Here is a 54,480-nt window from a genome sequence, read left to right as displayed (position 1 = left end):
CCGTCAAAGGAGTCGTACCTGGTGTTCCTCAGCTTCAGCTGGGACGCCTTGGCGTTCATCTTGGAGATGAAGGAGCTGGTGCGCGCCGACTCCGTCTTCCCCGAGCCGAAGGTGTCCGCGAGCGCGTAGGCGGCATCGCAGCCCGACGGCAGCATCATCCCGTACAGCAGCTGGCGGACCGTGAGCTTGTCGCCCTTGCGCAGGTCGGCGGTGCTGGCGCCGTTGCGGGCGACGTAGTTGCGGTAGCTCTGCTTGACGGTGATCTGCTTGTTGAGATTGAGACCCTTGGTCTCCAGCACGACCAGCGCCGTCATCACCTTCGTCGTGCTGGCCATCTGCCGCCTGGTGTCCGGGGCCTTGCCCCACAGCGCCTTGTTGGGGCCGCTGTCGAGCAGGATGGCGCTCTTGGCCGTGATCCCCGCCGGCCCGGTCGCCGCTTGTGCGGCGCCTGCGGGCGCGAGGACCGTGAAGGCCACCGCCGGCGCCATGAGCGCCACCCCCCACCGGCGAATCCGTCTTCCCCCACCTATCACCTGGTGTTCTCCATTCCCTCGGTCGTTTGTACTGGTGCGTCGGAATCGTCGCACCGGCAGAGGGGTGAGGGAACGGCGGGGGTGGTGCGGAAATCAGCGGACGCGGTGAAGCCATTCGACAGCCGCCTGCGCGGTGAACTCGCTCTGGCCGCCCGGGAAGAGGAGCGCGGCGGCGGCGAACGCCGGATCGCCGGATGATTCGGCCACGTACGGAACGGCGATGCAGCGCATCCCGGCCGCGTGCGCGGCGGCCGCGCCCGGCGCCGCGTCCTCGAGGACGACGCAGTCGGCCGGGTCGGCCCCGAGCCGGCGGGCCGCCTCCAGGAACACGTCGGGCTCGGGCTTGCCGTGCGCGACCTCCTCCGCCGAGACCACCGTGGTGATCAGCCCGTCCAGTCCCGTACCGCCCAGGATCGCCTCGATGGCCGCGAGCGAGGATCCGGAGGCCACCGCCATCGGGACGCCGTCCGCGTGCAGCCGCTCGACGAACTTCCGCATCTCGGGGAAGACTTCGGTCGAGGTGCGGGCCAACTCCAGATAGAGCGCGTTCTTGGCGGCCAGGAGTTCGTCGAGCGGCGCCTGGATTCCGTACTCGGAGCGCAGTGTCTCCAGCGTCTCGCGCGTACCGATGCCGATGAACCGGGCGTGGACCTCCCAGGTGAAGTCCGTCACCCCGTACCGGGCGAGGAGCCTGCGCCCCGCTTCGAAGTAGTTCGGCTCGCTGTCCACGAGTGTGCCGTCGAGATCGAAGATGACCGGAGTGCTCATGGCATCAAGGATGCCCCGGCCCCCTGCCCACGGACTCGACCAGGGGCAGCAGCCGGTGCGCCACCCGCTCACGGAGCGCCATCTCCGTACGGGTCCTGACCACACCGGGCAGTTGGATCAGCTGCTGGATGACGTCCTCGAGATGGCCGTTGTCGCGGGCGGCGACGCGCGTCAGGAGATCCCCGCCGCCCGTGATCGAGAAGGCCTCGATGATCTCCGGCACGGTGGCGAGTGCATCGCCGACCTCGTCGAGATGCCCCTGGGTGACCTCGATGTGGACGAAGGCCAGCACCGGGTGGCCGAGTGCGGCGGGGGAGAGCATGGGGCCGGTTCCGGTGATGACGCCGTCCCGCTCCAGCCGGTCCAGGCGCGACTGGACGGTGCCGCGGGCGACGCCGAGGATCCGGGCGTACTCGCGCACGCTGGTCCGCGGCTGCTCGATCAGCAGCTTCAGGATGCGGGTGTCGAGCTTGTCCACCGCCATGGTCCGTTGGTCTCCTTCTGGTACTGCCGACGAGATCATGACTGTACCAATGGCCCAGCGATCCGGGAGCCGGTTGAGCCGCCCGCCCTCCGGATGCTTTCCTACCCTTATCGATGGCGCTGCGGACCGACCCGCGGCGCCTTCGCCATGTCCGAGGCAGGTCGAAGGGGGGCGGGGACACCGCCATGAAGAGGATGTTCGCCGCTCCGGATCCGGGGCTGCTGCGGCTGCGGGTCTCGCTGCGCGCCGTGCTGGGCATCGGCCTGGCGGTGACCGCCGCCGAGCTGGCCGGTCTCCCGCTTCCCGCGGCCATCACCGGCGGACTCGCCGCGCTGCTCGCGCTCTTCACCGTCGGCGATGCGACCGTACGACGCCAGGCGCTCACCACCGCCCTGCTGCCCGCGGTCGGCTTCCCCGTCCTCGCGCTCGCCTCGTCCCTGCACGGGATGCCGCTGCTGCGCGACGCGTCCTGGCTCGCCGTGATCTTCGTGGGCGTGTACGCCCGCCGGTGGGGCCCGCGCGGCCACGCGCTCGGCACCTTCGGCTTCATGACCTTCTTCATCACCCAGTTCCTGCACGCGGTCCCCGCCCAGCTTCCCGAGCTGTACGCGGCCGTCGCGCTCGCCGTGGCCTCCGCCGCCGCGGTCCGGTTCGGACTCTGGTGTATCGAGCGCCGTACCCCGCCGCCCGCGGCCCCCGCGCCGCTCACCGGCCGGCGCCTGGCCCGCCCCACCACCCGCCAGGCCTTCCAGGCGACGCTGGCCTGCAGCTTCGCGCTCGCGGTGGGCCAGTTGCTCTCCCACGACCGCTTCTACTGGGCCGTCGGCACCGCCTGGTGGATCTTCGTCAACACCGCGTCGCGCGGCGAGACGCTCGTACGCGGCTTCCGCCGGGTGCTGGGCACCGTCACCGGCATCGTCGCCGGACTGCTGATCGCCCTGCCGCTCGACGGCGCGGTCGCGCCCACCGCCGCCCTGGTCGCCGTCTGCGTCTTCGGGATCTTCTACACGGCGGCACCCTCGTACAGCTGGATGATGTTCTTCGTGACCGTCATGGCCGGTCTGCTCTACGGCCTGCTGGGCGTCCTGAATCCCGCGCTTCTCCTGCTGCGCCTGACGGAGACCGGCACGGGGGCATTGGGCGCCGCCCTCGCGGTACTCGTGGTCCTGCCCATCACCACGCATGCGACCACGCACGCCTGGATCCAGCGCGCCCTGCACTGCGTCCACGCCTGTACGGAGCAGGCCACGGCGCGTCTCGCCGGCACGCCGGGCGCCGACCCCGCGCCGCACATCGGCGAACTCGAACTCCTCCTGGGGCGTGTACGGCTCTCCCTCGCGCCCCTGGTCCACCCCCTCAACCCGCTCCGGGCCCGCAAGGCCCGCGCCCGCCGGGTCCTGGCGCTCCTCGACGACTGTGCCCGCGAGGTCCGCGGCCTGGCCTCCGTCGCCGCCGACCCCGACGCCTCGCACGACGCACGCCTCGCGGCCGCCTGCTGGCGCGTGGAGCACGCCGTCGAGATCCTCACGGCGCCCCGGCCCCACCGCGCTGCCGCCGCCCCTGCCCCCGCGCCCAGGCCGGCCGCGGCGGAGCCCGCGCTCACCCACATCCACGACCTGGAACGCGCACTCAGCGCACTGGTCACGCCGCTCCACCACGCGCCCTACGCGTCACCGGTCGACGCCTAGCCGACTCCTAGGAGACGATGCGTGCCCCGCCGCGTTCCCGCCGGGCGGCCGCACCGCGGACCTGCCGCAGGAACTGGGCGCACTCGCCGGTGAGGTTGATCCCGACGGCCAGGGTCAGGGTGACACCCGCGACATGGACGAGCCCGCCCACACCCGCAGGGGTCCTGCCCGACGCGAGGTCGGTGAGCGCCAGGTAGAGCGTGCCGCCGGGGAGCAGGGGCGCCATGCCGGGGACGACCAGCGCGATGCCGGACCCGCGACGGCGCCGGGCGAGGACCTGGCCCGCGGCGCCGACGGTGCTCGCGGCCACGGCCGTCGCGGCGAGCGAGGAGAAACCGAGAGCGCCGAGCCCCACCAGCACGGAGTAGCCGCCGAGCGCGATGCCCGCGGCGGGCAGCCGGTCCTGCGTCCGGGCGCGGCTCCGTGCGGCCACCGCGACGGCGAAGACGATGACCCCCACGGTCGCTGAGCCGGTGAAGCCGCCATGGGTGATCGACGGCGACATCGGCAGGTCGAGTCCCACCATGGCGCCCAGGCCGATGACCACCACCACGCCGGTGATCACCGCGGTGAAGACGAGCGTCGCGTCGAAGAGGCGCCCGAGCGCTGTCAGGTAGTGCCCCGTGAGACTGTCCTGCACGGCACTGACGAAGGTCACCGTGGGCAGCAGGCCGAGGACGCCCGCGACGACGATCGCCTGGCTGCTGGTGTCCGGTACGAGTTCGTGCACGGCCAGTGCGGTGAGGCCGGCGGGCATCGCGGCGAGCGCGTACCGGTAGAACGCAGGGACCCCGTGCCTCCCGAGCACTCCGCACAGCAGCGCACCGGCGACGGCGGCCAGGAGCGCGGACAGAGACTCCACCGTCTTGCCGCCGAACACGAGTCCCGCCCCTGCGGCGACCAGGCCCGTCAGGACCGGGAAGCGCAGCCGCGCCCACCGCCCGGCAGGCGCCCGCTCGTCCAGAATGACCGCCGCGCCTTTCCTGGCCTCGGCGAGCGACACCTGCCGGGTGCTGATCGCGGAGACGAGGTCCTGGATCCGGGCGAGGGTACGGAAATCGGTGGCGTGCTTGCGGATGACGCGGCTGGCATGGACCGGAGTCAGGACGCCGGGGGCGCAGCCGGACACGTACACGGAGTGCAGGGTCACGCTCGGTTCGACGTGACTGAGCCCGAAGGACTCGGCGGTGATCAGCATGCCCGCGACGGACTCCTCGGCGGGGGCGCCGTACGCGAGCAGTGCTTCGCCGATGCGTATCACCAGGTCGGCGACGCGGGCCCCGTGTGCGTCCATGTCGGAGCGGCCGTCGTCGTGGAGCAGTTCGCCCGCGTAGCCGTAGGTGGCGGTCGGCTCGAGTCCGCGGATGCGGGGGAGGGCCTGGGCGAGCCAGGGGGACAGGTCAGGCGACTTCTGCATACGAATTCTCTGGCGTCCTTCCTCGTGGTCCTGGGATCCAGAACGTGCGAATGGTCCGTAAATCGAACATAACGGACATCGGGTTCGCGAGGCACAGAGGGGTGCGGAAGGCGACGGCGGAACCGGCGGCCGGCTCACGCGGGGACGCGGACCGTGTCCTCCTGTACGTCGCCGAACGCGCGGAGGGCGGCGGCCTCCACGGCGATCGATCCCGTCAGCACGATCCGGCCGGGGTCGCAGTCCTCGTCGATCAGTTGCGTGACGTTCTCGGGGGTCGCGGCGCACAGGACGTCGGCGAGACCGTCGACGAGGACGCGGTGCTGTTCGGCCGGCTCGCTGTCGTGGTCACGCGCTCCCGCCTCCATGTGGGCGAGGGGGATGCCGATGCTGTTCGCCGCCAGCGCGCCCGCGATGGCGGAGGCGCTGCCGCCGAGGACGACGACCGCGGCGGGCCGGTGCTCGGTGAAGGTCGCGCCCAGCCAGGCCAGGATGCGCCCCAGCCGCTCGTCCCCGCTCGGGTCGCCCGCCATGTCGAGCGCCGCGTCCGGTGCGTCGAGGCCCCACTCGGCGAGCAGGGCGGTGGCGAACAGCGGATCGTGCTGCTGTCCGGTATGGACGAGCGCGGCCGTGTCGCCGAGCTGGTGCACGACGGGCGCGAGCCGGGCGATCTCGGCCCGGGTGCCCAGGACGAAGGCGATACGGCCGGTGAGGCGGGCGGCGGACGACGGGCGGGTCTGGCGGGGCGTGCTGGACATGCTTTCTCCTCCACGGGCGAGCTGGATCGAGCGCGTCGAGCAGCGCTCCGAGAAAGAGAATGCATGCCTGAGATGCCCCGTTACAGACACTTATGGCCGGGGTGACCCAACGAAAGTCTTGATCAGGCCGTCTGCTGCCCGGCGGCCTCGGGCTTCAGCCCGATCTGGTGCGCCAGCAGAGCCGCCTGCGTACGGTTGTCCACCTTCAGCTCGGCCAGGACCCGCGAGACGTAGCCCTTCACGGTGCCCTCGGCCATGAACAGCGCCTCGGCGATGCGCGCGTTGTTCGCGCCACCGCCCAGGAGCGCCAGTACCTGCTGCTCCCGCCCGCCCAGCCGGCCCACGCGCCGACGGGCCTCCGCCACTTCGGGGGACTCCTGCCCGACGGACCGCTCGATCATCAGCCGCATGATCTCCGGCGGCACCACCGGATCGCCCTGGGCGACGGTGAGCACCGAGCGGATCAGCTCTCCGATACGGGCGCTCTTGAGCGAAAAACCGTCCGCCCCGGCCTGGAACGCCTCTGCGACCTTCTCGTGATCGCAGAGGGCCGTCAGCATCAGGATGCGGGGCCGGGGTGTCAGGTCCTGCAGCCGGCGCGCCGCCGTGATCCCCGAGACCTTCGGCATGTTGACGTCCATGACGACCACATCGGGCCGCAGTCGTACCGCCAGCTCGACCGCCTCCGCCCCGTCACCCGCCTCGCCGACCACCTGGATCTCGTCGGTGGTGTCGAGCAGAGCCTTGACTCCCGCCCTGACCAGCGGCTCGTCGTCCACCAGAACCACGTTGACCGGCATTGGGGCACTCCCTGTCACGTCGGCGTCGCTTTCCATGATCTCCGCCTGCGGGACGGGGCGCATGTCGTACGTCAGCGAGGTGTCGCCCGGGGCAGCGTCGCCGTGACCTCGAACCCGCCGTCCGGTGTCGCGCGGCCCACCAGCTCGCCACCGAGCCGCTCCGCCAGTTCGCCGAGGTTCTGGAGACCGCTGCCTCCGCCCTTCGCATGTGCGCCGGGCGCAGCCGTGGGCGGGGAATTGCGGACGGCGACCCTGGCAGTCGTGTCATCGGTGGCCACCGTGACCAGGATGTCGGCGCCGGGGGCGTGCTTGACCGCGTTGGTCAGCCCCTCCTGGGCCACCCGGAAGCAGAACTCCGCCACGGCCGGGGGCAGCAGCCGGTCCTCGAAGTCGCGTCGGTCCAAGGTGGCGTTCGCGCCGCTTCGGCGTGCGTCGTCGACGAGCCGCTCGATCCGTCGTACGTCGGGCGGGGAGGAGGGTTTCTCGTCGGGTTCCTTGAGCGTCTTCACGATGCTGTGCAGTTGGTCAATGGCCCGTTGGCCTCGGCCGACCAGATCCTCCGCCGCGCTGCGGGTCGCCTCGTCCGGCGCCGTGGCGGACAGCAGATTGGCCTGCAGAACCAGCAGCGTGACTTCGTGTCCGACATGATCGTGGGCGTCCCGCGCGATACGGCGGCGCGCCTGCTCGGCCCGGTCCTCGGCAGCTTCCTCCGCCGTGCGCAGGGCGTCCTCGCGGTCCAGCCGGGCCCGGAACGCGGAGAGCAGTTCGCCCACGCGGAACGCGCGGACGGTGGCACCGGCCGAGGCCGGGCCCAGCACGCTCATCAGGGAGTAGCGCAGGGTGAGCACCATGAGCTCCCAGATCGCGGCGGTCGAGAAACGGTCGACGATGAAGACGACGATGCAGAGACGTACGAAGACGATGCACGTGGCGAGCCAGGCCGCGTACCGCAGCGGCCGGTAGCGCCCCACGGCATAGACACCGAAGCGCAGCAGCGCGTCGTCCGAGGTCAGTGCCAGTACGACCAGACCCGCGACCGCGGGCACCTCGGGCCACCGCCGCCGGAAGAGCAGCGAGAGCGTCCCGGCCAGCGCTACGGCGATCGGCCAGTTGAACCCCGGATCCCAGGGGTCGTCGGGCCGGATCAGGACCCTGGGCAGGCTCAGCAGGAAGACGACACCGATGGCGATCCAGTCACCGGTACGGCTTCCCAGCACGCGTCCGACCCGGGACCAGCGGGCGTACTGCCGGGCGTCGGCGGGCAGCAGGTCGCGCCGTTCAGTCATGGCCCCACCATGCCCCGGACCAGCGGCGACGCAGCCGAGGCGCACATATGACCGGTCGTCATGCACCCGATCGGCATGCTCCGGCCGCGCTCGTACCGTGGCGGCGGTCGTCCGGGTTATACCTGCCCGGTGACCACGACACGACTCTCACCGAGACGCCCCCGCCCACTGATCGGTCTCGCGGCGGCCGCCGCCGTCCTGTGCGCCGCCGGCCTCGCCGCGCCCGCTGCGGCGAGCAGCGTGCCGAAGCCCGCGCTCAACGCCCGGGTCACCGCCGTGCCCCTGGCCAAGCTGGGCCGCAGCTGGCATTCCGGATGCCCGGTGTCCCCGCGCGGGCTCCGGCTGATCCGGATGAACCACTGGGGGTTCGACGGCCGGGTCCGCACCGGCGAACTCATCGTCAGGAAGCAGTCCGTCCAGCCGCTGCTGTACGTGTTCGGCCGGGCCTTCGCCGCCCACTTCCCCATCCGGCAGATGCGGGTGATGGCGGAGTTCGGCGGCAGCGACGTCGCCGCGATGGCCGCCGACAACACCTCCGCCTTCAACTGCCGTGCTGTCACCGGGAATCCCTCCCGCCTCTCCCAGCACTCCTACGGTGACGCCGTGGACATCAACACCCTGGAGAACCCGTACGTGGACACCCGCGGCCGGGTGTACCCAGCGGCCGGTGCCCGCTACCTCGACCGCCGGCACGCGGCGAAGGGCATGATCCGCCCCGGCGACGCCATCACCCGGGCCATGCACGCCGTGGGCTGGAAGTGGGGCGGCCGCTGGTGGGCGCCCGACTATCAGCATTTCTCCGCCAACGGCCGCTGAGAGGCACGAGCCAGGGGCGCCCGCCGACCGTGGTGCGCCCCCTCGCACTCCGCCGTACGCCCCCCTCGCACCCTCCTGACCTGCGGCGTGGACACGAGGCTTCCGGGTGAGGCGCATTCAGGGTGCACGGACAGGGTGGATCTCCCCGCACAGGGGGTAACCCGGCGGCATCATTGGGTCCCCTCCGACGCTCTTGAGGGTGTGCGCCATGCGGAAGTTACGTCAGTTCCGTCGCGGGTCGAGTGCTGAGGCACCGGCGGTGGAGCAGCACCGGCGGGCGGACGTGCCGGTGGTGCCCGTCCGCTGCCCGGCGGGTCACCCGGGCGCGGGAGACTCCGCCCCGCCCGCCGCACCGGCCGAACTGCTGCGGGACGCGGAGGAGTTCATCCGCCTCCATCACCATGAGGAGCTGCCGGAGATTGATCCCGCCCGGCGGATCGCTGCCGTACGCGCTGAGATCGACGCCACCGGTACGTACCGGCACACCAGCGGGGAACTCGTCTTCGGCGCGCGCGTCGCCTGGCGCAACAGCAACCGTTGCATCGGCCGCCTCTACTGGCGCTCGTTGCGCGTCCGCGACCGCAGGGAGGCCGACGACGCCGAGTCCGTGGCCCGCGAGTGCGCCCTGCATCTGCGCGAGGCCACCAACGGAGGCCGGATCCGTCCGCTGATCACCGTCTTCGCCCCGGATGCCCCGGGACGCAAGGGACCCCGCATCTGGAACGAGCAACTGGTGCGGTACGCGGGCTACTTCACCGGGGACGGCCGCGTGATCGGCGATCCGCGCAACGCCGGACTCACCGCGCTCGCGCTGCGGCTCGGCTGGCGGGGCGGCCCCGGCACCGCCTTCGACGTACTGCCGCTGATCGTGCAGGACGGTGCGGGCAAGCCGCGCTGCTTCGAACTGCCGCGCGACGCCGTCCTGGAGGTGGAGCTCGACCACCCCGAGGACCGCTGGCCCGCGGAGTGGGGGCTGCGCTGGCACGCCGTACCCGCGATCGCCGGGATGTGCCTGGAAATCGGCGGGATCTGCTACCCGGCCGCCCCCTTCAACGGCTGGTACATGGGGACCGAGATAGGCGCCCGCAACCTCGCCGACACCGACCGCTACGACCTGCTGCCGCGTATCGCCGACCGGCTGGGATTCGACAGGTCCAGCGACCGCTCGCTCTGGAAGGACCGTGCGCTGATCGAACTCAACCGGGCCGTCCTGCACTCCTTCGACCGCGCCGGGGTCACCGTCGCCGACCACCACACCGAATCGCACCGCTTCCTCACCCACCTGGAACGGGAGGAGAGCCGGGGACGGGTGGTCGGGGCCGACTGGTCGTGGATCGTGCCGCCCATCTCGGGCTCGGCGACACCGGTCTTCCACCGTACGTACGACTCACGCGAATGGCGTCCCGCCTACGTCCACCACGAGGCCGCCAAGTCCCGGGCCCGGGGCGAGGAGATGGTCTAGACCCCCCTGCTACCGTCGGCCGGGCAATCGAGATCATCGGCGGAGAGGGGTAGCACGGTGGACAGCACAGGCACCGGGCGGGCATTCATCGGGTCGTTCACGACGGCGGGCGGGCGGGGGATCATCACCGCCTCCGTCGACCCGAAGACGGGGGCGCTGACGGAACTCGGCGCCACCGACGCCGTGGCCAACCCGTCGTTTCTCGCCCTGTCCCAGGACGGATCGGTGCTCTGCACCGTCTCCGAGACCGAGGACGGTGCGCTGGCCGCCTTCGACGTGAACGGCACACTGCCCCGCCCGGCCGGTGCGCCCGTCCCGGTGGGCGGCGAGAGCCCGACGCATCTCGCGCTCGCCGGCGGTCATGTGCTCAGCGCCAACTACGGATCGGGGAGCGTCTCGGTCCTCCCGCTGCGCGGCGGAGAGCTCGGGGAGCGGGTGTCCGTCCTCCGGCACCAGGGCAGCGGCCCCCGTACGGAGCGCCAGGAAGGTCCGCACGCGCACCAGGTGCTCCCCGACCCCAGCGGCCGCTGGGTGGTGAGCGTGGACCTCGGGACCGATTCCGTCCGTATCTGCACGCTCGACGCCGACACCGGGGCGCTGGCCCTGCACGGCGAGTGCGCGCTGAAGCCGGGCAGCGGCCCGCGCCATCTGGTCTTCCATCCCGACGGCACGCACGCGTACGTACTGAACGAGCTGGAGCCGACCCTCACCGTCTGCCGCTGGGACGCCGGGGCGGGCACGCTGGAGCCGGTGGGCGAGACGGCCGTGGTGCCGGACGGTGAGTACACCGAGACGTACGCCTCCGAGGTCGTCGTCTCCCACGACGGGCGCTTCCTGTGGGCCGCGAACCGCGGCCACGACTCGATCTCGGTCCTCGCGCTCGACGAGAGCCGCGAGAAGCCCGCGCTGGTCACCACCGTCGGCTGCGGCGGCCACTGGCCGCGCGACCTCGCCCTCGACCCCTCGGGGCGCCGCCTGTACGCGGCCAACGAGCGCTCGGGGGACGTGACCTGGTTCGACATCGACCCCGGCACGGGCATCCCGAGCCGCGCGGGTTCCATCGAGGCGCCCGCGGCCTCCTGCGTGATCTTCGGCTGACCGCCGCACGATGTGTGAGGGCCCGCACCGGACATCCGGTGCGGGCCCTCACACGTCAAAGGTCAGCTGACCGGAGCACCCTGTGAAGGCTGCTGCGGCGTGATGCCCAGCGCGGTCGTGTACTTCGACAGGACGAGCTTGCCGACGGCCGGGTACGCGCCGAGCGACTGCGCCGCGGCGCAGCCCGCCTCCTTGGCCGCGTCGTCGAGGAGGCTCCCCGCCACCTCGGGACCGATCAGATACGGGGCGAGCGCCAGCTGCGCCGAACCCGACCCGCGCAACTGCTCGGCGATCGCGCTGATGGAGCCGTCCACGTCGAGCGCGGCGGCCATCACCGGTACGGCCAGGCGCGCGGCCAGCAGCATGCCGGTGATCCCGGCGGCCTGCACCGCCTCGTCACCGCCCACCGTCGCCAGGATGATGCCGTCGGCCGCCGTGGCCACCGTGAACAGCCTCGCGCGGTCGGCGCGGGCCAGACCGGCCTCCGAGAGGCGTACGTGCAGCCCCTCGGCGAGCAACGGGTGCGGACCCAGTACGTCGGCCAGTTCGGCGGACGCGCTGCTGTCCATGACCGCCTGCCGTATCCGCCGCACGATCGCGGCGTCCGGGCCGGCGAGCAGCGGCACCACGACGGCGACCGGGCCCTCGGGCGCGGCCACCTCGCGGCCCGCGGCCCTGGCCTGCTCATAGCGCGCGGTGCGCTCGGCGGCCGTGTGCGCGAGCACCGCGTCCAGCGTCGGGAACTCGGCGCTGTCGGCCGCACCGTCCAGATATCCGATGCGGGCGTCGAGGCCGGGCAGCTCGGAGCGTGCGATGGAGACGACCTCTTCCGCCAGGCTGCGCGAGGCGGAGGAAGGAGTGCCGGGAACGGCGAGAACCAGCGCGGGCGCGCCTTCGGGCGCCACCGCGATCTCCGGGCGGCGGTGCCGTCCGGACTGGCGAGGTCGCGGCATTCGTACAGGCAGGCCGGATGCAGGCCCAGTGGGGGAGCTCATGCGGCCGCATGCTACTGGCTTCTGGGGTGCGGCTGTTCGGGGAGGGGGCATTCCCGAGTTATCTGTCCGCATTTATCCGATGAGGGCGTTACGGATCATCTATCCTGCTCTGTCGCCACGTACAACAGCTTCGGATCGAGCGGCAGCCGGAGGTCTTCGCGGGTCAGCGCGGAGGCGACGAGCAGCGCTCCGGACAGCGGATCGCCGGCCGCCGGTACGGGCCTGGCGTGCGGAAGTTGTACGGCCAGCTCCGTGGCCAAGGGTACGAGCAGAGGATCGCCCATCTTGAACAGGCCCCCGGTGAAGGCGACTTCGCACTCCCCGGCCTCCGGCGGCGGGCACACCGCCGCGGCTGCGGCGGCGATGTGCCGGGCCGCCTCGCGCAGGATCGCCCCGGCGACCGGATCGCCGTCCGCCGCGCAGGCGGCCACCTCGGGTGCGAAGGAGGCGAGCACCGCGGGCCGGTCGGTGCGGGGGTAGATCTGCCCGGGCATCTCCCCGGCAGGCCCGAACATCGTGGTCAGGCGGGCGAGCAGCGGCCGGGAGCCGCCGCTGCGGCCGTCATGGGCGCGCATGGCCGCCTCGAGCCCGGCCTGCCCGATCCACGCCCCGCTGCCGCAGTCGCCGAGCAGGTGGCCCCAGCCGTCCGCACGGCGCCACCGGCCCAGATCGGTGCCCAGCGCGATCATCCCGGTGCCGCCCGCGACCACCGCTCCGGGCCGCTGGCCGAGGGCTCCGGCGTACGCGGTCACCGCGTCACCGGCCAGCGCCAGGCGGCGTACGCCCAGCGCGCTCTCCAGTGCGGCGGGCAGCTCGGCGCGCAGTTCATTGCCGAGCGTCGCCATTCCGGCGGCGCCCACGCAGACCGCCGCCGGCTGCTCCACCCCCGCATCTGCGGCCAACCGGCGTGCTGTGGGCACGAGTTGGGCGAGGAGGTGCGCAGCATCGATCCCCGAAGGGCCGGTGCGCACCGGCTCCCTGGAAACCAGCGGCGTACCGATCGGGGTGCCGTCGGCGGCCGCGAGAGCGAACCGTATGCCGGAGCCGCCCGAGTCGACGCCGAGCACGGGGGAGGAGGTGCCGGTCATCTGATTAGCCCAGGCCTCGCGAGTCCTGCTTGAGCGCGGTGTCGACGGTCAGTGCCGTGGCGACGACCAGGCTCAGCAGCGGGTCGGGCAGCTGGTGGTGGATCTGCAGGACGTAGTTGTCCGCGGTCGTGAACATCGTTTTGGCGAGGCCTTCCCAGGTCTTGGTGATCCGGGCGATCTCGGTGCCGTTCTGGTCGACGATGGCGAAGTTCCAGGCGCGCCAGTTCTCCGCCTTGATGGCGCCGACCTGCTGGCCGTTGACCATGAGCGCGAAGTTGATCTTCCCGATGGCGTTCTGCTGGACGATCTCGCCGACCGGCGCCCCGTCGGGGCGGGTGACGACCACCCGGGACTTGATGAACTTCGCGGGACGGGTGAGCTGCAGGACCGGCTGTCCGGCCGCATCCCGGATCTCCAGGCGGTGCGTCATGAACTGGTCGACGCTGGAGACGAAGCGCAGGGCCTTCTTGAGGGTGCTCTGGCCGATCTCGGTCACGGTGCCGAGCGTGCGCCCCTGCTGGTCGAAGACGCTGTACTCATTGGTCAGCTCGATGAGCTTGGCCTTCTGGTTCACCACGAGGACCGGCTCGGTGAACAGCGAGCCGCCGCCCTGGTGGGTCGGGGCGACCCCGGCCTTCTGCTGGACCTGCTGCTGAATGCGTGCCGGGTCGGCGGCGGCGGGCTGGGCCGGCTGACCGTACTGCTGCTGTGCGTACTGCTGAGGTATCTGCTGCTGGGCCTGGGGAGCCTGCTGCTGGGGGACCTGCCCGGCCTGCGTCTGGGCGGTCCACTGGCTGCCGTCCCACCAGCGGAGCTGCCCCTGAGGGCCGTTGGGATCCTGATACCAGCCCGCAGGAGTGTTCGCATGTGTCGTCATGGGCGGCAGAATATCCCGCCGTTCTAGGGAAGCCTCCAGTCCACCGGAGGGGATCCCTGCTGGGCGAGGAGTTCATTGGCGCGGCTGAAGGGGCGCGAGCCGAAGAACCCGCGGTCCGCCGACATCGGCGAGGGGTGCGCGGACTCCACCGCGGGCAGGCTGCCCAGGAGCGGGCGCAGATTGCGGGCGTCCCGGCCCCACAGCACGGACACCAGGGGCTTGCCGCGTGCGGCGAGCGCCCGGATGGCCTGCTCGGTGATCTCTTCCCACCCCTTGCCGCGGTGCGCCGCCGGCTTGCGCGGCGCGGTGGTGAGCGCCTTGTTGAGCAGCAGGACACCCTGCCGCGTCCACGGCGTCAGGTCGCCGTTGGAGGGACGCGGCAGCCCGAGGTCGGTGTGCATCTCCCGGAAGATGTTGTCCAGGCTGCCGGGCACCGGACGCACCTCGGGAGCCACCGAGAAGCTCAGGCCCACGGCGTGGCCCGGTGTCGGATACGGGTCCTGGCCGACGATCAGGACCCGCACCTCGTCGAAGGGCTGCTGGAAGGCACGCAGCACATGGGCTCCGGCGGGCAGATAGGTGCGGCCCGCGGCGATCTCCGCGCGCAGGAAATCGCCCATCGCGGCGATCCGCTCGGCCACCGGCTCCAGGGCCTGGGCCCATCCCGGTTCGATGATGTCTTTCAACGGTCGTGCTGGCACGGGGGTCACCCTACTGGCGGATGCCGTGGTCCTCTCAACCCAGGGCCGCCGCCCGTACGCACAGGACGTCTGGCAGGTGCGAGGCGAGGAGCTCCCAGCTGTCGCCGTCGTCCGCGCTGGCGTACACCTCGCCATTGCGATTGCCGAAATACACGCCCGCCGGATCCGCGTCGTCCGTACAGAGCGCATCACGCAACACCGTGCCGTAGTGCGCCCCTTGCGGAAGGCCTGCCGAAAGCGGCTCCCAGCTGGAGCCCGCGTCGTTCGTGCGGTAGACCCGGCACTTGTTGTCGGCCGGCACCCGGTCGGAGTCCGCGGTGATCGGGAAGACGTACGCGGTGTCGGCGCGGTGCGGATGGGCGGCGACGGCGAATCCGAAGGTCGAGGGGAGTCCCGCGCCGATGTCGGTCCAGTTGGCGCCCGCGTCGTCGCTTCGGTAGACACCCCAGTGGTTCTGCAGATAGAGCCGGTCCAAGTCCCCCGCATCCTGGGCGACTTTGTGGACGCACTGGCCGAACTCCGGGTCGGGGTCGGGGAGGAAGACCGCTGACACTCCGTGGTTGGACGGAGCCCAGCTCGCGCCGCGGTCGCGCGAGCGGAACACTCCGGCCGTGGACACCGCGACGGTCAGGGCGTCGGGGTCGCGGCGGTCGGTGACCACGGTGTGCACCGCCTCCCCGCCTCCGCCCGGCACCCACTTGGAGCGGGTGGGGTGCTCCCACAGCGGTCGTACGAGCTCGAAGCTCTCCCCGCCGTCCTCGGAGCGGAACAGCGCGGCGGGTTCGGTGCCCGCGTACACGACATCGGGCTCGGCGGGCCCGGCCGGGTGCAGCTGCCAGACCCGCTCCAGGGAGGCCTCCGTGTCCTTGGGGAACTTCACCGCGGGCTGTGCGGGCTCGGTCCAGGACGCACCGAGGTCGTCGGAGTGGAACACCGAGGGACCCCAGTGCGCGCTGTCCCCGCCGACGAGCAGGCGTGGCACCGCACGACGCGCGTCGATGCCGACCGAGTACACGGCCTGGGCGTTGAAATGCGGGCCGTCGAACTCCCATGTGCCGCCTCGCCTGCGGCCGATGAAGAGCCCTTTGCGCGTGCCCACGGTGAGAAGAATTTCGGTCATCACGACACCTCCAGGACGTCGTTGTCCGGTTTACGCGTCAGTCTGCACCCCGGCACTGACAACGGCCCGTTCTGCGGCCGCCGTGCCGGGGCCCGGAGGTTCTTACGTACTGGTGACGGTGCGGTGCCGCGGCCTTGCCGGACCGTCCACCGCGGCTACCGTCCAGACCATGCGCGTACTCGTCACCGGAGGCGCGGGCTTCATCGGCTCGCACCTCGTCCGCACCCTCGCCGGCCGCGGCCACACCCCGGTCGTCCTCGACGCCCTGCTCCCCTCCGCCCACCCCCGTCTGCCGCCGCTGCCCGAAGCCGAGTGGATCCACGCCGACGTACGGGACAGACAGGCGGTCGCCCGCGCCCTGCGCGGTGTGGACGCGGTCTGCCACCAGGCGGCGATGGTCGGCCTGGGCAAGGACTTCGCCGACGCGCCCGACTACGTGAGCTGCAACGACCTGGGCACGGCCGTCCTGCTCGCCGCCATGGCGGAGGCGGGGGTGCGCCGACTCGTACTGGCCGGATCCATGGTCGTCTACGGTGAAGGCCGCTACGACTGCCCCGCGCACGGCCCCGTCCGCCCGGGCCCGCGCGCCGTGTCCGCACTCGACGCGGGCCGCTTCGAGCCCCTGTGCCCGTCCTGCGGTGCCGAGCTGGAGCCGGGCCTGGTCGGCGAGGACGCGCCGACGGACCCCCGCAATGTGTACGCCGCGACCAAACTCGCCCAGGAACACCTGGCGGCGTCCTGGGCCAGAGCGAGCGGAGGCAGGGCCGTGGCGCTGCGCTACCACAATGTGTACGGCCCCGGCATGCCCAAGGACACGCCGTACGCGGGGGTCGCCTCCTTCTTCCGCTCGTCCCTCGCCCGAGGTGAGGCGCCGCAGGTCTTCGAGGACGGCCGCCAGCGAAGGGACTTCGTCCACGTACGGGACGTGGCAGCGGCCAACGCCGTCGCCCTGGAGTCCCTCGGCGACCGGCCGCCCGCCACGCTCACCCCGTACAACACCGGCAGCGGCACCCCGCACACCGTCGGCGACATGGCCCGCGCTCTGGCCCGCGCCTACGGCGGCCCCGCCCCCGTCGTCACCGGTGAATACCGGCTCGGCGACGTACGCCACATCACGGCGTCCTCGGAGCGGCTGACGGCCGAGCTCGGCTGGAAGCCGGAGGTCCTGTTCGACGAGGGAATGACCGAGTTCGCTAGCTCCCGGCTGCGGGGAGAGTGACCTCGAACCGGCACCCGCCCAGGACGTTACGGACCGCGGCCCGCCCCTCGTGGGCCTCCACGATCCCGCGCACGATCGCCAGACCGAGGCCCGCACCCGCCGGGGGAGTGCGGGCCTCACTGCCGCGCCAGCCGGTGTCGAAGACCCGCTCCAGATCGCCCTCGGGGATACCGCCGCAGCCGTCGGTCACCGACAGCACCACCGATCCGGCCAGCAGCTCGGCGTCGACCGCGACCGTGCCGTCGGCGGGTGTCCGGTGGATGGCGTTGACCAGCAGATTGGCGAGGACCCGCGTCATCTCCTTGCCGTCCACCTCCACAGGGACGGACTCCACGCGCCCGCCGACCAGCCGCACCCCGTGCTCACGGGCGAGCGGATCGGCACCGGCCATCGCGTCGCCCACCAGGTCGTACACGGAGATCCGGGTCGGTGTGAGCGTCAGCGCGCCCGCGTGGATCCGGGAGAGCTCGAAGAGATCACCGACCATGGTGTTGAGGCGGTCCACCTCGGTGCGGATCTGACGGAAGTAGCGCTCGGGATCGGCCGCCATGCCGTCCTCCAGCGCCTCGGACATCGCGCGCAGGCCCGCCAGGGGTGTGCGCAGATCGTGCGAGATCCAGGCGACGAGCTCGCGGCGCGAGGTCTCCAGGGCCCGCTCGCGCTCGCGTGAAGCGGCCAGCTTGGCGCTGGTGGACGCCAATTCCCTGCCCAGTTCGGACAGTTCGGCTGTCGCGGCGCCGTCGGGTGCGGCGAACGAGCCGCCCTCGCCGAAGGAGCGCGCGGCCAGCGTGAGCGCGTTGCTCCCGGCGACGACCCAGCGGCCCAGCAGCAGCGCGGTGGCGAGCGACACCACGGCCGCCATCGCGGCCACCAGGGTCACCACCTTCAGGTCGTGGGTCGACAGGAACATCGCCCATGCCACGACCAGCGTTCCGGCCAGCATCGCGGTCACCGCCACCGCGGCGACGACGGTCAGCACGACGGCCATGGAGCGCCGGCGCAGCAGCCGCAGCACCACGGCGCCGAGCAGTCCGGCCGCGCAGGCCCCGGCGAATGCGTACAGGGCGATCAGCAGGATGTCCTTCATGCCTCGCTCACCTCGAAGCGGTAGCCGACGCCCCACACCGTCTGGATGAGGACGGGGGCGCCCGGATCGCTCTCGATCTTTCCGCGCAGCCGCCGCACATGGACGGTGACGGTCGACAGGTCGCCGAACTCCCAGCCCCACACCTCGTGCATCAGCCGCTCACGGCTGCACGCCTGTCCGGGATGGCGCAGCAGATACTCCAGCAGGTCGAACTCCCGCAGCGTCAGGGCGAGTTCGGAGCCGTCCTTGGTCGCCCGCCGAGCCGCGGGGTCCATGGCGATTCCCGCCGCGGCGAGCAGCGATCCCGGCCGTTCCCCCGCTCCCGCCCGGCTGCGGCGCAGCACCGACTCGACCCGCAGCACCAGCTCGCGCGGGCTGAAGGGCTTGGTCACGTAGTCGTCCGCACCTATCTCCAGGCCGAGGATCCGGTCGTCCTCGTCCCCGCGCGCGGTCAGCATGATCACGGGTACGGGACCGCGGTCGCGCAGCTCCCGGCAGACCTCGAGGCCGTCCATGCCCGGCAGCATCAGATCGAGCACCACCAGATCCGGCCAGCGCTCGGCGGCGCACCGCAGCGCCTCGGGTCCGTCGGCGGCCCGGTCGACCAGGTGTCCGGCCCGTTCCAGATAGCCGGTGACGACCTCGGCGACGGTCGGGTCGTCGTCGACGACCAGGATGCGCGCGGGGTGCGCTGCGGGTGGCGGTGCCGGGTGCGGGTTCTGCATGCGTCCAGCCTCGCACCGACCGGGGCGCGGCGGGCGTGGCGGACCCCTCAGGCGATACGACGTCCGAGTTTCGTAAGGACTCGAAATCCCTTATGTCCGTTTCTGGTTCGTACGGTGAGGGCGTGACCGACTCGCATCCGACGTCCGTGGACGTCATCCTCCCCTGCCTCGACGAGGCCGCCGCCCTGCCGTGGGTACTGGAACGTATTCCCGCCGGGTGGCGGGCCGTCGTCGTCGACAACGGTTCCACCGACGGATCACCGGACATCGCCGCGCGCCTCGGCGCGACCGTCGTCCACGAGCCGCGGCGCGGCTTCGGCGCGGCCTGCCATGCGGGACTGCTCGCCGCAAAGGCCGACCTCGTCTGCTTCTGCGACTGCGACGCCTCGCTCGATCCGGGTCTGCTCCCCGCACTCGTGGCACAGGTGACCGGAGGAGAAGCCGATCTGGCCCTCGGCCGGCGGCGCCCCCAGGGCCGCGGTGCCTGGCCGCTGCACGCCAGGGCCGGCAATCTCGCCCTCTCCCGGATGCTGCGCACCCGGACCGGCGTGCAGCTGCGCGACCTCGGACCGATGCGGGCCGCCCGCCGCGAGGCGTTGCTCGCGCTCGGCCTCACCGACCGGCGCAGCGGCTATCCGCTGGAGATGGTCGTCCGCGCGTCCGAGGCGGGCTGGCGGATCGCCGAGAGCGACGTCCCGTATCGTCCGCGCACCGGGAAATCCAAGGTCACCGGCACCTGGCGGGGCACCTGGCAGGCCGTCGCCGACATGCGTGCCGTGCTGGACGGGGCGGTCGCCCGGTGACCACCTTGCTCGTCATCGCCAAGGCGCCGGTGCCCGGACGCGTCAAGACACGGCTCACCCCGCCCTGGACCCCCGAGGAGGCGGCCGCTCTCGCCGAAGCCGCACTGACCGACACCCTGCACGCGGTCCTGGACACTCCCGCACGCCGCCGGATCCTCGTGCTCGACGGAGCCGTGGGGGACTGGCTGCCTCCGGGCTTCGAGGTCTGCCCGCAGGGCGGCGGCGGCCTCGACGAACGCCTCGCCGCGGCCTTCGAACTCTGCAGCGGCCCCGCGCTGCTCGTCGGCATGGACACCCCGCAGATCACCCCCGCGCTGCTCGCCCCCGCACTGGACGGGTGGGACGGCTGCGACGCCTGGTTCGGCCCGGCGTACGACGGCGGATTCTGGGCGCTGGGCCTGGCCGAGCCCCGAGGGGACCTGATCCGCGGAGTGCCCATGTCGACACCCGCCACCGGTTCCCTGCAGCGCAAGCGGCTCACCGACGCCGGACTCACCGTGCGCGACCTGCCGCAGCTCAGGGACGTCGACACCGACGCCGACGCCCGGCTGGTGGCAGCCGCCGCTCCGCACACCCGGTTCGCCGTGACCCTCGGCGCCGCCGTATGACCGCCGTGGTCCCCGCCCCCGTACAGCAGCGCGCCTGGCAGGCCGACCCCTACGCGGACGCTCTGCGCACCGGCCGCGGCCCGCTGTTCCTGCGCCGGGCCGACGGCTGGCTGCTGCCCCTGGAGGTGGAGCGCTGGTGCGCGGGCGCCGACCGCGCCGACATGTCCGTGCTGGAGCGCTGCGAGGGATCGGTCCTGGACATCGGCTGCGGGCCCGGCCGGCTGGTCGCCGGTCTGGCGGCGCTGGGCCACCGTGTCCTCGGCATCGATGTGAGCACGGCGGCCGTCGACCGTACGAACAGGGAAGGCGGAGCCGCCCTCTGCCGTTCGGTGTTCGACGCACTGCCGGGCGAGGGGCGCTGGGGTACGGCGCTGCTCATCGACGGCAACATCGGCATCGGCGGCGAGCCGCGCATCCTGCTCGCGCGCGCGGCCCAACTGGTCTCCAGGGGCGGCCTGTTGCTGGTGGAGGCCGCCCCGGTCGAGGTGGACGAGCGGGTCCTGGTCAGGGTCGACGACGGCCGCGGAGCCAGTGGAGCCGACTTTCCCTGGGCGCGCGTGGGTCCTCAGGCGGTTCTTGATCATGCCCGCGCCACAGGATGGACCGCAGCCGGCGCATGGCAGGAGCAGGGCCGCCGGTTCGTCGCACTGCGGCGTACACCACGGCTGCCCCGGCCGTGATCCCCAGCAGGATCAGCCAGTTGGAGAGATAGTCCAGCGGCAGCACCGAGGAGTTCGACGGGGTGCCGGGCCGCAGCAGCACCGGCAGGGCGATGACCGTCAGGCATCCGCCGACCACCAGAGCGGCCCGTACCACCCGGGGTACGGGCCCTCGCGCGACGAGAAGCCCGACGGCCAGCACGAGCGGTGCGATCAGTCCGTCGTGCAGGACCACCGAACCGGCCAGCCATACAGCCGCATCCATCGGATCACCCGTACCGGACAACAGCCAGACGCCGAGCCCGATGACCAACACCCCGGCTCCGCCCATGATCTGACGTACCATCACAGAACCTCCAGCCGGGTGACCCACTTGGTCTGCAGCACGCCGGGCCGGTTCGGCGCGATGATGCGCGCCGGATAGCCGTGGTCGGGCGTGAGGACGGCGCCGTTCAGCCGCAGCGCCAGCAGCGTCAGCGGATCGCGGGCGTACTCGCGGCCCATCTCCATCACCCGGTACGCGCCCCGGTGCTCCAGCGACACCACCCGCAGCCGGGCTCCCGGAGGCGCACCTGCCCGGTCCAGCAGGTCCCGGATCCGTACGCCGCTCCAGTGCGCCGACTTCGACCAGCCCTCCACGCACGCGATCGCCAGCTCGCCGGCGCTCTGCGGGAGCGCGCGCAGCTCTTCCAGCGTCAGCTCGTACGACCGCGGCCCCACCACGGTCAGCCGCCATCCGGCGGTGTCCACCTGGAGGGCCCCGGCAGCAGCGGCCGTCCGGTTGACCGGCAGCCCCTGCGGCCCGTGGCCGGGATGGCGCGGGGCCAGCAGGTCGAGCGGGCCGAGCGGCGTGAACGACTGCCCCACTGTCACCACGGTGACCGCGCCCACCGCCGCCGTCACCCCGCGCAGCAGCGACCGCCGGTCGGGTCCGTCCTCGGCGGGCAGGGCGCGGGTTCCGGGCGAGTCCTTACGCCAATGAGCGGCGATCAGCGGGTACTTGACCGCCACATGCAGCAGCACCGAACCGGCCAGCACCCAGGCGACCGCGAAGTGCACCGGCACGAACGAGAACGGCCACGGATACCACTGCACCGTGTTGAGCAGCCCGGAGAACACCTCGAAGACCGCCGCCGCGACCAGCAGCGCCACCGAGAGCCGCTCGAGACCGTGCCGTACCGAGCTGACCGGAGGCCAGGCGAACAGCCGCGGATAGACCGTCCACAACTTCGCCAGCAGCAGCGGGATCGCGGCGATGCCGCTCGCCACATGAAGCCCCTGGCTCAGCCGGTAGCCCCAGACCGGCCGGCTCGGCAGCACATCGACGAGGGCCCCCGGCGGATGCTGCAGGTAATGGCTGACCACGCCCGTGACCAGGCACACGGCGAACGCCGCCGCCAGCCAGCGGCCGATCGCCGTCGCCGTCCTGGCATCGTGCAGCCGGCCCTTGAAGCGCGGCAGGAGACCCTGGAGGGCCGGCCGCGACGGTGAATGTTCCATGCCACCCATCACACCCCCGCCGGGGTGCCGACCACCGCGATCCGCACCTTACGAAACGCGGACGTCCCCGGCGCGGCCCGCCATCCGGCCCCCTTCCGGTGGCACGCTCGACCACGTGATCAACCGACGTACCGCGCTCGCCGCGGCGCTGCTCACCGCACTCGCCGCCACCCTGTTCAGCACGCTCGCCCGGGACGTCCCCGAGTCCCGGCAGTCCACGCTGATCTGGTGGTACGCGGCGTGCTGGGTGCTCTTCGCTGCCGCGGCCCTCGCCCTGCGCAAAGTCCCCGCCCGGCACGTCACGACGCTGGTGCTCGTCGGCGGTATCGCCGTGGCCCTCACAGGCCTCGCCGGTCCGCCGCGCACGAGCTCGGACTCCTACCGCTACGCCTGGGACGGCAGGGTGCAGGCCGCGGGCATCTCCCCGTACGACTACGCCCCGAACGCCCCCGAACTCGCGCAGCTGCGCGACCCCTGGCTCTTCCCGGCAGGTCAACCCACCCTCATCAACCGGCCTTCGGTGCACACCATCTACCCCCCGGTGGCCGAGGCGTACTTCTTCGCCGTCCACGAGATCTCACCGCCGGGCAGCCGCCACAAACCGCTCCAGATCGGCGGAGTGCTGCTCTCGACCGCCACCACCGCGGCCCTGCTCCTCGTGCTGCGCCGGCGAGGCGACCCGCGCCACGCCGCCTTCTGGGCCTGGTGTCCCGCCGTACCCCTCGAGGCGGTCAACAACGCCCACGCGGACGTGCTCGGCGTCCTGCTCGCCGTCGTCGCACTCGGTGTCGTCGTACGCCGCAGAGTCCTAGGAGGCGCGCTGCTCGGAGCCGCGATCGCGGTCAAGTTCCTCCCCGCCGTCCTCCTCCCGGGCATTCTGCGCCGCCGCCCGCGCGAGGCGGCCGCCGTCCTGGTCCCCGCCGCGGCCTGCATCGCGCTCGCCTATCTCCCGTACGTCCTCGCATCCCGCTCCTCCGTCTTCGGCTATCTCGGGGGCTATGCGCAGGAGGAGGGGTACGACGACGCGGGCGCCCGCGACCGCTACGCCCTGTTGCGCCTCGTCCTGCCCGACGGCTGGGCGCTGCCCGCGGTGATCATGGTGATGGTGGCGGTCTCCGGCTGGGTGCTTCTGCGGGGCGATCCCGAACGCCCTTGGCGCGGCTGCCTGTTGGTGACGGGTACGGCGTTCCTGGCGATGACGCCCGGCTACTCCTGGTACGCCCTGCTGCTCATCGCCCTGGTCGCCCTCGACGGCCGCTGGGAGTGGCTCGCGGTCGCGGTCGCCGGTGCGGCCCGCTATGTCGCCGCAGGTGCGGTGGGCGATCGCGCGGTGCTGGGGGCGACGGCCTACGGGCTGGCGGCTCTGGTCGTGGTGGGTGCGGCCGTCGTACGGTGGCGCCTGCGCGATTCATCCGATGACCCGAGACGGAGTGCCCACGATGGCCCTGTTCGACCTCCCGTTGGACCAACTCCCCAGCTATCGGAGCCGGTCCACCGAGCCGGCTGACTTCGACCAGTTCTGGGAGAAGACGCTGGGCGAGGCCCGCTCCCACGACCTCGACGCCCGCTTCGAGCCGGTCGACACCGGTCTCACCGGAGTCGACGTCTTCGACGTGACCTTCGCCGGATTCGGCGGTCAGCCGGTCAAGGGCTGGTTCGTCCTCCCGGCCGGCACCACCGAACCGCTGCCCGTGGTCGTGCAGTTCATCGGGTACGGCGGCGGGCGCAGCCTCCCGCACACCCATCTCCTCTGGGCCAACACGGGCTTCGCCCACTTCGTCATGGACACCCGCGGTCAGGGCTCCACCTGGGGCGGCGGCGACACCCCCGACCCCGTCGGAAGCGGTCCCGCGGTCCCCGGCTACATGACGCGCGGCATCCAGGACCCGCACGACTACTACTACCGGAGGGTCTTCACCGACGCGGTACGCGCCGTGGAGGCCGCGCGCTCGCACCCCCTGGTGGACGCGACCCGCACCGCCGCGCTCGGCGCGAGCCAGGGCGGCGGCATCACCCTCGCGGTCGCGGGACTCGTCCCCGACCTGACGGCGATCGTCTCCGACGTGCCGTTCCTCTGCGACTTCCCGCGGGCGACGACGCTGACCGACCGGGACCCGTACCGCGAGATCGGCCGCTACCTCAAGACCCACCGGGGTGCGGACGCAGACGTCCAGCGCACGCTCTCGTACTTCGACGGAGTCCACTTCGCGGCCAGGGGGCGCGCACCCGCGCTCTTCTCGACGGCGCTGGAGGACCAGACCTGCCCGCCATCGACGGTCTACGGAGCCTTCAACGCCTACCCGGTGGAGGACAAGGCCATCGAGGTCTACACCTTCAACGACCACGAGGGCGGCGGCCCGTACCAGGAGGCCGCCATCCTCCGCTGGCTGCCGAAGCGGCTGACCGCGGGCTGACACCCGGCAGCTCCCTGGACTGCCGCCGCACCCTTGACCGACGCCGGGCGGGACCATACGTTTCCGCTGGAGAAAGCGCTTGCTATACGGTGGCAGGCGCTTCTCCCCGCCATTGATGGGGTGTTTGTCACGTCCACGCGAGCTCAGCAGGAACGGTCGGTCCGGGTAGCGGTCGTCGGCACCGGAGGCATCGCGCGCGGGGCCCATGTCCCCGCGCTGACCGCACTCGCCGCCGAGCAGCCGATCGAGATCGTCGCCGCGGTCGACATCGACCAGGCGTCGGTCGATGCCTTCTGCGGCGAGTACGGCATCGGGCACCCGTACACCGATCTCCAGCTCATGCTCGACGAGCAGCAGCCGGACCTCGTCACCATCTGCACTCCGCCCACCCTGCACCGCGACCAGACCCTGGCCGCGCTGCGGGCCGGTGCCTGGGTCTGGTGCGAGAAGCCGCCCTGCCCCTCGCTCGCCGACTTCGACGCCATCGAAGCGGCCGAGGGCCGGGGTGGTCCGTACGCCGCGATCGTCTTCCAGCACCGCTTCGGTTCCGGCGCCGAGCACGTACGCACACTGCTCACCGGCCAGGAACTCGGCCGCCCGCTCGTCGCGCACTGCCAGACGACCTGGTACCGCGACACCGACTACTACGCCGTACCGTGGCGCGGCCGCTGGTCGACCGAGGGCGGCGGGCCCGCCATGGGCCACGGCATCCACCAGATGGACCTCCTCCTCGACCTGCTCGGGCCGTGGTCCGAAGTCCGCGCGATGGCGGGCCGGCTGGTCCACGACATCGAGACCGAGGACGTCTCGACCGCCCTCGTACGCTTCGAGAACGGCGCCATGGCGACCGTGGTGAACAGCGTGCTCAGCCCCGATGAGGTGAGCCGCATCCGGATCGACTGCGAGCAGGCCACCGTGGAACTCACCCACCTCTACGGCCACAGCAACGCCGACTGGAGCATCACCCCCGCACCCGATGTCCCGGCCGAACAGGCCGCCGCATGGCGGGAGTTCGGCCCCGACATCCCCAGCTCGCACCTCGCCCAGCTGCGCGCGCTCCTCGCCGACCTGCGCGCCGGCCGCCGCCCGCGCAGCAGCGGCGCCGACGGCCGCACCAGCCTGGAACTGATCGCCGCGCTCTACAAGTCGGCCTTCACCGACACCACGGTCCGCAGCGGCGACATCGGCCCCGGCGACCCCTACTACACGGCTCTCCACGGCGGAGCACCCGGCTGGGCACCCGCCACCGAGGAGGTACGGGCATGAACGCCGACCCGCGGATCACCCACACGCACGGCGACCACATCGCGGTCACCGCACCCTCGGGCACCGAACTCCTGCGCTACGTCTACCGGCCCGAGGCGGCCTGGGAGTCCCCGAAGCCCTACCTCCACCCCATCAGGACCCTCGCGGGCCGCACGGTCACCGACTACCGCCCCAACGACCACCGCTGGCACAAGGGCCTGCAGATGACGGCCTCCCACCTCTCCGGCCAGAACCTCTGGGGCGGCAACAGCTACGTGCACGGCGAGGGCTACCTCGAACTCCCCGAACGCGTCGGCTCGATGGCGCACCTCGGCTTCGACGAAGTGGCCTCCGCCGAGGGACGGGCGACCATCGCGGAGCGGCTCAGCTGGCACCCGTACGACGGCGAGCACTGGGCCGACGAGGCGCGCCGTATCGACATCCACGACCTCGACGCGGACGCGGGTTCCTGGGCCCTCACCTGGTCCAGTGCGATCACCAACCGCCGCGAGGTGCCCCTGGTCTTCGGCAGCCCCACCACCCAGGGCCGTGAACTCGCGGGCTACACCGGGCTGTTCTGGCGCGGACCGCGCGCCTTCCGAGAGGGCCGCATCCTCGCACCGCACGACGAAGGGCCGGGCCTGATGGGACAACAGGCGCCCTGGCTGGCCTACACGGGCGAACACGACGGTGCCGACGGCCATGCCACCCTGCTGTTCGTCCACGCACCGGAGAACGACCGCGCGGGACAGCACCCCTCCCACTGGTTCGTACGCAATGACCCGTTCGCCGCCGTCGCCCCTTCCTTCGCGTTCTTCGACGACCTGGTCCTGGCCCCGGGGGAGACGCTCACCCGCGGCTACCGGATCGTCGTCGCCGACCGGGCCTGGGAGCGCGACGAGATCACCGACTACCTGAAGGAGCACCCATGGTGACGCACGCGGGCCCGCCCGGCTCCGTCGCCGTATCGCATCTGCGCGTCTACGACTGGCCGGCCGCCGACGGCTTGCGCGGCGGCACCCCGCACCTGCACCTCACCTGCACCGAGGGATACGTCGTCACCGGAGGCAGCGGCGCCGTCCAGACCCTCACGGCCTCCGGCTTCCTGCAGACGCCGCTGAGCGCGGGCGCCCTGGTCTGGTTCACCCCCGGCACCATCCACCGTCTGATCAACGACGACGGCCTGCGCCTGGTCGTCCTGATGCAGAACAGCGGCCTGCCCGAGGCGGGCGACGCCGTCCTCACCCTGCCGCCGCGCCACCTCACCGACCCCGACACCTATAGGGCGGCGACCGCACTGCCCCTCGACTCGCCGGAGAGGACACAGGAGTTGGCGGCCCGCACACGGCGCGACCTCGCCGTCGAGGGCTTCCTCGCGCTGCGCGCGGCGACGGAAGCGGGCGACCCGGCCCCCCTCGCCGCCTTCCACCGTGCGGCGGCCGCGCTCGTACGGCCAAAACTGCCCGCGTGGCGCGAGCGGTGGCAGCGCGGCGCGGCGGCGGCGTCGGCGGCCACCGGCGAACAGCTGGACCACCTCGCCGAAGGCGACGCCACGTACCTCGCGCAAGCAGCCGTACGCGCCGAACAGCCCGCCGCGTACGGCAGGTTCGGCATGTGCGGCAGACTGGACGTCTATCCAGCCGTGTGACGAAGAGGGGCATCGATGACGGACCCGGCCGCCGGAGAACTCGACATCGCGCGGGCCACCTGTGAGGAGTGGCCGGCGATCGTCGACTGGGCGGCGGCCGAGGGCTGGAATCCAGGCCTCGCCGACCTCGACAGCTTCTTCGCCCAGGACCCCGAGGGCTTCTTCGTCGGCCGTATCGACGGCAAGCCGGTCTCCGCCGTCTCGGTGGTCAACTACGGTCCGGACTACGCCTTCCTGGGCTTCTATCTCGTCCGCCCCGACCACCGGGGCCGCGGACACGGCCTGGCCACCTGGAAGACGGCCCTCGCCCACGCGGGCTCCCGCACGGTCGGCCTCGACGGCGTACCCGACCAGCAGGACAACTACCGCAGTTCGGGCTTCGAACGGGCTCACGGCACGGTCCGCCACGTCGGCACCATCGCCCCCGCGAGCGCACCGCCGGCGCACATCGGACCCATCGGGGCGGCGGACCGCCAGGCCCTCCTCGCCTACGACAGCACCTGCTGCCCGGCGGACCGCCCGCACTTCCTGGACCGCTGGCTGACCCAGCCGGGACATCGTGCGCTCGCCCGGGTCGTGAACGGCAGGCTCACCGGTTACGGAGTGATTCGCCCGGCCCGCGACACGTACCGCATCGGTCCGCTGTTCGCCGACACCGTGACCGATGCATGGGCACTCCTCGCCGCCCTGGCGGCGGAGACCGGGGGAGCCCCCGTCGCTTTGGACGTCCCCGACTCCAACCCGGAGGCCGTCGCGATGGCCGAGTCGCTGGGTCTGGAGCCGACGTTCGCGACGGCCCGGATGTACACAGGGCCGATCCGCCCGGTCGCGGCGCACCGCGTCTACGGCGTGACCACGCTCGAACTCGGCTAGCAGCCTGCGGTCAGGCGGAGTGACGCGCTACACGGAGCGGTGGTACTGGTCGGGAACGTGCACGTCCGCGCCCAGCTCCCGCGCGGCATGCCGGGCCCATGAGGGGTTGCGGAGCAGCTCACGGCCGAGCAGCACCGCGTCCGCCTCGCCGTTGGCCAGGATCTTCTCCGCCTGCTCCGGGTCGGTGATCATGCCGACGGCGGCGACGGGCAGTGCGGTCTCGGCCTTGACGCGCGCGGCGAACGGGACCTGGTAGCCGGGCCCGGTCGGAATCCGGACGCCCGAGGCGTTGCCGCCGGTCGACGTGTCGAGCAGGTCGACCCCATGGGCCTTGAGCAGCCCGGCGAAGCGCACGGTGTCGTCCGCCGTCCAGCCGCCCTCGTCCAGCCAGTCGGTGGCGGAGATACGGAAGAACAGCGGGAGCTCCTCGGGCCACACCTCCCGTACGGCGTCGACGACTTCGAGGGCGAAGCGGGTCCGGTTCTCGAAGGAGCCGCCGTACGCGTCGGTGCGCACGTTGGAGTGCGGCGAGAGGAACTCGCTGATCAGATAGCCGTGGGCGCCGTGGATCTCGGCGACCTGGAATCCGGCGTCCAGCGCGCGCCGCGCACCGTCGGCGAACTGCGCGACGATCTCGCGGATCGCCTCGACGGTGAGCTCGGTGGGGACGGGGTGCCTGGCGTCGAACGCGAGCGCGCTCGGCCCCAGCGGCTGCCAGCCGTGCGCCTCGGGCCCTACCGGCGCCCCGCCCTTCCACGGCTGATCGGTCGAGGACTTGCGGCCGCCGTGACCGAGCTGGATGCCGGGGACGGTGCCCTGCCCCTTGAGGAATGTGGTGATCCGGCGGAAGGCCTCGACCTGGGTGTCGTTCCAGATCCCGAGGTCGTACGGGCTGATCCGGCCCTCGGGAGAGACCGCGGTGGCCTCGACGATGATGAGCCCGGTGCCGCCGACGGCGCGTGCCGCGTAGTGCGCGAAGTGCCAGTCGTGCGGGGCACCGGCCAGCGCGCCGTCAGGGGCGGCGCTGTACTGGCACATCGGGGGCATCCACACCCGGTTCGGAATGGTCAGCGACCGCAGGGTGTAGGGCTCGAACAGTGCGCTCACGGCGGACTCCGCTCAGGACTCGGGACGACGTCTGTACGGGTCGTACGATACCCATCGTAGTACGGTGAATGTCAAACTACGATGAGTCTCGTACAATGAATCCCGTGACCACTGCACCGAGCACCCGAGAACTCGCCCACCCCGCACGCGAGGAGATCAGACTGGAGGGCGTCCTGCACGCGCTCTCCGACCCGATCCGGCTGTCCGTGGTCAGCGACCTGGCGGCGGAGGAACAGGAGCTCTCCTGCTCGCACTTCGTGCTCCCCGTCACCAAGTCCACGACGACCCACCACTTCCGGGTGCTCCGCGAGAGCGGCGTGATCCAGCAGGTCTACCGCGGCACCGCCAAGATGAACGGTCTGCGCCGCGATGACCTGGACGCGCTATTCCCCGGCCTTCTGGACAGCGTCCTCGCGGCGGCTGCCGGGCAGGCCCACCGGCTCGGCGGCAGCTGAACTTCCCTGCCCCGGCAGGTGGTTGAAGAGCAGATTGAGTACGAGAGCGGTCAGGCAGCCCGCACTGATGCCGCTGTCCATCACCGTCTGGAACCAGTCGGGGAACTTCGCGTAGATCCCCGGAACACCCACCGGCAGCATGCCGACCGCGACCGAGACGGCGACGACGGTCAGATTGTGGTTGCCGGTGAAGTCCACCTTCGTCAGGGTCCGCAGCCCGCTCGCCGCGACCGTTCCGAACATCACCAGACCCGCTCCGCCCAGCACGGGCGCCGGGATGGCGGCGACCACCGCACCGAGCTTCGGCAGCAGCCCCAGCACCACGAGAATCCCGCCGGCGGTGGCGACGACCCAGCGGCTGCGGACCCGCGTCATGCCCACAAGACCCACGTTCTGCGCGAACGCGGTGTACGGAAAGGTGTTGAAGACGCCGCCCAGCACGGTCGAAAGGCCGTCGGCCCGCAGTCCGTCGGCGAGCATCCGCGGCTCGACCGGCCGGTCCGTGAGTTCGCCGACCGCGATGAAGTCACCTGTCGTCTCGGTCATCGTCACCAGCGCCACCACCAGCATCGAGATGACCGCCGCCGCGTGGAAGGTCGGCGCCCCGAAGTGGAACGGCGTACTGATGCCCACCCAGTCGGCGTCCCCGACGCCCCCGAAGTCGGTGAATCCGGCCGGAATCGCGACCAACACGCCGACCACGATGCCGATGAGCACGGCGATACGGCTCAGCGCGGGCGGTGCGAAACGCTGTACGCCCAGCACCACCACCAGCACGAAGGCGGCGAGGCCGATGTTCTTCGGCTCCCCGAAGTCCGGTGCACCCGCCCCGCCCCCGGCCCAGTTGCCCGCGACCGGCAGGAGCGAGAGCCCGATGATCAGGATCACCGTCCCGGTCACCAGCGGCGGGAAGAACCGCAGGAGTTTCCCGAACACCGGGGCGAGCAGCATCATCGCAAGGCCCGCCACGATCACGGCACCGTAGATCGCGGGCAGCCCGCCGCCGGTCGTACCGATGAGGACCATGGGCGAGACCGCCGCGAACGTGCAGCCCTGCACGATGGGCAGCCGTATCCCGAACCGCCAGAAGCCGATGCACTGGATGAGCGTCGCGATACCGCAGACGAGCAGATCCGCGGTGATCAGATACGCGAGATCGGCGGGCGAGAGCTTCATCGCTCCACCGACGATCAGCGGCACGGCCACGGCGCCCGCGTACATGGCGAGCACATGCTGGAGCCCGAAGGCGGCCAGCTGGGAAGGAGGCGGGACTTCATCGACCGGGTGCACCGCGGTCTGCGTCGGTGTTGTCATGCCCGAGACCGTAGAGCGGCTAAACAATCTGTTGATTTCAGGGATGTTGCAGCGAGGTGTCGCCGTAGGCGGCCCCCAACAGCCCGGCCCAGTCCGGGATTTTCACCGACCGCCGCCCCAGCGAGATCCCCAGGTCCGCTTCCGCCGCCTCGATCGCCAGCCACCCCGGCCACTCGACCGGACGCAGCCCCAGCTTCCGCATCGCGTCCAGAGGATCGTCGGCCGGCCGCCGTTGTACGAGAAATGACGCGTCCGCGAGCAGCGAGGCCACCGTCTCCTTGGCGCACGGGCGGTTGGTGCCGATCACCCCGGTCGGGCCGCGCTTGATCCACCCCGCCACATACTCACCAGGCGCCTGGGCGCCCTCCCGCAGCATCCGGCCCGCCTCGTGCGGAACGGTGCCGGATGCGGGATCGAAGGGCAGACCCGCCGGCGGAGCGCCCCGGTAGCCGACGGCGCGCAGCACCAGCTGGGCCTCGATGTCCTCGTACCCGCCGGTGGGCCGCACGCCGCCGTGCCCGTCGGGGACGGTCCGTTCGAACCGCACCCCGCTCACCCGGCCGCCGTCGCCCAGCACCTCCACCGGCCGCAGGAAGAAGCGCAGCCGGATGCTGCGTGAGTGCCCCTGGGGCGGGGGTGCCTGCGCCCACTCGCGCAGTACGGCCACATTGCGCCGGTTCACCGCGAGCAGCCCCGAAGGATCCGCGAAAGCCGGATCCAGCGCCAGTTCCGGGCCGTCCACCGTTGCGTCGGCATCCGGGAGGGAGCCGAGCTCGCGCAACTCCTTGGTGGTGAAGCGGGCTTGGGAGGGGCCGCGCCTGCCGACCATATGGACTTCGCGCACCTGGCTGCCGGCCAGCGCTCCGAGCGCCGCCTGCGGAACGTCGGTGGGCAGCAGCTCCTGCGCGCCGCGCGCGAGAATCCGTGCGACGTCGACGGCGACATTGCCCACCCCGACGACCACGGCCGAACGGGCCCCCAGCGCAAAGCCGTTGGAGGCCGCGTCGGGATGCGCGCTGTACCAGGAGACGAAGTCGGTGGCCGAGCAGCTCCCCGCCAGCTCCTCGCCGGGGATGCCCAGCCGGCGGTCCTTCGCGGCCCCCACGCAGTACACGACAGCATGGTAGAGGCCGAGCAGGCGGGCGGGTGTCAGCGCTCCCTTGCCCACCTCGACGCCGCCGACGAAGCTCACCCGCTCGTGCTCCAGCACGGCCCGCAGATTGTTCTGCAGCGACTTGATCTTCTCGTGGTCGGGAGCGACTCCGTAGCGCACCAGACCGTACGGGCAGGGCAGCCGGTCCAGTACGTGCACGTGCACACCGGGCACCGCGCTCTGTTCGACGAGGGACTGGGCCGTGTAGACCCCGCTGGGGCCCGAACCGACTACGGCGACACGAAGCACGACGGTGCCCCTTCCCGCTGGGTGCTCTCAGCATCGCACCGCAGTGCGGCATCGGGGTGCCTTGCGCCGGAGCATTCTGCGCGCCGCCGTCAACGGCGTCAATCAGATAGTTAAGTTGCAGTGGTGACGGAAAGTACCTTTTTTAACACTACAGGCCGTTATGCCCCTAATGGTGCGGTGTCGGTATGGCCTGTGTGGGAACTGCAGGGCCACGGCACCGTCACCTCCGACCCCGTCGGAACTCCTTGGGGTGGCACGGGAATGCGCCGCGAGATCCTGCCGCCCTGGTTCAACATCCGGCTGACCTTTGCCGACGGGGCGCGTATCGATGTGCTTGCCGTGGCCTCGGACGGGCGGATCGCCATCGAGGACATGCGCGCGGACCCGCCGCTGTCGCTGGACGGCTTCGCGGCGCTCGCCGACTGGATCGAGGGACCGCTGGAGGACGCCTGCCAGGTGGTGGTCGAGCAGCACCGGCTCGGCGCGACCGTCCCGCACCCGTACTACGAAGGCGGGTACGCGGAAGAACCTCCCGCCGTACGCAGGGCCCGCCCCTCCTGGCCGCGCGGCAGCGCCGGCCGGCGCATCGCCGCCGATGCGTACCGAGCGGCCCAGCAGGACGGCCGCGATCCGGTGCTCGCGGTGATGTGCGCGACCGGCCACAGCCGCCGCAAGTCGCTCAGGCTGATCGCCGGTGCGCGGGACGAGGGATATCTGGCACCCCGTCACAACCGCCGTTAGGACATCGCGCGCATCCTGCCGATCTCCGAAGTCTGCTGTGCCACGACGTCGTTGGCCATCTCCTCGACCAGCACGTTGTTCCCCTCCGAGAGCACCTCGGTGGCCATGGTGATCGCTCCCTGATGGTGAGTGGTCATCAGCTTCAGGAAGAGTTCGTCGAAGGCTTTGCCCTTCGCCGCGCGGAGCTGGGCGAGTTGGGCCGCGGTGGCCATCCCGGGCATGGACGCGTGGTCGTGCCCGCCCTGCTTGCGCGCACCGCCATGGGTGTCCAGCCAGCCCTGCATCGCGCCGATCTCGGGCCCCTGAGCCGCCGCGATGCGCTCGGCGAGCTTCTTCACGCTCTCGGCATCGGCGCGCTGCGCGACCAGCTTCGTCATCTCCAGCGCCTGGCCGTGATGGATGATCATCATCTGTGTGTACGTGAAATCGGCCGAGTTGGGGGCGTCGTCCCGGCCGGCTTTCGCGGCATCCGCGGCCGACAGCGTCCGGGCCGGTTCGCCGGGTTTACCTGGAGCCACCACCTTTGGTCCGGCGTTTGCCCCGTCTTTGCGACCGCCTTGCGTGCTCTCGTCCGTATCGCACGCGGTCAGCGTCATCAGCGCCGCCAGGACGCCCGCGGCAACGGCCAACCGACAGGCCCGCATTACGTTTCCGTTGCCATCTGTTGAGATGTACATGGGAAGGACGATACTGCCGGAGTCCGTGAACCGTTCAACTACGAACGGATACAAGGGAGGACGCAGTGATCTCGTTGCACGAACCTCGAGCGCGCCGCAGACGACTCGGTGTGATGGCGGCCGCGGCCGGACTCATCGCCACCCTGCTCGCCGCAGGACCGGCGGTCGCGACGCCCGATCCGGGGGACGCCCCGGCCACGACGTCGACCTCGACGTCCCTTGCCGCACAGACCCGTTCGGCGATCGCCGACGGGGAGATACCCGGCCAGGACGAGGTCGTCCACAGCTCCAACATCGAGCATCTGACCAACATCCCCAAGGACGCCCTCGCGGGGACCAACTCGGATCTTGCCTTCCAGGGCAAGTACGCCTTCGCCGGCAACTACGACGGATTCAGGATCTTCGACCTCAGCGATCCGAAGGCTCCGAAGACGGTCGCCCAGGTCCTGTGTCCCGGATCGCAGAACGACATCACCGTCTCGGGGAACCTGCTCTTCCTGTCGACGGACTCCTCGCGGAGCGACAACTCCTGCGCCTCCACGACGCAGCCCGCGACGGAGAAGTCCTCCTGGGAGGGCATGAAGATCTTCGACATCAGCGACAAGCGCAACCCGAAGTACGTCGCCGCCGTCGAGACCGCGTGCGGCTCGCACACGCACACCCTGGTGCCGTCGAAGAAGAACATCTACCTCTACGTCTCCTCCTACTCGCCCAGCGCCACCTTCCCGGACTGCCAGCCGCCGCATGACGGCATCTCCGTCATCAAGGTGCCGCGCAACGCCCCCGAGAAGTCCGCGGTCGTGAACTTCCCGGTGCTCTTCCCGGGCGAGGGACCCGACGGCGGAGGCAACCCCGGAGGCCCCACCAACCCGGGCGTCTCCAAGACCACGGGCTGCCACGACATCACCGTGCTGCCCTCCAAGGACCTGGCCGCCGGCGCCTGCATGGGCGACGGCATCCTCTTCGACATCAAGAACCCGGAGCAGCCGAAGGTCATCGACCGGGTCCAGGACAACGTCAACTTCGCGTTCTGGCACTCCGCGACCTTCAACCAGAAGGCGGACAAGGTCGTCTTCACCGACGAGCTCGGCGGCGGCGGCGCGGCCACCTGCAACGCCACGATCGGCCCGAACCGCGGCGCCGACGGCATCTACGACATCGTTGGCAAGGGCGACAAGCGCAAGCTCGTCTTCCGCAGCTACTTCAAGATCCCGCGTCACCAGGCCGACACCGAGAACTGCGTCGCCCACAACGGATCGCTGATCCCGGTCAAGGGCAAGGACCTCATGGTCCAGGCCTGGTACCAGGGCGGAGTCTCCGTCTGGGACTTCACCGACTCCGCCAGGCCCAAGGAGATCGGCTACTTCGAGCGCGGCCCGATCTCCACGGACACCATGGTCACCGGCGGCTCGTGGTCGGCGTACTACTACAACGGCTACATCTACTCCAATGACATCGCCAAGGGCTTCGACGTACTGAAGCTCAGCGACCGTCGCACCGACCCGGCGAAGCGGGTACGGCTGCACGAGCTCAATGTGCAGACCCAGCCCGACTACTTCGACTAGAGCGGACTACAGCGGCACACCCGCGAAGTCATGACGCGTTCCGCCGGGCGGCTCGTCGCCCGGCGGAACGCCGAGTCCCCAGTCGAGCCCGTACCGCTGGAAAAGCTCGGCGCGCAGCCGTGTCAGCGGCATCGGGGCGCCGGGCAGCAGCTGGGCGAAGACCGTGCCCATCAACTGGGCGCGCAGCAGCGGGTAGTCGGCGTCCGGGTCCTCGGACCCGTAAGAGGCCACCGCCGAACGGAGCAGCTCCGCGAGGCGCTGCTGCTCGGCGCACTTCACGAAGCCGTCCGCCTGCAGGATCTGCGCCATGTGGGTGCGCATCAGCACCGGATGATCACCGGCAAGCCCCAGGATCGCGTCGATCGCCCGCGCCAGGAGTTCCTGACCGTCCTCGGTCCGCGGCTCGCGCTCCAGGGCCGCGGCGAGCGTGCGGTGCATCAGCCGGTGCACGGCCGACTGCAGCAGCTGGCGTTTTCCGGGGAAGTAGTACGAGACGAGCCCGCGGGCCGAGCCGGCCCGGTCGGCGATGTCGCCGAGCGTCGTCGCCTCGTACCCCCGCTCGCCCACGAGCTCGACGGTCGCCTGCAGCAGCCGCTCGCGGGAACGCCGCCGCAACTCCTCATTGACCGATGGGCTGCGCGGGGACATGCTTGACTCCTGCGTTGACTGGCTCTCAGCCAACTATAATCAACGCGTCCTGCAAAGACCCCTGTCAGGGGTCTGTTCTGTGGGGCCCACGGCTGGATCAGGCGACGCGGGGGATCGCCTGATCCGGTCGGTTTTTTTGTGTGGTCCCGGCCAAAGGACCTGCGACCAAAGTCCGATGCGCGCAAGATCGCCTGGCGCCTACGCTCTGAAAAACGGCACGCAGCGGAGCGTGCTGCCAGGAGGGGTCCCATGTCATTCACCGGTCGGAGTCATATCCGCATCGCCCGCCCGTCCCGTGATCTCGCCGCGGCCGAGCGGTTCTGGGTCGGCGGCCTCGGGCTCGGGGTGCTGTGGCGCGCCCAGGGGGAGGCCGCGGGGGAGCACGATCTGCTCATGGTGGGCGGGCCCGACGCGGCCTGGCACCTCGAACTCGTACACGATGCCGCCCATGCTGTCGCGCCGCGTCCCACCGAGGAGGACCTGCTCGTCGTCTATCTGGACGGGCCCGTTCCCGACGAGCTGGTCGACCGTCTCGAGGAGCACGGCGGCAAGCGCGTCCTGTCGCCGAATCCGTACTGGAACGAGTGGGGCGTCACCGTCGAGGATCCGGACGGGTACCGGCTGGTGCTCTGCACCCGCGCCTGGTCCAATTCCTGAACGCGAGGCCCTACCAGGGCAGTTCGCCCTCGGCGTCGACATAGGTCCCGGTGGGACCTTCGGGGCCGACCTGAGCCATGCGGACGATGATCTCGGCGCCCTGCTCGACGGTCTGGACGCCGGTGTTGCCGTTCAGGTCGGTCTTGGTGAAACCGGGCTCGACCGCGTTGATCCGCAGGCCGGGGAAGGCCTTCGCGTACTGCACGGTGATCATGTTGACCGCTGCCTTCGACGCCGGGTAGGCGACGCCCGGGTAGGCGTGGGTCGGCGTATCCGGGCTGCTGACGCGGGTCAGTGAGGCCAGACCGCTGCTGAGGTTGACGACGACCGGCGCGGCCGAGCGCTGCAGCAGCGGGAGGAAGGCGTGCAGGACGCGCACCGTGCCGAAGACGTTCGTCTCGAACGTCGCGCGCATGGTCTCGGCGGTCACGTCCGCGGCGCCGATCACGGTGTTGCCCGGGCCCCGCTCCTCGATGCCTGCGTTGTTGATCAGTACGTCGAGGCCGCCGTCGGCCGCGATGGTCCGCGCGGCGGCATCGACGGATGCCTGGTCGGTGATGTCGAGCCGGACGCTGCGCGCTCCCAGCTGCTCGGCGGCCCCGCGCCCGCGTTCGGCGTCCCGGCTTCCGATGTAGACGGTGTGTCCGGCCGCGACGAGTCGGCGGGCGGTCTCGAATCCGAGACCCTTGTTCGCTCCGGTGATCAGTGTGGTGGTCATGGATCCAGCCTGCGGCCCGCCCGCCCGGACAGCCAGGAGCCCCTGCTTCCTGGGACTGGCAGTACCAGGACGATCCTGGCCGGGCGGTGCACAGTGGAACCATGGCGACCACGGAATTCGGGCATACGGTACGGCGCTGGCGGGACCGGGTCTCCCCGGAGACGGCCGGGCTGCCGGGCGGCGGTCACCGGCGCGCCGCAGGGTTGCGCCGCGAGGAGCTGGCCCTGCTGGCCGGGATCTCCGTCGACTATGTGACCCGCCTCGAACAGGGCAGGGCCAGCAACCCCTCTGAGCAGGTCGTCGAGGCCCTCGGGCGGGCGCTGCGGCTGTCGGGCGCCGAGCGTGCGCAGCTCTTCCACGCCGCCGGACTCGTACCGCCGGGACAGGGCACCGTCCCCGCGTTCATCACGCCCAGCGTGCAGCGGATGCTGGACCGGCTGACCGGGACGCCTGTCGCGGTCAGCGACGCGACGTGGACGCTGCTGCTCGCCAATCCTCTGTACGAGGCCTTGATGGGCCGCCATCAGGGCAACGAGCGCAATGCCGCCTGGCGCCACTTCCTCGGCTCCGGCGGCCGGGTGCGGCACACGCCGGAGTCCTTGTCCTCGCTTGAGGCCGCGCAGGTGTCCGAGCTGAGGGGTGCGGCGAAGAAGTACCCGGCGGACCAGCGACTGCGGCGCCTGATCGCGGAGTTGCGTACGGGCAGCGAGCGGTTCGCGGACCTGTGGGACGCCGGAGTCGTCGGCGAGGTCGCGGCATCCCGCAAGATTGTCGACCATCCGCAGGTGGGTCCGGTGACGCTGGACTGCGATGTGCTCAGTGTCGCGGGCAGCGACCTGCGCATCATGGTCTACACCGCCGCGCCCGGCACCGAGGACGCGGACCGGCTGGCGCTCGTCGGCGTACTGGGAACGCAGACGCTCACGGGGCCGTGAACGTGACGTCCGCCGCGTGGGCGGGGACCTCCAGATCGCTTCCGAGCGCCCATTCGGCGACGCGCGAGACCGTCGCGGCAGGGATGGGCCCGCTGATTCCGGGGGCGGCGGGAATGTTCTGCGTCGCATGGGCGTCGTGCGGCAGGACCACCCGGTAGCCCTGCGACAGCGCCGTACGGGCCGTCGCCTGGACGCACATCTCCGACATCATCCCGCAGACGGCGAGCGCCCGGACTCCCGCTCCGGTCAGCAGACTTCCCAGCGCGGTCCCGGCGAAGCCGTCGTCCACGGTCTTGCGGATCGCGACCTCCAAGGGCCCCTCCTCGACCGGGTGATGGAGTTCCCAGCCGGGTGTGCCGGGCTCGTCGCCCGTTCCGGGGCGGCCGTCGTTCTGGATGTGGACGACGAGCGCTCCGCTCCTGCGGGCGCGGGCGATCAGGTCGTACGACGTGTCCAGAAGCCCGGCCGCGGCGGGGACCGCCCCGGCTCCGGTGGTGGAGCACCGCTGGATGTCCACAACCAGCAGTGCCCCGACGGGAACTGAGCGAGAGGTCATGCCGTCGCCCCCACGAGCCCGAGCACCGGACGCAGACCGTCGGGCCGCTCCGTGACCGGGAGATGGTCCACGAAGTGCACCGCGCACCCCGCGTCCAGCGCCCCGCTGTCGGCCCGCCGGTCGTCGCCGACCATCAGGACGTCGCGCGGGTCCTGGCCGATGGCCTCGCAGGCGATGAGGAAGAGCCGAGGGTCCGGCTTCTGGATCTCGTGCTGGTAGGAAAGGGTGGCGGCGTCCAGATGGCGGCCGAGCCCATGGGCGTCGACCACCGGAGCCGTGTCCCAGCCGATGTTGCTGATCAGGCCGGTGGCGATGCCACGGCTCTTCAGCTCGGCGAGCACCTCCACGGCATCGGGGTACGGGCGCCACGCGGCGGCCGTCATATGGCGGTTGTAGAGCGCGTCGTGCAGCGCGGGATCGGGCAGCGCGACCTGGCGGCTCATCGCGGTGAACGCGGCGCGATGCTGCTCCGCGCTCGCGTCCCGGGTCTGCCACAGCTCCTTGAGGTGCGGCGGCACCTGCTGCGGTTCGGGCCCCCCGGGCTGTGCGCCGGCGTGCGTCAACTGGGCGGTGAGGTCGGCCAGTTCGGCATCCGGGAGGTCGATCCCCGCCTCGCCGAGCACCGCGCTCAGCCAGTCGCCCACCGGTTCGATACGGCACAGAGTCCCGGAGAAGTCGAAGAGCACACCCTTGATCGTCATGGCCGCAGTCTTCCGTACGCGGAGATCGAGAAGGCCACCAGGGCCGCGCCGAGCAGCCACCCGCCCACGACGTCCGAAGCCCAGTGCACCCCCAGATACAGCCGGGTCAGCCCCACCCCGGCCACCGACAGCGCGGCCAGCACGACCGCCGGCCACCAGATCGCCGGGCCGGGACCGCTGCGCCGCAGCAGCCACAGCAGCAGACCCAGGCCGACCGTGGCCGTCAGCGCGTGACCGGACGGGAAGGACGCGTAGTGCGCCGAGTCCACGGGGTCGGGCCACCGCGGACGCGGCCGCCCGACGGCCGCCTTCAGTCCCTGCTGCAGCAGCGTGCCGACCGCACTCGTCACACCCACCCAGAGAGCGAGCCGCCACTCACGGCGCAGGAGCAGCCACAGCACGGCGAGGCTCAGCAGCGCACGCAGCGTCGTGGGATCCCACACCCAGTCGCTGAGCACCCGGTTGACGTGCGTGAACCCCGGATTCGCCACCGCCCGTCGGTGCAGGCCGGTGGCCACCCAGCGGTCGTAGCGCATCAGCGGTGACCACCGGGCCGCGACGAGGACCAGCAGCAGTGCGAAGAGCGCCGCGCACGCGACGCCTGTCCGGCGCAGATCCGCGCGGGGCGAACGGTCTGTCGGCGGCAGAAGTGCGGATTGCATGGGGAGATCCTTGCCGACAGCGGGCGTTCGAAGCTATCCCAGCGCGCTGAGCCCCGGGACGAAAGCCATCAGCAGCGGAATCGCTGGCACCAGCGCGGCCGCCGCGGTCAGCCGCAGCCGGCGGCCCGCCGTCAGCCTCGGGGCCGCGAGCAGCAGACGGTTCACCCGCAGCGGGACCTGGGCATCCGGATTGGCGCAGGGGCCGAACACGCCACGGTGCTCGTTGAGTTCGACCAGGGCGAGCGCGATCGTCAGGCGCCCGAAGCGACGCGACGCCACATCGTCGGCGGCCAGCTCGACCAGCCGGTGCATCTCGTCGCGGAACGCCGCGAACACCGGAATCTGCGGAAAGCCGCCCGCGAGCGCGGCCGAGCAGTGCAGCAGCCAGTCGTGACGCGCCCGCGCATGGCCCTGCTCATGGGCCAACACGGCATCGAGCTGACGCCCCTTGAGGCGTCGGAGCGCCCCGGTGGTGATGGCCAGTTGAGGGGCCGGACCCGGCAGCCACCAGGCGTCGGACCGCTCGCCCTCCAGGATGACCAGACGGTCGACGCCGCTCTCCTCACCGGGCAACAGCGGTGAGCGAACCAGGAGTTCAGCACGCCGCAGCCTGCGCCGGGCACGCGACCGCCGGATCTCCCGTACGAGCATCGCCGCCGTCCAGACGCCGCCGCCCGCCAGGACCAGCGACATTCCGGCGGCCCACTGGGTGTACGCGCCGAGGGCGTACGCATCGACCACGGCGCTGGGGGCGTGCGCGAACACCTGCCCGCGGACCCCCTGCCACGCCACGGCCGCACTGAAGGTCATCGCCAGCGCGAACGACAGCAGGATCGCGGCCACCACGCACTGCCACACCCAGAGCGCCACCACGGGCTCCCGCTCCGGCCATTGGGCGCGCGCCAGCAGACGCGGTGCCCCGACGGCGGCCAGGGCCCCGAACAGCAACAGTGCTACGGAGACCAACACGGGCGTCAGCCTATGAGCGGAGCCCTGCTCAGGGGTATGTCTTGGCACGCCAAGTGACGTACGCCACGGTGCGCCCCTACAGCGTGAGCAGCATCGCCAGCATCCCGATCCCCATGGACAGCCGGCAGGCCAGGGCCAGCTCGGGCCGCGCCCCCCAGCCGGCCCCCGCCGTGGACCCCATCCCCACGCCCGCCGCCGGCTGCACGGGCATCAGGCGCACCCCCGCCCTCAGTACGTACACCGCGAAATAGGCCAGCAGCGCGCCGGTGACCAGGGGTACGCCGCCCGCGCCGTGCCGCATCGCGTGCCCGCCGTGCCCTCCGGCTCCGGCAGGGGCCATCGTCACCGCCATGTAGACCATCGCCGCCGAGCCGACGAGGTGGTGCAGATGGTGTGCGTCCGTCCGCGCCAGCCACAGCGCGCGCAGCGCCGCGCCCCCGAAGACCGCGGCGAACACCGCCCACCCCCACGCGGGAGGTGCGGCCACCGCGGCGGGCAGCGCCATCACCGCCATGCCGAACCCCATCACCGCTTCACTGCCCGCCGCCCTGCGCGCCTGCTCCGAGCCGCTGCGCATCCGCAGCAGGCAGTAGGCCCCGGTCGCCACACACAGCGCCACCAGGAGCCAGCCGGACATCGCCGGTCCGTGCACGGCGTACCTCCCCGTTCGACCGTGTCGCCATCTCGACGAGTCGATTCCCCGGCCGGGCGGTGCGCACGCGAGCGCAGAGGCGTACAGGGGGAGCGCGCTACTCTCGGGCGCGTACACCCACCCACTCCGACAGGAGAGCCCGCACCATGGACACCGCCCCCGCCCGCCTCACCTTCCGGGACGCCGCAGAGACCGACGTACCGGACCTGGTCGGGCTGATCGAGTCGGCCTACCGGGGCGATGCGAGCCGGTCGGGATGGACCACGGAGGCGGACATCCTCCAGGGGCAGCGCACCGACCCCGACGGGGTGCGCGCGGTCATCGCGGCCGAGGGCAGCCGGCTGCTCGTCGTGGAGCGCGACGGCGCGCTGATCGCCTGCTGCCAGCTCGAACACCGCGGTGACGCCGCCTACTTCGGGATGTTCGCCGTACGGCCCGAGCAGCAGGGCGGGGGCCTCGGCAAGCAGATCATCGCCGAGGCGGAGCGCTCCGTGCGCGAGGGGTGGGGCGTCGCCGAGATGCACATGACGGTGATCTCGGTGCGCGAGGAGCTGATCGCCTGGTACGAGCGGCGCGGCTACCGCCGTACGGGAAAGATGACCCCCTTCCCGTACGGCGACGAGCGCTTCGGCATCCCTCAGCGCGACGACCTGCAGTTCGAGCTGCTGGTGAAGGTGCTGGAGCCGCTCACGCCGTGAATCGGCCGGTGCGCCTGATCTCGGGGTAGTCGGTGGTGGCCGCGTCCAGCTCCAGTGCCCGTACGAGACGCAGGTGGTCCTGGGTGTTCACCACCCAGCCGATCACTTTGAGCCCCGCCGTGTGCGCCTGCTCGACGGTTTCCAGCGTCAGCCTGCGGATGTTGAGGGCCAGCGAGGCGGCGCCCACCGCCTTCGCCCGGTCCACCACGTCGTCGCCCCAGCGGCTGGCGATGAGCACGGTGCGCACCCCCGGGACCAGCGAGGAGATCTCGGCGATCGCCTCGTCGTGGAAGGACGACACCTCCACCCGGCCGGCCAGGTCGCGGCGGTGCATCACCTCGGCGAGCGCACGCGCCGCGGCCACGTCCTTGATCTCGGCCTGCAGCGGTGCCCGTACCGCGTCCACGACCTGCTCGAAGACCGGGATCCGCTCGCCCTGACCGGCGTCCAGTTCCCGCAGTTCGGCCAGGGTCTTCTCCGCGATCGCCCCCTTGCCGTCCGTCGTGCGGTCCACTTCCGCGTCGTGCATGACGACGAGGGCGCCGTCCTTGCTCAGATGAAGGTCCAGCTCGATGACGTCCATGCCCGCCTGCTGTGCGTGGACGAAGGAGCGCAGGGTGTTCTCCGGTTCGACACCCATGACTCCGCGATGACCGATGGTGAGGAAAGTCAAGGTTCAACTCGCTTCCGTCGACGGCGGCTCCGACTGGGCATCCCTACCCACGCGGCACGGCCGCAGCCTAACGGTCCGCTTCCGACACCGACCCCCGCGCGACGGAGGGAGCGGAATAGCCGGCTCGGGCCCCGGTCACTCCCAGCAGGAGACCGGTGATGACGGCTGCGACAAGGACGGCTCGGGTGCTCACGCGGCAGGGCTCCAGGGGTGCGGGGGAGGGCGGATCGACTCCGTCCTACCGGCCCGGGCGGCCCTGCGGCGAGTTGCGTCACCCGGGCGTGGGCGTGTCCGGCGGGAGTTGACGCGTCGCCCCGGACGCGTGCGCGAGATCGGCCAGCATCGCCCGTGCCAGCTCCAGTTCGGCGAGCTGCCGGCGCTCGCTCCAGCGCAGCGCGATCTGCGGATACGACCACTCCTCGTTGCCCTCCGCCCCGGCCAGCGCGTCCCGTACCTCCTTCAACTCCCCTTCCGCCCGTGCGACATGGAGCTCGATGCGCTCGCGCAGCCGCGCCGGGGACGCCAGATGCCCCAGCCAGACCCGCAGCACGAGCGGGTGCTTGAGCATCGGCGGGCCGGAGTCCTCCGTCCCGCCCGCCCAGCTCTCCAGGGCCTGCCGGCCTGCCCCGGTGATCGCGTACCGCCGCTTGGTGCGCGGTTCCTCGGGTCCTGATCGCCTCGACGCGGCGTATCCGAGTGCCTCCAGGCGCCGCAGCTCCGCGTAGATCTGGCTGATCGCGGGGGACCAGTAGAAGAAGCGCAGGGAGGCGTCCGCCCACTTCTTCAGCTCGTACCCGGTCCGCTCGCCGGGGAAGGAGAGAAGACCGAGCACCGCCCAGGCGGTGGGCGGGAGTTGCTGTCGTGTGTCTTGCTTCTTCGGCATCTGACTACTAGTCATATGGCTGATTGAAGTAAGGACAGCGCACGGACGCAACCCCCTGGAGGCACCGTGAAGTTCTCGGTCATCTTCGAAGCGCAGCTCACCGACCCCACACCCGAGCGTGAGCACCAGGTCATCCGCGACAGCGTCGAACAGGCCGTGCTCGCCGAGGAGATGGGATTCGACCGCATCTGGGCGGTCGAGCACCACGCCCTCAAGTGGTACGCCCATATGTCGGCCCCCGAGATCTTTCTGACCTGGGTCGCCGCGAAGACCAGCACCATCCGCATCGGCCACGGCGTCGTCTGCATGCCGTTCCGCTTCAACCACCCCGTGCGGGTCGCCGAGCGCGCCGCCATGCTCGACCTGCTCTCCGGCGGGCGTCTGGACCTCGGCGCCGGCCGCGGCGGGACCGTACAGGAGACCTCGCTGTGCGGGGTCGACAGGGACCGCACGACCCAGGAGGTCGAGGAGGCGCTGCGGATCATCGGAAGGGCCTGGCAGGAGGACGAGCTGGAGTACCACGGCGAGCTCATCGACATCGGCCCGCACCCGATCCTCCCGCGCCCCCGGCAGACCCCGCATCCGCCGCTCTTCCTCGCCTGCAGCCGCGCCGACACGCTCCGGCAGGCCGCCGAACTCGGCGTCGGAGCGCTGGTGATGGGGTTCGCGGGCCCCGAGTCGATCGCGGAAATGCGCGAGGCGTACGACACCGCCGTCGCCGCCCGCACCGGCGACCGTCTGGTCTCGACCGTGGTCAACGACCACTTCTCGGTGCTCTGCCCGACCATCGTCCTCGACGACCGCGAGCAGGCCCGGCGCATCGGAACCAGGGGCCAGCGCTTCTTCGCCCAGTCCATCGGCCACTGGTACGGGGGAGCGGGCATCCCCGACGAGGCGGTCGACGGCTCGGTCGACGAGGCCGCCGCGATGCGCGGCGCGGCCGAGCAGGTGGTCGCCCGCCTGCACGAGCAGAACATTCCGGTACGCCCCACGGCCACGGCCACCTTCAACGCCGATCACGCCTACGGCACCGCGGACGATGCCATCGCCTATGTGGAGCGGCTCCGCGACGCGGGCGCCGACGAGATCATGTGCCTCATACAGATGGGAACCGTCCCGCAGGAGGCCTGCCTGGAGACGATCCGCCAGTGGGGCGCGAAGGTCATTCCGTACTTCCGGGGGAGCGCCCGATGACCCCCGACGACGACCGTCTGTCCCCGGCCGCACGGCCCCTGGTCGACCTCATGAGCTCCGTCTTCCCGGACCTCGGCGGCGCCGTGACCGATGCCGCAGAGGCGCGCCGTGCCATCGACGCGCTGGGCGGGCCGCCCGGAGAGGCGGTCCGGGTCGGCTCGGTCGAGGACCGGACCGTGCCGGGCCCTGAAGGGGCTCCGGGGATTCCCGTACGGATCTACCGGCCCGTCCCCGGCCGGTCGCCCTGGCCGCGCCCCACCGTCGTCTACTTCCACGGCGGCGGCTGGGTCATCGGCAGCGTGGACAGCTACGACACCAGCGTGCGCGCGCTGTGCCGTGCGTCGGGCGCCACCGTGGTCTCCGTCGGCTACCGCCTCGCGCCCGAGGCCCGCTTCCCCGCCGCCGCCGAGGACGCCCATGCCGCGCTGCTGTGGGCGGCCGACCGGATCGGGGAGCTGGGCGGCGACCCGGACGCGCTGGTCGTCGCGGGCGACAGTGCGGGCGGCAATCTGGCCACGGTGGCCTCGCTCATCGCGCGCGAGCGCGGCGGGCCCGTGCCGGCCCTGCAGGTGCTCGTCTATCCGGCGACCGGCGGCGGGCAGGAGACCGACTCGTACCGCAGGAACGGCCGCGGCTACTTCATGGACGTGGCGGCCCTGCGCTGGTTCTGGGAGCAGTACATGGGCCCGGAGGGTGACGCCGACCACCCCTGGGCGGCCCCGCTGCGGGCCGCGGATCTTTCGGGCATGCCGCCCGCGTACGTCGTCACCGCGGGCTGCGACCCGCTCTGCGACGAGGGGCAGGCCTACGCGCGACGGCTGCGCGCAGCGCAAGTACCCGTGGTGGAACGGCACTTCCCCGGAATGTTCCACGGGTTCTTCGCCTTCCCCGAACTCCTCGACGAGGCCCGCGATGCCCTGGCCGGTGTGGCAGAAGCGATCGCTGCAGCGGGCTGTGACGGGAAGAACATCTGCGATCAAGGGGGTCAGGCAGGATAATTTACTGAGACCCCCCTTGAGTGGGAGATCCGCACATGTATACGCTGCCTTGACGCGAGGTTCTCCTGTGGAGGAAGTGACATGACGGAAATTCTTGTGCAGGACATGGTCGCCGGAGGCATATCTGCCGACGCGCGCGTGGTCGAGCATCCGGCCTGGCCGACGCTCAAGGATGCCGTCGAGGAGATCAGGCCCTGGCAGTCGAAGGACGGCTCGATCGACTTCGACGCCGAGGGCGCTCCCTCCCCTGAGGCGGCCGAGGCCGCCGTCGACCGCGTGATCGCAGCGGTCCAGGAGCTCTCCCCGCTGCTGCCGCACGACGCCGAATACCACCACGCGCTGGTCGGCGACCTCCGCAAATGGGTCGGCAGCGCCTTCGACGTCCCCGACTTCCTGGACTCGCTGCTCGCCTTCCAGCCGGCGGCCGGCCGCGCCGACGGGCTGCAGCACCTGGCTCTCTTCGCGATGTACACGCAGAACGGCAACCCCGACCGCAACCTCGAAGCGGTCGTCCTGCGGATGGTCTGGCCCGAGTGGCTCGCCGAGCTGGAGGCCACCCGCTACGACAACCCGCTGTTCTGCGGCATCACCTTCGAGGACTTCACCTCCGGGTACGACACCAACTCGGCCGTCCTCTTCCCCGAGACCATCGCGGTGCGCGAGGCGCCCGACCGCTTCAGCTGGGGCGGCATCTTCTGCGACCGCGAAGCCGCCCGCTTCCGTGCCGTCACCGAGGCCTCGGTGGATCTGCTCGGCGTCGAACTCCCCGACGACATCCGGGAGATGATCGGCGACCAGAAGCGCTGCGAGCAGGCCTTCGTGCTCTGGGACATGGTCCACGACCGCACCCACAGCCACGGCGACCTGCCCTTCGACCCGTTCATGATCAAGCAGCGGCAGCCGTTCTGGATGTACGGGCTCGAGGAGCTGCGCTGCGACCTCACCGCCTTCAGGGAGGCCGTGAAGCTGGAGGCCGAGGGCAACGCCCACGGGCGCGACGTGCAGTACGCCGTGCTCTTCGACCGGATGTTCCGCTTCCCGGTCACCGGCGAGCGCGTCCGCAACTACGACGGCCTCGGCGGCCAGCTGCTCTTCGCGTACCTCCACAAGCACGACGTCGTGCGCTGGACCGACAACACGCTCCTGATCGACTGGGAGCGGGCCCCGCAGATCACCAACCAGCTCTGCGGCGAGATCGAGGACCTCTACCGGGCCGGCATCGACCGCCCGAAGCTGGTCCACTGGTTCGCCGCGTACGACCTGGTGTCCGCCTACCTCGCACCGCACCCGGGATCGCGCTGGGCCAAGGGCCCCGACGCCCTGGATCTGAGCCTGCCGCCGCGGAAACTCGTCGACGACGTGCTTCCTGACGAGTTTCCGCTCAGCATGTTCTATGAGGCACTCTCCAAGAAGCTCAAGGACGTGATCGCCTCCACCAAGGGGATCACCGCCGCGGGCGCCCCGGAGCGAGTGGCCGCATGAGCACACCTGCGCAGGAAATTCAGCAGTCTCAGGAGGCGGTTCCCATGAGCAACGGACCCTTGGACGGAGCGGTCGTCGCGGTCGCAGGTGCGGCCGGCCCCGCGGGCCGGGCGGCTCTGCTGAAACTGGCGGAGGCCGGTGCGACCGTCGTCGCGGCGGACGCGGACGTCGCACGCCTCGCCGAGGCCGTCGACGCCGCGCGGTACGCACACGGCGGGGCGACCGTCACCGGCGACACCGTGGACCTGCTCGACCTGGACGCGACCCGCGAATGGGCGGCGCGTACGGAGAAGGAATTCGGCCGCATCGACGGCCTGGTGCACCTCGTCGGCGGCTGGCGCGGCAGCGCCTCCTTCGCCGAAACCGACTTGGCCGACTGGGAGTTGCTGGAAAAGCTCCTGATCCGCACCGTCCAGAACACCTCCCTCGCCTTCCATGACGGGCTGCTGCGCAGCGAGTGCGGCCGCTATCTGCTGATCAGCGCGGCCGGAGCGTCCAAGCCCACCGCGGGCAACGCCGCCTACGCGGCCTCCAAGGCCGCCGCCGAGGCGTGGACCCTCGCGCTGGGTGACGCCTTCCGCAAGGCGGGCGGCGAGGACGGACCGCAGACCGCGGCCTCCGTCCTGGTCATCAAGGCGCTGGTGCACGACGCGATGCGGGCAGAGCGCCCGAACGCCAAGTTCGCGGGCTTCACGGACGTCGGTGACCTGGCCGAGGCCATCGTGGGAGTCTGGGACAAAGCAGCTTCGGAAGTGAATGGAAAGCGCCTGTGGCTGACGCCCGAGCCGTAAAGACCGACGCCGTCCGCCATCACGACCCGGCGGTCCGCGGCTTCGCCAGCGACAACTACGCGGGCGCACACCCCGAGGTGCTCGCCGCCCTGGCCCTGGCCAACGGCGGCCATCAGATCGCGTACGGCGAGGACCAGTACACCGACCACCTCCAGCGGCTGATGCACAGCCACTTCGGGGCGACGGCGGAGGCCTTCCCGGTCTTCAACGGCACCGGGGCCAATGTCACCGCGCTCCAGGCCCTCACCGACCGGTGGGGAGCGGTGATCTGCGCCGAGACCGCGCACATCAACGTGGACGAGGGCGGCGCCCCGGAGCGCATGGCAGGCCTGAAGCTGCTCACCGTGCCGACGCCCGACGGCAAGCTCACCCCCGAGCTCATCGACCGGCAGGCGTTCGGCTGGGACGACGAGCACCGCGCCATGCCGCAGGTCGTGTCGATCACCCAGAACACCGAGTTGGGCACGGTCTACACGCCCGACGAGATCCGGGCGATCTGCGAGCACTCCCACGAGCGCGGGATGAAGGTGCACCTCGACGGGGCGCGGATATCCAACGCCGCGGCCTCCCTCGACGTCCCCATGCGGACCTTCACGAACGCCGTGGGTGTGGACGTCCTGTCGTTCGGCGGAACGAAGAACGGGATGCTCTTCGGCGAGGCGATCGTGGTCATCGACCCCGATGCCGTGCGCCAGATGAAGCACGTGCGGAAGATGTCGATGCAGTTGCCGTCCAAGATGCGCTTCGTTTCGGTGCAGTTGGAGGCGCTGCTCACCCGCGACCTGTGGCTGCGCAGTGCCCGGCACGCCAACACCATGGCGCAGCGGCTGGCCGAGGGGGTGCGCGGGATCGACGGCGTCGAGATCCTGCACCCCGTCCAGGCCAATGCCGTCTTCGCGCGGCTGCCGCACGACGTGAGCGAGCGGCTGCAGAAGCGCTACCGCTTCTACTTCTGGGACGAGGCGGCGGGCGACGTCCGCTGGATGTGCTCCTTCGACACCACCGAGGAAGACGTCGACGGCTTCCTGCAGGCGCTGAAGGAGGAGCTGGCCCGCTAGCTCGTACTGCATGGATATGCGACCGACCGTAAAGTTATTGACTACGGGCCGGTCGCATTCCTATGCTCTGTGGCCATGGAGCTCGTGCAGCAAACCCCGGATCTGTCCGCCTACTTGGCCGCGGACGACGTCATCGATCACCACCATCCCCTCGTACGCGAGACGGCTGCCCGTCTCGCCAAGGGTGTGGCCGACTCATATGAATACGCCCGGGCCGCCTTCGAGTTCGTCCGCGACACCATCCCGCACTCCGCGGACTCCGGCGACATGCGCGTCACCTGGCGCGCCTCCGACGTACTGGCGCAGGGCACCGGGATCTGCCACGCCAAGGCGCATGCGCTCACCGCGCTCCTGCGCGCCGAGGACATCCCGACCGCGCTCTGCTATCAGCGACTGCGGCACGACGCCGGGACCGGCCACTGTGTGCACGGGATGGTCGCCGTACGGTTCCACGGCTCATGGCACCGGCAGGACTGTCGGGGGAACAAACCGGGCGTGGACGCGCAGTTCTCCCTCGATGGTGAGCGGCTCGCCTTCACGCCCGATCCGCAGTCCAATGAGATGGACTATCCGGTACTCTATGCAGTACCGCATCCGGCGCCGCTGCACATCCTGCAGGCCGCCCCGGATCGCGCCCATCTCTGGGAGAACCTCCCCGACGCACTCTGAACGACAAGGCAGCACATGGCACTCCGGTTCACCGTCTCCGACGACGTACGCGCCCTCGCCCCCGGCTTCACCCACCTCGCCATCGAGGCGCGCGGTCTCGTCAACGGCCCGAGCACCGCCGACAGTTCGGCCCTGCTCGACGCCGCCGCCCGCAGGCTGGCGGAGCGCCTGGAGGGCCGTGCCCCGCACGAGGACGCGCACATCGCCGCCTGGCGGGAGACGTACAGCGCCTTCGGCTCGAAGCCGAACCGCACCCGCAACTCGGCGGAAGCGCTTGCCAAGCGTGCCCTGGCGGACGGTGGACTGCCGCGCATCAATCTGCTGGTCGACGCCTACAACGCGATCAGCGTTGCCCACCTGATCCCGGTCGGGGGAGAGGACACCGACCACATCAAGGGCGGAATGCGGCTGATCCGCGCGACCGGCGACGAGCCGTTCCTCACGGTCGCCGGCGGGGAGCGGATCGTGGAGCACCCGGACGCGGGCGAAATCGTCTGGTGCGACGACGAAGGCGTGACCTGCCGGCGCTGGAACTGGCGTCAGGGCGTACGCACCCGGCTCACCGAGGAGTCGGTCAATGCCGTCTTCCTGCTGGAGTCACTGGCCCCCATGACGATCGGCGAGCTCGAAGCCGCAGGCTCCGAACTCGCCGATTCGCTGGAGAAGTTGAGTCCCGGGGCGCAGATCTCTGTCGGCGTCCCGGAGTGACGTTTCGGCCGTGTCAGGCCTGCCGCTCCGCCTCGCGGACCTGCTCCGCGGTCGGTGCCGTACCGCCGAGGTGCGCCGGGATCCACCAGGTGTCGTCGGCGCTCTTCGGCCGTACGGGATAGGCGCGCTGCGCGGCCTCCAGAAGCTCCTGCACACGCCCGCGCAGCCGGCGCGTGATCGCTCCCGCGTACTCGTCCGCCGGAGCGTCCATCGGCTCGCCGACCCGGATGGTCACGGGGATGTGGTGGCGCTTGAGATTGCGCGGCCGGCCCTTGGTCCACAGGCGCTGGGTGCCCCACAGCGCCATCGGGATCAGCGGAACGCCGGCTTCCTGGGCGAGGCGGGCCGCACCCGACTTGAAGCTCTTGAGCGTGAAGGACTCCGAGATGGTGGCCTCGGGGAAGACGCCGATGATCTCGCCGGAACGCAGCGATTCGAGCGCGTGCTTGTACGCGTCCTCACCCTGCTTGCGGTCCACGGGAATGTGCTTCATTCCGCGCATCAGCGGGCCGGAGATCTTGTGCCGGAATACCGACTCCTTCGCCATGAAGCGCACAAGTCGCTTCTGCGGGAGGGCGGCGAGGCCGTCGAAGATGAAGTCCAGATAGCCGATGTGATTGCTGACGAGAACGGCACCGCCGGTACGCGGAATGTTCTCCGAACCCTGAGTATCGATCTTCAGGTCGAGCGCCTTGAACAGCCCGAGAGCCGCGCCGATCACCGGTCGATAGACGAGTTCTGCCATCTGGGAGAGGCCCTTCTGTGCCCGGGGAAGATTGTTCCCCCGGTGGAAGTTACGACACCGTAGGTTTTCGGCATTGGGCAGATCGTGCCCCATGCGCAGCCGAGTAGCCAGTCCTGGTGCCACCGATCCGCGAGATTCTTGTCACGTCATCGCAGGCGGGCGGCCCCTCGGCGCATCACCAGGCACTTCCGTATCGCGGGCCCGGCTGCGGGGGAGCGGGCGGGAATCTTTGCGGTTGAATGAACGCTGTTGCGGTCGATGACCGGAATCGAGGGCCGACGGGAGGCCGAAGGTGCGCGGGCGCGACGGTGAAAGGCGGCTAGGGGTCGCCGAGTTGGGAACCGCTCTCGGGGAGCGGGCCACGCTCGTCCAGTTCTCCAGTGCTTTCTGTGCGCCCTGCCGGGCCACTCGGCGCACCCTGGAGGAGGTGACCGCGATGGTCGACGGGGTGGTCCATGTGGAGATCGACGCCGAGGCGCAGCTCGCTCTCGTCCGCGAGCTGAACATCCTCAAGACGCCGACGGTTCTGGTTCTCGACGCGGGCGGCCGGATCGTCAGGCGGGCATCGGGCCAGCCGAGGAAGGCGGATGTGATCGCCGCGCTGGGGGCGGCGGTGTGAGATCGGTGACGGATCTCCCACATGCCGATACGCCCTTGACTGGGCCCGTGTTGAATCGTCAGTCTGACGCTATGCCGCAGGATCTCCTTCTCTACCGCCGGGCCCATGTGGACCTTGCCCGTAACGCGAGTGCGCGCTGTCCGGGTGCCTGAACAGTCCGGGCCCCGTACGCACCCCTCGCAGAAGGACAACTCCATGACGGCTTCGACCGATCTCGCTTCCGGCCGGCTCGCCACCACTCCCGAACTGCTCCGCTCCGTCTTCCGGCAGCATGCCGCCGGCGTCGCGGTGATCACCGCTGCCGGTGAGCGACCTGTCGGGTTCACCGCAACTTCCCTCAACTCCGTCGCCGCTGAGCCGCCGTTGATCTCGTTCGGCGTGGGCACCGGGTCCTCCAGCTGGCCGGTCGTCGCGGAGGCCGAGCACATCGGCGTCCACATACTCGGCGAGCACCAGCAGGAGCTGGCCGCCACCTTCGCCCGCAGTGGTGCCGACCGCTTCGGCCCGCCCACCGGATGGAGCACGGGCCCCGAGGGTGTTCCCGTGCTGGACGGCGTACTGGCCTGGCTGGTCTGCCGGGTGGTGGCGCGCATCCCTGCGGGGGACCACCGCATCGTGCTCGGGCAGGTCGTCGCGGGAGACCCGGCGGGGACGGGGCGTCCGCTCCTCTATCACCAGGGTCGCTTCAACGCGTTGCGCGACTGAGAGTTCCCCGCATCCCCTGATTACTCAGCGTTGGCAAGGTCACAGTTCAAAGCGCTTGCTTAGTGGGCACACCATAGGTGTACTCGTGAGTAATATTCTGGACGGAGCCTCGGTCGCCCCGACCGGAATCCGCCCCATCAGGCGCCTATGCTGCGTGCAACAAGGCAGCCCGGAAATGACGATGCAGTAGGAGAGCCGGCGTGAGCTTGAGGATCGTTGTCTGTGTGAAGTACGTGCCCGACGCGACGGGTGACCGGCATTTCGCCGAGGATCTGACGGTGGACCGTGACGACGTGGATGGTCTGCTCTCGGAGCTGGACGAGTACGCGGTCGAGCAGGCGCTGCAGATCGCGGGTGAGGCGGACGACGCGGAGATCACCGTGTTGACGGTCGGTGGCGAGGACGCGAAGGACGCGCTGCGCAAGGCGTTGTCGATGGGCGCGGACAAGGCGGTCCACGTCGAGGACGACGAACTGCACGGCACCGACATCATGGGCACCTCCCTGGTCCTCGCGAAGGCGATCGAGAAGACCGGTTACGACCTGGTCGTCTGCGGCATGGCGTCCACCGACGGCACCGCCGGTGTCGTCCCGGCGATCCTCGCCGAGCGCCTGGGCATCCCGCAGGTCACCCTGCTCTCCGAGGTCAAGGTCGAGGACGGCACGGTGACGGGCCGCCGCGACGGCGACTCCGCCTCCGAACAGCTCGAGGCATCCCTGCCCGCCCTCATCTCCGTGACGGACCAGTCGGGCGAGGCCCGTTACCCCTCCTTCAAGGGGATCATGGCGGCGAAGAAGAAGCCGGTCCAGTCCCTGGACCTGGAGGACCT

59 protein-coding genes (1 of these 59 only partly in view) are annotated in these 54,480 nt (G+C 71.1%); 30 read left to right on the top strand and 29 right to left on the bottom strand.

Annotated elements, in window-relative coordinates:
- The 3 genes from AB0H78_RS37370 to AB0H78_RS37360 form a co-directional block, all read right to left on the bottom strand.
- Window positions 1-488, bottom strand: the 5' portion of a protein-coding gene (locus AB0H78_RS37370) for a serine hydrolase (RefSeq protein WP_363239282.1). Its footprint begins 385 nt before the window's first position; the window shows 488 of its 873 coding nt (coding positions 1-488); it begins with the start codon at window positions 486-488; its stop codon lies off the left edge, out of view.
- A gap of 138 nt (window positions 489-626) precedes the next feature.
- On the bottom strand, window positions 627-1,301 hold the full coding sequence (locus AB0H78_RS37365) for an HAD family phosphatase (RefSeq protein ID WP_363239281.1): 675 nt from the start codon (window positions 1,299-1,301) through the stop codon (window positions 627-629).
- Between the two features lie 4 nt (window positions 1,302-1,305).
- Window positions 1,306-1,785, bottom strand: coding sequence for an Lrp/AsnC family transcriptional regulator (locus tag AB0H78_RS37360; protein WP_363239280.1), 480 nt, complete (start codon window positions 1,783-1,785; stop codon window positions 1,306-1,308).
- Between the two features lie 185 nt (window positions 1,786-1,970).
- Here AB0H78_RS37360 and AB0H78_RS37355 point away from each other — a divergent pair, with 185 nt between their 5' ends.
- Window positions 1,971-3,473 (top strand): FUSC family protein, encoded by a 1,503-nt coding sequence (locus tag AB0H78_RS37355; RefSeq protein ID WP_363239279.1) that lies wholly within the window; start codon window positions 1,971-1,973, stop codon window positions 3,471-3,473.
- Window positions 3,474-3,480: 7 nt separating this feature from the next.
- Here the strand turns inward: AB0H78_RS37355 and AB0H78_RS37350 are convergent, their stop codons facing one another.
- From AB0H78_RS37350 to AB0H78_RS37335, 4 genes are all read right to left on the bottom strand, one after another.
- The gene (locus tag AB0H78_RS37350; protein WP_363239278.1) at window positions 3,481-4,890 is read right to left on the bottom strand and encodes a threonine/serine exporter family protein; all 1,410 of its coding nucleotides are present in this window, start codon (window positions 4,888-4,890) and stop codon (window positions 3,481-3,483) included.
- 134 nt (window positions 4,891-5,024) lie between these two features.
- On the bottom strand, window positions 5,025-5,645 hold the full coding sequence (locus AB0H78_RS37345) for a UDP-N-acetylglucosamine 2-epimerase (RefSeq protein ID WP_363239277.1): 621 nt from the start codon (window positions 5,643-5,645) through the stop codon (window positions 5,025-5,027).
- Between the two features lie 122 nt (window positions 5,646-5,767).
- The gene (locus AB0H78_RS37340; RefSeq protein WP_363239276.1) at window positions 5,768-6,445 is read right to left on the bottom strand and encodes a response regulator transcription factor; all 678 of its coding nucleotides are present in this window, start codon (window positions 6,443-6,445) and stop codon (window positions 5,768-5,770) included.
- 71 nt (window positions 6,446-6,516) lie between these two features.
- Window positions 6,517-7,731: a histidine kinase gene (locus tag AB0H78_RS37335; RefSeq protein ID WP_363239275.1), complete on the bottom strand. Its 1,215-nt coding sequence runs from the start codon at window positions 7,729-7,731 to the stop codon at window positions 6,517-6,519.
- 129 nt (window positions 7,732-7,860) lie between these two features.
- Here AB0H78_RS37335 and AB0H78_RS37330 point away from each other — a divergent pair, with 129 nt between their 5' ends.
- From AB0H78_RS37330 to AB0H78_RS37320, 3 genes are all read left to right on the top strand, one after another.
- The gene (locus tag AB0H78_RS37330; protein WP_363239274.1) at window positions 7,861-8,547 is read left to right on the top strand and encodes a M15 family metallopeptidase; all 687 of its coding nucleotides are present in this window, start codon (window positions 7,861-7,863) and stop codon (window positions 8,545-8,547) included.
- A 208-nt stretch (window positions 8,548-8,755) separates the two neighbouring features.
- Window positions 8,756-10,009, top strand: coding sequence for a nitric oxide synthase oxygenase (locus AB0H78_RS37325; protein ID WP_363239273.1), 1,254 nt, complete (start codon window positions 8,756-8,758; stop codon window positions 10,007-10,009).
- A gap of 57 nt (window positions 10,010-10,066) precedes the next feature.
- The gene (locus AB0H78_RS37320) at window positions 10,067-11,107 is read left to right on the top strand and encodes a lactonase family protein (RefSeq protein WP_363239272.1); all 1,041 of its coding nucleotides are present in this window, start codon (window positions 10,067-10,069) and stop codon (window positions 11,105-11,107) included.
- A gap of 62 nt (window positions 11,108-11,169) precedes the next feature.
- Here the strand turns inward: AB0H78_RS37320 and AB0H78_RS37315 are convergent, their stop codons facing one another.
- From AB0H78_RS37315 to AB0H78_RS37295, 5 genes are all read right to left on the bottom strand, one after another.
- Entirely contained in the window at window positions 11,170-12,102 is a 933-nt protein-coding gene (locus AB0H78_RS37315) for a hypothetical protein (RefSeq protein ID WP_363239271.1), read from the bottom strand.
- 95 nt (window positions 12,103-12,197) lie between these two features.
- Entirely contained in the window at window positions 12,198-13,190 is a 993-nt protein-coding gene (locus tag AB0H78_RS37310) for a BadF/BadG/BcrA/BcrD ATPase family protein (RefSeq protein WP_363239270.1), read from the bottom strand.
- A gap of 4 nt (window positions 13,191-13,194) precedes the next feature.
- Window positions 13,195-14,067, bottom strand: a complete 873-nt coding sequence (locus tag AB0H78_RS37305; RefSeq protein WP_363239269.1) for a phospholipid scramblase-related protein — start codon at window positions 14,065-14,067, stop codon at window positions 13,195-13,197.
- 23 nt (window positions 14,068-14,090) lie between these two features.
- On the bottom strand, window positions 14,091-14,768 hold the full coding sequence (locus AB0H78_RS37300) for a uracil-DNA glycosylase (protein ID WP_363239268.1): 678 nt from the start codon (window positions 14,766-14,768) through the stop codon (window positions 14,091-14,093).
- Window positions 14,769-14,802: 34 nt separating this feature from the next.
- Window positions 14,803-15,888, bottom strand: coding sequence for an exo-alpha-sialidase (locus tag AB0H78_RS37295; protein ID WP_363239267.1), 1,086 nt, complete (start codon window positions 15,886-15,888; stop codon window positions 14,803-14,805).
- 169 nt (window positions 15,889-16,057) lie between these two features.
- On the opposite strand from AB0H78_RS37295, the gene AB0H78_RS37290 reads away from it, so the two are divergent.
- Complete coding sequence (locus tag AB0H78_RS37290) at window positions 16,058-17,107, top strand: NAD-dependent epimerase/dehydratase family protein (protein ID WP_363239266.1); 1,050 nt, start codon at window positions 16,058-16,060, stop codon at window positions 17,105-17,107.
- Here the strand turns inward: AB0H78_RS37290 and AB0H78_RS37285 are convergent.
- Window positions 17,082-18,194 carry a HAMP domain-containing sensor histidine kinase gene (locus tag AB0H78_RS37285; protein ID WP_363239265.1) on the bottom strand — a complete coding sequence of 371 codons (1,113 nt, stop codon included), beginning with the start codon at window positions 18,192-18,194 and terminating at the stop codon, window positions 17,082-17,084. The two genes, AB0H78_RS37290 and AB0H78_RS37285, sit on opposite strands and share 26 nt — an antisense overlap.
- Window positions 18,191-18,919: a response regulator transcription factor gene (locus AB0H78_RS37280; protein WP_363239264.1), complete on the bottom strand. Its 729-nt coding sequence runs from the start codon at window positions 18,917-18,919 to the stop codon at window positions 18,191-18,193. Before AB0H78_RS37280 ends, AB0H78_RS37285 begins: the two co-directional genes overlap by 4 nt.
- Before the next feature lie 122 nt (window positions 18,920-19,041).
- Between AB0H78_RS37280 and AB0H78_RS37275 the strand changes: the two genes are divergently transcribed.
- The 3 genes from AB0H78_RS37275 to AB0H78_RS37265 are packed head-to-tail and all read left to right on the top strand — an operon-like array spanning window position 19,042 to window position 21,010.
- Window positions 19,042-19,722: a glycosyltransferase family 2 protein gene (locus AB0H78_RS37275; RefSeq protein ID WP_363239263.1), complete on the top strand. Its 681-nt coding sequence runs from the start codon at window positions 19,042-19,044 to the stop codon at window positions 19,720-19,722.
- Window positions 19,719-20,330 carry a DUF2064 domain-containing protein gene (locus AB0H78_RS37270; RefSeq protein WP_363239262.1) on the top strand — a complete coding sequence of 204 codons (612 nt, stop codon included), beginning with the start codon at window positions 19,719-19,721 and terminating at the stop codon, window positions 20,328-20,330. The genes AB0H78_RS37275 and AB0H78_RS37270 overlap by 4 nt, the downstream gene beginning before the upstream one ends.
- Complete coding sequence (locus tag AB0H78_RS37265) at window positions 20,327-21,010, top strand: class I SAM-dependent methyltransferase (RefSeq protein ID WP_363239261.1); 684 nt, start codon at window positions 20,327-20,329, stop codon at window positions 21,008-21,010. Before AB0H78_RS37270 ends, AB0H78_RS37265 begins: the two co-directional genes overlap by 4 nt.
- Window positions 21,011-21,334: 324 nt before the next feature.
- Here the strand turns inward: AB0H78_RS37265 and AB0H78_RS37260 are convergent, their stop codons facing one another.
- The gene (locus AB0H78_RS37260; protein WP_363239260.1) at window positions 21,335-22,489 is read right to left on the bottom strand and encodes a molybdopterin-dependent oxidoreductase; all 1,155 of its coding nucleotides are present in this window, start codon (window positions 22,487-22,489) and stop codon (window positions 21,335-21,337) included.
- A 115-nt stretch (window positions 22,490-22,604) separates the two neighbouring features.
- On the opposite strand from AB0H78_RS37260, the gene AB0H78_RS37255 reads away from it, so the two are divergent.
- The 6 genes from AB0H78_RS37255 (at window position 22,605) to AB0H78_RS37230 (ending at window position 28,669) form a co-directional block, all read left to right on the top strand.
- Window positions 22,605-23,996, top strand: coding sequence for a glycosyltransferase 87 family protein (locus AB0H78_RS37255; RefSeq protein ID WP_363239259.1), 1,392 nt, complete (start codon window positions 22,605-22,607; stop codon window positions 23,994-23,996).
- Entirely contained in the window at window positions 23,929-24,903 is a 975-nt protein-coding gene (locus AB0H78_RS37250; RefSeq protein WP_363239258.1) for an acetylxylan esterase, read from the top strand. The genes AB0H78_RS37255 and AB0H78_RS37250 overlap by 68 nt, the downstream gene beginning before the upstream one ends.
- Before the next feature lie 120 nt (window positions 24,904-25,023).
- A complete protein-coding gene (locus AB0H78_RS37245) occupies window positions 25,024-26,169 on the top strand; it encodes a Gfo/Idh/MocA family oxidoreductase (protein WP_363239257.1) in 1,146 nt (381 codons plus the stop codon).
- Window positions 26,166-27,083: a PmoA family protein gene (locus AB0H78_RS37240; RefSeq protein ID WP_363239256.1), complete on the top strand. Its 918-nt coding sequence runs from the start codon at window positions 26,166-26,168 to the stop codon at window positions 27,081-27,083. Before AB0H78_RS37245 ends, AB0H78_RS37240 begins: the two co-directional genes overlap by 4 nt.
- Complete coding sequence (locus AB0H78_RS37235) at window positions 27,077-27,796, top strand: cupin domain-containing protein (protein WP_363239255.1); 720 nt, start codon at window positions 27,077-27,079, stop codon at window positions 27,794-27,796. Before AB0H78_RS37240 ends, AB0H78_RS37235 begins: the two co-directional genes overlap by 7 nt.
- Window positions 27,797-27,811: 15 nt before the next feature.
- Window positions 27,812-28,669 (top strand): GNAT family N-acetyltransferase, encoded by an 858-nt coding sequence (locus AB0H78_RS37230; RefSeq protein WP_363239254.1) that lies wholly within the window; start codon window positions 27,812-27,814, stop codon window positions 28,667-28,669.
- A 27-nt stretch (window positions 28,670-28,696) separates the two neighbouring features.
- Here AB0H78_RS37230 and AB0H78_RS37225 read toward each other — a convergent pair whose 3' ends face one another.
- Window positions 28,697-29,776, bottom strand: coding sequence for an NADH:flavin oxidoreductase/NADH oxidase (locus AB0H78_RS37225; RefSeq protein WP_363239253.1), 1,080 nt, complete (start codon window positions 29,774-29,776; stop codon window positions 28,697-28,699).
- A gap of 95 nt (window positions 29,777-29,871) precedes the next feature.
- On the opposite strand from AB0H78_RS37225, the gene AB0H78_RS37220 reads away from it, so the two are divergent.
- Window positions 29,872-30,231 (top strand): transcriptional regulator, encoded by a 360-nt coding sequence (locus AB0H78_RS37220; protein ID WP_363239252.1) that lies wholly within the window; start codon window positions 29,872-29,874, stop codon window positions 30,229-30,231.
- On the opposite strand, the gene AB0H78_RS37215 is transcribed toward AB0H78_RS37220, so the two are convergent.
- Window positions 30,160-31,545, bottom strand: coding sequence for a nucleobase:cation symporter-2 family protein (locus AB0H78_RS37215; protein ID WP_363239251.1), 1,386 nt, complete (start codon window positions 31,543-31,545; stop codon window positions 30,160-30,162). The genes AB0H78_RS37220 and AB0H78_RS37215 overlap by 72 nt on opposite strands.
- Before the next feature lie 37 nt (window positions 31,546-31,582).
- Window positions 31,583-32,947 (bottom strand): FAD-dependent oxidoreductase, encoded by a 1,365-nt coding sequence (locus AB0H78_RS37210; protein ID WP_363239250.1) that lies wholly within the window; start codon window positions 32,945-32,947, stop codon window positions 31,583-31,585.
- 261 nt (window positions 32,948-33,208) lie between these two features.
- Between AB0H78_RS37210 and AB0H78_RS37205 the strand changes: the two genes are divergently transcribed.
- Entirely contained in the window at window positions 33,209-33,688 is a 480-nt protein-coding gene (locus tag AB0H78_RS37205; RefSeq protein WP_363239249.1) for a DUF6214 family protein, read from the top strand.
- On the opposite strand, the gene AB0H78_RS37200 is transcribed toward AB0H78_RS37205, so the two are convergent.
- Window positions 33,685-34,365 carry a DUF305 domain-containing protein gene (locus AB0H78_RS37200; protein ID WP_363239248.1) on the bottom strand — a complete coding sequence of 227 codons (681 nt, stop codon included), beginning with the start codon at window positions 34,363-34,365 and terminating at the stop codon, window positions 33,685-33,687. The genes AB0H78_RS37205 and AB0H78_RS37200 overlap by 4 nt on opposite strands.
- A 65-nt stretch (window positions 34,366-34,430) precedes the next feature.
- On the opposite strand from AB0H78_RS37200, the gene AB0H78_RS37195 reads away from it, so the two are divergent.
- Entirely contained in the window at window positions 34,431-35,930 is a 1,500-nt protein-coding gene (locus AB0H78_RS37195; RefSeq protein WP_363239247.1) for a hypothetical protein, read from the top strand.
- Between the two features lie 6 nt (window positions 35,931-35,936).
- Here AB0H78_RS37195 and AB0H78_RS37190 read toward each other — a convergent pair whose 3' ends face one another.
- Window positions 35,937-36,578: a helix-turn-helix domain-containing protein gene (locus AB0H78_RS37190; protein ID WP_363239246.1), complete on the bottom strand. Its 642-nt coding sequence runs from the start codon at window positions 36,576-36,578 to the stop codon at window positions 35,937-35,939.
- Window positions 36,579-36,827: 249 nt separating this feature from the next.
- Here AB0H78_RS37190 and AB0H78_RS37185 point away from each other — a divergent pair, with 249 nt between their 5' ends.
- On the top strand, window positions 36,828-37,235 hold the full coding sequence (locus AB0H78_RS37185) for a VOC family protein (RefSeq protein WP_363239245.1): 408 nt from the start codon (window positions 36,828-36,830) through the stop codon (window positions 37,233-37,235).
- Window positions 37,236-37,245: 10 nt separating this feature from the next.
- On the opposite strand, the gene AB0H78_RS37180 is transcribed toward AB0H78_RS37185, so the two are convergent.
- Complete coding sequence (locus AB0H78_RS37180) at window positions 37,246-37,953, bottom strand: SDR family NAD(P)-dependent oxidoreductase (protein WP_363239244.1); 708 nt, start codon at window positions 37,951-37,953, stop codon at window positions 37,246-37,248.
- 101 nt (window positions 37,954-38,054) lie between these two features.
- On the opposite strand from AB0H78_RS37180, the gene AB0H78_RS37175 reads away from it, so the two are divergent.
- On the top strand, window positions 38,055-38,888 hold the full coding sequence (locus AB0H78_RS37175) for a helix-turn-helix transcriptional regulator (RefSeq protein WP_363239243.1): 834 nt from the start codon (window positions 38,055-38,057) through the stop codon (window positions 38,886-38,888).
- Here AB0H78_RS37175 and AB0H78_RS37170 read toward each other — a convergent pair.
- From AB0H78_RS37170 to AB0H78_RS37150, 5 genes are all read right to left on the bottom strand, one after another.
- Entirely contained in the window at window positions 38,875-39,444 is a 570-nt protein-coding gene (locus tag AB0H78_RS37170; protein WP_363239242.1) for an isochorismatase family protein, read from the bottom strand. The genes AB0H78_RS37175 and AB0H78_RS37170 overlap by 14 nt on opposite strands.
- Complete coding sequence (locus tag AB0H78_RS37165; RefSeq protein WP_363239241.1) at window positions 39,441-40,145, bottom strand: HAD-IA family hydrolase; 705 nt, start codon at window positions 40,143-40,145, stop codon at window positions 39,441-39,443. The genes AB0H78_RS37170 and AB0H78_RS37165 overlap by 4 nt, the downstream gene beginning before the upstream one ends.
- Entirely contained in the window at window positions 40,142-40,807 is a 666-nt protein-coding gene (locus AB0H78_RS37160) for a phosphatase PAP2 family protein (protein WP_363239240.1), read from the bottom strand. The genes AB0H78_RS37165 and AB0H78_RS37160 overlap by 4 nt, the downstream gene beginning before the upstream one ends.
- Before the next feature lie 33 nt (window positions 40,808-40,840).
- Window positions 40,841-41,776 carry a M56 family metallopeptidase gene (locus tag AB0H78_RS37155; protein WP_363239239.1) on the bottom strand — a complete coding sequence of 312 codons (936 nt, stop codon included), beginning with the start codon at window positions 41,774-41,776 and terminating at the stop codon, window positions 40,841-40,843.
- A 76-nt stretch (window positions 41,777-41,852) separates the two neighbouring features.
- Complete coding sequence (locus AB0H78_RS37150) at window positions 41,853-42,413, bottom strand: DUF5134 domain-containing protein (protein ID WP_363239292.1); 561 nt, start codon at window positions 42,411-42,413, stop codon at window positions 41,853-41,855.
- Between the two features lie 161 nt (window positions 42,414-42,574).
- Between AB0H78_RS37150 and AB0H78_RS37145 the strand changes: the two genes are divergently transcribed.
- On the top strand, window positions 42,575-43,126 hold the full coding sequence (locus AB0H78_RS37145) for a GNAT family N-acetyltransferase (protein WP_363239238.1): 552 nt from the start codon (window positions 42,575-42,577) through the stop codon (window positions 43,124-43,126).
- On the opposite strand, the gene AB0H78_RS37140 is transcribed toward AB0H78_RS37145, so the two are convergent.
- Entirely contained in the window at window positions 43,116-43,799 is a 684-nt protein-coding gene (locus AB0H78_RS37140) for a glycerophosphodiester phosphodiesterase family protein (protein ID WP_363239237.1), read from the bottom strand. The genes AB0H78_RS37145 and AB0H78_RS37140 overlap by 11 nt on opposite strands.
- A gap of 271 nt (window positions 43,800-44,070) precedes the next feature.
- The gene (locus AB0H78_RS37135) at window positions 44,071-44,682 is read right to left on the bottom strand and encodes a PadR family transcriptional regulator (RefSeq protein WP_363239236.1); all 612 of its coding nucleotides are present in this window, start codon (window positions 44,680-44,682) and stop codon (window positions 44,071-44,073) included.
- 66 nt (window positions 44,683-44,748) lie between these two features.
- On the opposite strand from AB0H78_RS37135, the gene AB0H78_RS37130 reads away from it, so the two are divergent.
- The 7 genes from AB0H78_RS37130 to AB0H78_RS37100 all read left to right on the top strand — a co-directional run bounded on the left by AB0H78_RS37130 (window position 44,749) and on the right by AB0H78_RS37100 (window position 51,582).
- On the top strand, window positions 44,749-45,876 hold the full coding sequence (locus AB0H78_RS37130; RefSeq protein ID WP_363239235.1) for an LLM class flavin-dependent oxidoreductase: 1,128 nt from the start codon (window positions 44,749-44,751) through the stop codon (window positions 45,874-45,876).
- Window positions 45,873-46,874 (top strand): alpha/beta hydrolase, encoded by a 1,002-nt coding sequence (locus AB0H78_RS37125; RefSeq protein ID WP_363239234.1) that lies wholly within the window; start codon window positions 45,873-45,875, stop codon window positions 46,872-46,874. Before AB0H78_RS37130 ends, AB0H78_RS37125 begins: the two co-directional genes overlap by 4 nt.
- 81 nt (window positions 46,875-46,955) lie before the next feature.
- Window positions 46,956-48,356: a DUF6421 family protein gene (locus AB0H78_RS37120; protein ID WP_363239233.1), complete on the top strand. Its 1,401-nt coding sequence runs from the start codon at window positions 46,956-46,958 to the stop codon at window positions 48,354-48,356.
- A 44-nt stretch (window positions 48,357-48,400) separates the two neighbouring features.
- Complete coding sequence (locus AB0H78_RS37115; RefSeq protein ID WP_363239232.1) at window positions 48,401-49,147, top strand: SDR family oxidoreductase; 747 nt, start codon at window positions 48,401-48,403, stop codon at window positions 49,145-49,147.
- Entirely contained in the window at window positions 49,126-50,205 is a 1,080-nt protein-coding gene (locus AB0H78_RS37110; RefSeq protein ID WP_363239231.1) for a low specificity L-threonine aldolase, read from the top strand. Before AB0H78_RS37115 ends, AB0H78_RS37110 begins: the two co-directional genes overlap by 22 nt.
- A 75-nt stretch (window positions 50,206-50,280) precedes the next feature.
- Window positions 50,281-50,874, top strand: coding sequence for a transglutaminase family protein (locus tag AB0H78_RS37105; protein WP_363239230.1), 594 nt, complete (start codon window positions 50,281-50,283; stop codon window positions 50,872-50,874).
- A gap of 15 nt (window positions 50,875-50,889) precedes the next feature.
- Complete coding sequence (locus AB0H78_RS37100) at window positions 50,890-51,582, top strand: phenylalanine--tRNA ligase beta subunit-related protein (protein WP_363239229.1); 693 nt, start codon at window positions 50,890-50,892, stop codon at window positions 51,580-51,582.
- A 13-nt stretch (window positions 51,583-51,595) separates the two neighbouring features.
- On the opposite strand, the gene AB0H78_RS37095 is transcribed toward AB0H78_RS37100, so the two are convergent.
- The gene (locus tag AB0H78_RS37095) at window positions 51,596-52,327 is read right to left on the bottom strand and encodes a lysophospholipid acyltransferase family protein (protein ID WP_363239228.1); all 732 of its coding nucleotides are present in this window, start codon (window positions 52,325-52,327) and stop codon (window positions 51,596-51,598) included.
- A gap of 292 nt (window positions 52,328-52,619) precedes the next feature.
- Between AB0H78_RS37095 and AB0H78_RS37090 the strand changes: the two genes are divergently transcribed.
- From AB0H78_RS37090 to AB0H78_RS37080, 3 genes are all read left to right on the top strand, one after another.
- On the top strand, window positions 52,620-52,946 hold the full coding sequence (locus AB0H78_RS37090) for a thioredoxin family protein (protein ID WP_363239227.1): 327 nt from the start codon (window positions 52,620-52,622) through the stop codon (window positions 52,944-52,946).
- A 195-nt stretch (window positions 52,947-53,141) separates the two neighbouring features.
- Complete coding sequence (locus AB0H78_RS37085) at window positions 53,142-53,651, top strand: flavin reductase family protein (RefSeq protein WP_363239226.1); 510 nt, start codon at window positions 53,142-53,144, stop codon at window positions 53,649-53,651.
- Between the two features lie 200 nt (window positions 53,652-53,851).
- Window positions 53,852-54,480, top strand: a 629-nt coding sequence (locus AB0H78_RS37080; RefSeq protein WP_363239225.1) for an electron transfer flavoprotein subunit beta/FixA family protein, incomplete at its 3' end; no start/stop codon positions are given.

Source organism: Streptomyces sp. NPDC050738 (genome assembly GCF_040654175.1).
Taxonomy (GTDB): Bacteria; Actinomycetota; Actinomycetes; order Streptomycetales; family Streptomycetaceae; genus Streptomyces.
This window is presented reverse-complemented; position numbering and strand designations above follow the sequence as displayed.

Excerpts from the sequence above, each read along its gene's own strand:
- AB0H78_RS37145 (WP_363239238.1), top strand. The coding sequence starts at position 42,575 with ATGGACACCGCCCCCGCCCGCCTCACCTTCCGGGACGCCGCAGAGACC.
- AB0H78_RS37190 (WP_363239246.1), bottom strand. The coding sequence starts at position 36,578 with ATGTCCCCGCGCAGCCCATCGGTCAATGAGGAGTTGCGGCGGCGTTCC.
- AB0H78_RS37100 (WP_363239229.1), top strand. The coding sequence starts at position 50,890 with ATGGCACTCCGGTTCACCGTCTCCGACGACGTACGCGCCCTCGCCCCC.
- AB0H78_RS37125 (WP_363239234.1), top strand. The coding sequence starts at position 45,873 with ATGACCCCCGACGACGACCGTCTGTCCCCGGCCGCACGGCCCCTGGTC.
- AB0H78_RS37305 (WP_363239269.1), bottom strand. The coding sequence starts at position 14,067 with ATGACGACACATGCGAACACTCCTGCGGGCTGGTATCAGGATCCCAAC.
- AB0H78_RS37310 (WP_363239270.1), bottom strand. The coding sequence starts at position 13,190 with ATGACCGGCACCTCCTCCCCCGTGCTCGGCGTCGACTCGGGCGGCTCC.
- AB0H78_RS37230 (WP_363239254.1), top strand. The coding sequence starts at position 27,812 with ATGACGGACCCGGCCGCCGGAGAACTCGACATCGCGCGGGCCACCTGT.
- AB0H78_RS37290 (WP_363239266.1), top strand. The coding sequence starts at position 16,058 with ATGCGCGTACTCGTCACCGGAGGCGCGGGCTTCATCGGCTCGCACCTC.
- AB0H78_RS37315 (WP_363239271.1), bottom strand. The coding sequence starts at position 12,102 with ATGAGCTCCCCCACTGGGCCTGCATCCGGCCTGCCTGTACGAATGCCG.
- AB0H78_RS37170 (WP_363239242.1), bottom strand. The coding sequence starts at position 39,444 with ATGACCTCTCGCTCAGTTCCCGTCGGGGCACTGCTGGTTGTGGACATC.
- AB0H78_RS37280 (WP_363239264.1), bottom strand. The coding sequence starts at position 18,919 with ATGCAGAACCCGCACCCGGCACCGCCACCCGCAGCGCACCCCGCGCGC.
- AB0H78_RS37150 (WP_363239292.1), bottom strand. The coding sequence starts at position 42,413 with ATGTCCGGCTGGCTCCTGGTGGCGCTGTGTGTGGCGACCGGGGCCTAC.
- AB0H78_RS37215 (WP_363239251.1), bottom strand. The coding sequence starts at position 31,545 with ATGACAACACCGACGCAGACCGCGGTGCACCCGGTCGATGAAGTCCCG.
- AB0H78_RS37180 (WP_363239244.1), bottom strand. The coding sequence starts at position 37,953 with ATGACCACCACACTGATCACCGGAGCGAACAAGGGTCTCGGATTCGAG.
- AB0H78_RS37200 (WP_363239248.1), bottom strand. The coding sequence starts at position 34,365 with ATGTACATCTCAACAGATGGCAACGGAAACGTAATGCGGGCCTGTCGG.
- AB0H78_RS37115 (WP_363239232.1), top strand. The coding sequence starts at position 48,401 with ATGAGCAACGGACCCTTGGACGGAGCGGTCGTCGCGGTCGCAGGTGCG.
- AB0H78_RS37235 (WP_363239255.1), top strand. The coding sequence starts at position 27,077 with ATGGTGACGCACGCGGGCCCGCCCGGCTCCGTCGCCGTATCGCATCTG.
- AB0H78_RS37160 (WP_363239240.1), bottom strand. The coding sequence starts at position 40,807 with ATGCAATCCGCACTTCTGCCGCCGACAGACCGTTCGCCCCGCGCGGAT.
- AB0H78_RS37175 (WP_363239243.1), top strand. The coding sequence starts at position 38,055 with ATGGCGACCACGGAATTCGGGCATACGGTACGGCGCTGGCGGGACCGG.
- AB0H78_RS37240 (WP_363239256.1), top strand. The coding sequence starts at position 26,166 with ATGAACGCCGACCCGCGGATCACCCACACGCACGGCGACCACATCGCG.
- AB0H78_RS37295 (WP_363239267.1), bottom strand. The coding sequence starts at position 15,888 with ATGACCGAAATTCTTCTCACCGTGGGCACGCGCAAAGGGCTCTTCATC.
- AB0H78_RS37340 (WP_363239276.1), bottom strand. The coding sequence starts at position 6,445 with ATGCCGGTCAACGTGGTTCTGGTGGACGACGAGCCGCTGGTCAGGGCG.
- AB0H78_RS37325 (WP_363239273.1), top strand. The coding sequence starts at position 8,756 with ATGCGGAAGTTACGTCAGTTCCGTCGCGGGTCGAGTGCTGAGGCACCG.
- AB0H78_RS37220 (WP_363239252.1), top strand. The coding sequence starts at position 29,872 with ATGAATCCCGTGACCACTGCACCGAGCACCCGAGAACTCGCCCACCCC.
- AB0H78_RS37250 (WP_363239258.1), top strand. The coding sequence starts at position 23,929 with ATGGCCCTGTTCGACCTCCCGTTGGACCAACTCCCCAGCTATCGGAGC.
- AB0H78_RS37355 (WP_363239279.1), top strand. The coding sequence starts at position 1,971 with ATGAAGAGGATGTTCGCCGCTCCGGATCCGGGGCTGCTGCGGCTGCGG.
- AB0H78_RS37095 (WP_363239228.1), bottom strand. The coding sequence starts at position 52,327 with ATGGCAGAACTCGTCTATCGACCGGTGATCGGCGCGGCTCTCGGGCTG.
- AB0H78_RS37120 (WP_363239233.1), top strand. The coding sequence starts at position 46,956 with ATGACGGAAATTCTTGTGCAGGACATGGTCGCCGGAGGCATATCTGCC.
- AB0H78_RS37365 (WP_363239281.1), bottom strand. The coding sequence starts at position 1,301 with ATGAGCACTCCGGTCATCTTCGATCTCGACGGCACACTCGTGGACAGC.
- AB0H78_RS37335 (WP_363239275.1), bottom strand. The coding sequence starts at position 7,731 with ATGACTGAACGGCGCGACCTGCTGCCCGCCGACGCCCGGCAGTACGCC.
- AB0H78_RS37185 (WP_363239245.1), top strand. The coding sequence starts at position 36,828 with ATGTCATTCACCGGTCGGAGTCATATCCGCATCGCCCGCCCGTCCCGT.
- AB0H78_RS37350 (WP_363239278.1), bottom strand. The coding sequence starts at position 4,890 with ATGCAGAAGTCGCCTGACCTGTCCCCCTGGCTCGCCCAGGCCCTCCCC.
- AB0H78_RS37135 (WP_363239236.1), bottom strand. The coding sequence starts at position 44,682 with ATGCCGAAGAAGCAAGACACACGACAGCAACTCCCGCCCACCGCCTGG.
- AB0H78_RS37265 (WP_363239261.1), top strand. The coding sequence starts at position 20,327 with ATGACCGCCGTGGTCCCCGCCCCCGTACAGCAGCGCGCCTGGCAGGCC.
- AB0H78_RS37345 (WP_363239277.1), bottom strand. The coding sequence starts at position 5,645 with ATGTCCAGCACGCCCCGCCAGACCCGCCCGTCGTCCGCCGCCCGCCTC.
- AB0H78_RS37285 (WP_363239265.1), bottom strand. The coding sequence starts at position 18,194 with ATGAAGGACATCCTGCTGATCGCCCTGTACGCATTCGCCGGGGCCTGC.
- AB0H78_RS37205 (WP_363239249.1), top strand. The coding sequence starts at position 33,209 with ATGCGCCGCGAGATCCTGCCGCCCTGGTTCAACATCCGGCTGACCTTT.
- AB0H78_RS37360 (WP_363239280.1), bottom strand. The coding sequence starts at position 1,785 with ATGGCGGTGGACAAGCTCGACACCCGCATCCTGAAGCTGCTGATCGAG.
- AB0H78_RS37085 (WP_363239226.1), top strand. The coding sequence starts at position 53,142 with ATGACGGCTTCGACCGATCTCGCTTCCGGCCGGCTCGCCACCACTCCC.
- AB0H78_RS37260 (WP_363239260.1), bottom strand. The coding sequence starts at position 22,489 with ATGGAACATTCACCGTCGCGGCCGGCCCTCCAGGGTCTCCTGCCGCGC.
- AB0H78_RS37105 (WP_363239230.1), top strand. The coding sequence starts at position 50,281 with ATGGAGCTCGTGCAGCAAACCCCGGATCTGTCCGCCTACTTGGCCGCG.
- AB0H78_RS37165 (WP_363239241.1), bottom strand. The coding sequence starts at position 40,145 with ATGACGATCAAGGGTGTGCTCTTCGACTTCTCCGGGACTCTGTGCCGT.